Below are 45261 nucleotides of genomic sequence, written 5' to 3' on the forward strand. Positions count from 1 at the left end.
TCAAGCCGTCGCACCGGCTCCGTGATAGCACTATGCACAGTGTCCATTCTAAGCCTAACGGTCCGAACAAACCGCAGACTCGCAGATCACCCCGTCATCCGGAAGGTGGCCGCTGAACAGCGCTTACGAACGGTGAGCATCATCGAGCAGACGTAATGCTTCGGCTCTTGTCTTTCGCTGCACCTTGAAGCCGCCCATGACATTGACGCTCTGAGGGGTAAAACCAAGATGCCTCATCACCGGGATGTCGCAATCCACCAAAACGCGCATGATCCCCAGACGCTTGGCCCCGCCCTCGCGTTTCACGGCGCCGGCACCCCGCTGCAGGAAACCTCCCACATTGCGTATTGTCTCATCGAGACTGAGATGAAAGCTGAGAAACGGCATGTCGGCCACAACCAAGGCACGAGGCCTTGTGCGCGAGGCTGCTTCCAGGTGATGATTCATCATTTCCATGCTGACGGGAAGCGTATCGTCGACGCCCACGCAGACATTGCCGACACTATCACCGACGAGAATGATTTCGACCGCTGTGTCGGCGATGCGCGCCGTGACCGCATCGTAAGCTGTCGTCATCGCGATGGGACGTCACTCCGTTTTCCATTGCTGCAGGACTGGAATGGTGAAGCCTTGCAAAGGCGACTCTGAAGTGTGGCTCATGCGCGGAAGATCCTACGACACTGATCGTTGGACGGGACACGGAAAGAGCTTCGTTAATAGAAGGGGAGAGCGGCTTCACCTCCGCCTCGGAAGCATCGATCAAGGCACGATCCAAAGCGCGACGATACAGATTTATTTGCTCGAACCACACGGAAGCCGCCGTCGATACGGCGCACTTTGCAACAACAGGAAGAGTGCTTTGTTGGCTTCATAGCGCGCCGCGGCTCGGCTGCGTTGCGTTCCCGCCACGACCAACGGGCCATTCGTCGCGGAGATGGACCACGACCACCTTCGACCGCAACGTTCAAGCGAGACTTTGTAAATCGAAAATCGATCAGACATGGCATCCCCCGCTCAAGCCATAGCTCTACCCACGATCTATTCCATCCGCATGGAGCTCACCGGGGCCGCCGCTCCGTTCCCGGGTGTCGCATGCACGCCGGCGAGGCGGTCGATAATCGCCATCCGATAGACTGCGCAATGCGGGCAGACCAATTTCGAAGAACCGGATTCTGCCGCTTCAGCAGTAGTTCCTGGGGGCCTCCTTGCCCGCCCACCTCGGCAAGGCTGATCGATGCGAGTGCCGGCGAGCGTGGGCGGGCTAGAGTTCGCAAGAAGTTCGTGGCCAATACCATAATAGCCGCTCAATCTCTCAGCCTATCTGCGGCAAATGCCGAAGAATGAGTCGGAAGCTGCTTCTCCCAGCATCACACCGATTCCTGTCGATCGGTCAGGAAGGGTCCCGTTCTGCGGACAGACCCATCAGGGCGAACGGGGTCCATGCGAGAGAAAGCCAAAAGAAATAGTACGATGTGAGCGCATCATTGGAGGCGGTCGCGCAAGGTCGGCCGGATGACAGCTTAGCCGTTCAGCCTGTAAGCATTGAAATCAATGATTGTTGCCGAGGTCCGTGTCACTTAATTTTCCACACCACTCCTGAAAACGCCTCGCTCGACTCGATGGCCTGTCGGGGCGATGTCCCGCCAAAACATCGCCCGGCTAAGGCACTGTCGCCGGGAGGTCACTCAGCGGCACCTGTCAAGCTGCTCGCAACCAGCGCAACCATTTTTGGTCGGCCTCCCGCCGCGACTTGAAGCGGTCGACGCACCTTTTGGAGCAAAGCGCCATTCGCCAGCTGTAGTAGCGGATCAGCCCGAACTTCCCGCCACAAATAGCGCAGCACCTTCCTGAACCACGATGGAAATCGTGAGAGTTATTGCGCATGTTGCCTCCTATCGGCGCCACTTAGATCAGTCCCATGCATTCTCCACTTCCACGTCTCAGCGCCCGCACACCACGTGCGGCGTCGCCAATTCCGACCTTCGGGCATGCAAGAAGCAGCCGCCGCAGCAGAATGACCCTGACGCGCGCCTTCTTGGCGCGGCCCCTGAAAGCAGTTGCCCCAAACTTCCCAACCTATAACTGCTACTTTGATCCTGAATAATGCAATGAACGGCATTTGGCCGCGTAAATCCTGCAATATTTCAGCTCTGTTTGAGGGTCTTCACCGCAAGAGGTCATTCCGGATCTTTCGCGATTCTTGCTCGCCGTGCATCAAGCGAACAGATCGGCAGCTTCTCTGATCGCGGTATAAATCTGATCAATATCTGCGGCTGTAACGCAATAAGGTGGCATCACGTAGATCGTATTCCCGAGCGGACGCAGCAGAAGATTTCGGTCCTTGAAGAAGGCCTGAAGTTTCGGACCGATGCCGGCGAGATAGCCGGCGTCATTTGTTTTCAGATCAAGCGCAGTGATGGTGCCGGTCCGACGAACGTTTGCAAAGCGCGGATCAGCCCGAAACGGCTGAATTGCGTGCTCTTGCATGGATGCGAGGGTTGACACGCGCGTGCGCGCATCGGAGCTCTGCCAAAGATCCAGATTGGCCTTTGCGGCGGCGCAGGCAAGCGGGTTCGCCGTATATGAACTCGAATGGAAGAACGTCAAATTGCGATCTTTCGAATAGTGCGCCTCGAAAATATCAGCGCGACAGAGTGTCACTGCGAGCGGAAGCGATCCACCAGTGAGCCCTTTCGAATAACAGGCGATATCCGGAGTGACGTCGGCCTGCTCGCACGCAAACAGCGTTCCGGTTCGCCCCCAGCCCGTCATGACCTCATCTGCAATGAAGAGAACGCCCCAGTCTTCGCAGATCCGCTTCATCTCCCGCAGCACCCAGGCGGGGTACATCAGCATTCCGCCCGCCCCCAAAATCAGAGGCTCCACGATGAAGGCCGCCGGCATCTGCTCCCGACACACTGAATATAACGCACTGAGCGTGTCCTGCTCGCGACCTGTTGCCGGGAACGGGATTGGTGTGACGTCGAATAGCAGAGGCTCATAGGCCGCATTGAACACGCCACGGGCTCCGACCGACATCGCTCCGACCGTGTCGCCATGGTAGGAGTGTTGCATCACCACAATGCGAGTCCGCTGTTTGCCGATATTTTTCCAATAGCCGAGCGCCATTTTCAGTGCGACTTCGACACTCGTCGAGCCACTATCTGAGAAGAAGACGTACTCAAGAGCAGGCGGCGTGAGCTGCAAGAGTTGCACTGCAAGCTCCTCGGCTGGCTCATGCGTGTAACCAGCAAAGATAATCTGATTGAGCTTGCCCGCCTGGTCCTGGATGGCGCTGACGATATGTGGGTGACAATGGCCGTGGGTCACGACCCACCAGGACGAGATTGCGTCCATGATGTGTCGACCGTCGGCGACGTGAAGGTAAGCCCCCTCACCGCGCACGATCCTTGTCATCTCGCCTTGAAGCGCGTGCTGCGTAAACGGATGCCAAACTGGCGAGCTCGGGGTCGGCATTTCAACTGAAATCGTCAGCTCGGAATGAAGACTTGAATGCCGTCTGAAGCGCCTCTGGCGTGAGAGGCGAAAGCAGAGGCAGTCGTCCCAACCAGCGCACACGGCCAATCTCACGAATGGCAGTCTGAGTTTCCGGGTTGCGTTCGCCGATGAACGCAATACCCAGAATCGTGATCTGCCGCTTTCGAAGAGCCTCGATCGACAGCAGCGAGTGATTGATTGTACCGAGTTTTGTGCTGGCGCAAACCACGACCGGAAGCTGCCACCTCTCAAACACGTCGATGTAGAGTGTATCCCCACTTAGCGGGACCATAAGCCCGCCGGCGCCCTCGATGACAAGAGGCCGCCCTTCCGTGTCTGGCGGATTTATGGAAGCTGCGTCGATGCGAACCCCGTCCATTTCCGCAGACTGGTGGGGCGATGCGGGCGTTCGAAGCCGGTAGAGCTCCGGCACGACTCGATCGGTTGAGAGACGAGCCAACCTGGTGACCGTTTCGGTATCGGTTTCTCCGTCGAGCCCGGCTTGTATCGGCTTCCAATAACTCGCGCCGAGAAGATCGGCCAAGCCTGCGGCGAACACAGTCTTCCCAATGCCGGTATCCGTTCCGGTCACGACGATCCGCAAACTCATCGAGCCTTCCCCTTCGTCTCCTCAGCGAGCGCGTCGACCATGGAGACCACATCATCCTCGTTGACGTTCAGCGTCAGGGAAATTCGCAAGCGCGCTGTCCCCGCCGGCACTGTGGGCGGCCGAATTCCGCGAATATCGAAGCCGCGATCCTGCATCGCAGCGGCGAGCCGCATCGTATGAGCATTGTCACCGACCATGTATGGGAGGATCTGCGAGCTGGAAGGACATCGCACCCCACGGGCTTCCATCTTCCGATGCGTGAACGCAACCAGCCTTGTGAGGCGCCGCTGACGCTCGGGTTCCCGCTGCAAGATGAACAGCGCCTCGGTGACGGCAACGGCAATTAGAGGTGATGGCGCGGTCGCGAAGATGAACGGACGACAACGATTGACCATAAAGTCGCGTAGCACACCGGAAGCAGTGACAAGCGCTCCCGCCACTCCCAACGCTTTGCTGCAGGTATGTACAACCAGGAGATTCTCACGGCGACCGTAATGGCTGGTGAGCCCTCTGCCCTGCTCCCCGTAAACGCCGGTAGCATGAGCCTCGTCAACGACCAGGAACGCGTCGTGGCGATCGGCGAGCGCGACCAGATCATCGAGGGGTGCGAAATCGCCGTCCATACTATAAAGGCTTTCCGCGACGATCCAGACCCGTCCCATTCCCCCATCCGCACGCCAGTCGCGGATCGCAGTTTCGATGGCTCCGAGGTCGTTATGGCCAGCTATGCGAAACTCAGCCCTGCCAGCTCGCGCGCCTTCATGAATACTGGCGTGAACCAGAGAGTCGAGGACGAGCAGATCGCCGCGCTGCGGCAGTGTCGTCAGGACCGCAAAATTTGCGACGTAACCGCTCGCAAAAAACAGCGCCGTCTCTGCGCCAAAGAAGTGAGCGGCTTCCGCCTCGAGGCATTCATGCTCTTGACAATTGCCGCGCAGAAGTCGCGAACCGCCAGAACCCAGCGGGGTGCCACGTTCGATGGCGGCCAAGACGGCCTTTTTCATATGCGATGCACTCGCAAGCGCCAGATAATCGTTAGATGAAAAATCAATTCCGGCACGCGAATTGAGACCGCGCAAGCGGTTGTCATCTTGCAGGGCGCGCAAGGCCTTGACGTAGGGTCCGAATTTATCCATTCGCGACGAGCTCATTGCGCACTCTACCCCATGCTGCCGGCGCTTTGGCTTTAGCCGCCGACGACGAGCTTGAACATGCCACTCAGGTCTTAACGGGTGAGGATGCCATTGTTGCGGTCAACGAGCACGACACGCGGTTGGAACACCTTTGCTTCGGCTTCGTCGAAGGATGCATAAGCAATGACAGTGATTTTGTCTCCTGGCATCGCGAATCGTGCCGCAGCACCATTTAAACCAATGATACCGGACCCACGCGGTGCCTCGATGACATAGGTTGCAAAGCGCGCTCCGGTATCCATATTATAGATCTCGACGCGCTCATAGATCAGGACCCCCGCCGCGTCCAGCAACGCACGATCAATCGAGATTGATCCTTCATAGTGAAGATCGGCTTCGGTCACGGAAGCGCGATGGATTTTGCCCTTCATGAGGGTGATGTGCACTTCACACTCGCCAGTCAGCGCCTCGATGCTCTGCGCTGCTTCGGTCGGCAAGCTCAGACGTGATGCCGAGCCGAGCGAGCAAGTGCGCATCGCGATCCAACTTAGGGTTTTCTGTCGTCAGCAGCGTATCACCGATGAAGATTGAGTTCGCGCCAGCCAAAAAGCACAGAGCTTGCAGTTCGTCCGTCATATACTGCCGTCCGGCCGACAACCGGACCACGCTCTTCGGCATCATGATTCGAGCAGTCGCGACCAGGCGCGCCACGGCGATGGGATCAGGACGCTGGGCGGTTTCATTGACCGGCACGCCCTTGACCTCATTCCATAGGTTGATCGGCACGCTTTCCGGATGGCTTGGGAGATTTGCAAGCAGCACGAGCATGCCGAGACGATCCTCGATGCGCTCGCCCATCCCAATGATGCCTCCACAGCAGATCTTGATCCCGGCGCCGCGGACGTGGGCTAGGGTATCGATGCGATCTGCTAGTGTACGGGTTCTGATGATGCTGCCGTAAAATTCAGGCGAGGTATCGACGTTATGGTTGTAGAAGTCGAGCCCAGCTTCAGAGAGCTTTGCCGCCTGGCTCGCGGTCAGCATACCGAGCGTGACGCAGCTCTCCATGCCAAGTCCTTTCACGGCCCTGACCATGTCGCACACCTGATCAAGATCGCGCTCTTTTGGACTACGCCAAGCCGCAGCCAGGCAGAAGCGAGTTGCACCTGCATTCTTGGCGCGTTTTGCTGCGGCCAGTACATCGCCAGCACCCATCAGGCGGGTGGCCTTCAGATCTGTAGCGAAGTGCGCGCTCTGGGAGCAATAGCCGCAATCCTCCGGACAGCCCCCTGTCTTGATGCTAAGTAGGCTAGCGGTCTCGACGTGATTTGGATCGAAGCTTTCGCGATGAACGTTCTGCGCCTGGAATATCAGGTCTGCAAACGGCAGCCCATACAGAGCTTCAGCCTCGACGACCGTCCAATCAAAGCGGACAAGCCCTTTGCTATCGCGATTGTAGTGCCTGGCTTCTGCGGCAGGATTCATGCATTCATCATTGTCAGCTTGGTAGGAACCTTCTGAAACTCACGTGAAGCTCGCGCTTTTTCGAGGGCAAAGATATAAGGGCGTACTCTCGCTCAAAGACGGCGGAAATGCATCCAAATTGCATGATTCCTGCGAAAGAGCCCTACGCAATATCGATTTCTACGCTGAGCGAGATCATGTTGCGGCCGTTCGTCAGCAAAGGCTCACGCACCAACCGGGGGGCTGCGCGGCCGGCGCCGCCATTGCAGCGAGCTCACGTTCGAGATAGTAAATCCAGCTACACTTCCCGAGATCGCCGACCATCCATGATTCGTCACATCGTGTTGTTCACCGCCAAGGACCAAGCTCAGATTGAGGGCATAATCGAAGGTCTATCGATCCTCACGAAAATCCCACATCCACGTCGGCTGGAGATTGCCCGCAATCGCAAGAGCGATGCACTCGGGAACGATATCGATGTCGTCGTTTACGGTGAATTCGACAGCGACGCCGAACTCGCAGCTTACAAGCGGCATCCTTTATACCAGGAATCAATCAGGCGTGTGCGACCTCTTCGGGAGCTACGGTTCGCGGCGGACTATAGTGTCTAATGGATACGGGCTCCTGAAAGACAGCTGGGCCAAAGCACACTGCGGGCGTCACACAATGGCGCTCAAACAGTCGCTTCTCGGTCGTCGGGCGAAGGGGCAAGTTCGAAATTTAGCCAGTTCGTTACTCTGACGAGGGGCCTCCTGAGGAAGTTCTGCGACAAAACAAGAACAACCTCCAAATTATGCATGGCGAGTTCGTCTCGGCTGATTTTCCTCCTCTAAGCTCTTTAGGCCCACAAACAGCTGGCCTGTGCCAGCGCCGAGAGCAAGACCGAGCCCGTGAGTCGCAGCGCACAGACAATCCGTGATGGTCAGACCCCGGTTTCACCGAGAAAGTGAAGGCAGCTTCACCGGGAGAATTCGGCACGGACTTCGCTTTCCAAGGACGCTCAGTGAACGCAATCGAGCTCGAATATCAGATTGATCGCGCTTTTCTTCAGATGCGGGCGGCTCCTTAGAGGACCGCCTGCCCACACAGCAACCGGCAAAAAGCGCGTGGCCAGATGGAACGGAACACCTCTCACAGAGCAGAGCAACTGGTTCTCAAATGCATGTCCGCGAACTTCCATGGATCGAACCGGCCGTTGCTATGCGGCGTCTAGGAAATCAACCGAACCTGACTTTCTTGGATAGCGCCGCCAGGAGCGAGTTGGGACGCTACTCATATGTTACCTGTGATCCATTCGGTAGCTATATGGTCAACAATGGGCAAGCCAGTTGCAACGGCGTCGCTCTTGGGGGCAATCCGTGGGAAGCTCTCCGCAGTCTACTCGCTAGATATCCGCAACAGAACCGAACAGATCTGCCTCCCTTTCAGGGAGGTGCAGCCGGCTATTTGGGCTACGACCTAAACAGGACACTTGAGCGATTGCCGCCACCTGCGATTGCCGATCGCGCTTTGCCCGAATGTGTCCTACATTTCTATGACGTGGTCATCAGCTTTGACCATCGGGATCACAAGTGCTGGATCGTTTCTACCGGATGGCCGGCTCAGGAGCCTGCGCCTCGACTTGAACGCGCACGCCGTCGCGCCGATCAGTTCGCCGCCTTGCTCGACATGCCGACGCCAGCTTTACAGGAACTCCCTGGCACATTAGGCGCATGGCAGTCCAACTTCAGCCTTGACGACTACATCGCGGCCATACAGCGCGTCATCCGCCTCATTTTGGCAGGAGACGTCTTTCAAGCGAACATCGCGCAGCGTTTCACTGGGAGGATGCCGACCTCATTCGAGCCGATTAGCTTTTACTGCCGGCTACGGTCCCTCAATCCGGCGCCGTTTGCGGCCTTGTTGCGCTATGGCGCGCTCACCATTGCCTCAAGCTCACCGGAACGTTTCCTCAAACTCGACGCGCGAAACGTCGAAACACGCCCTATCAAGGGCACGATAGCGCGCAGCAATGATTCCGCGGAGGACCAGCACCGCGCACAGGTCCTCGTCGCGTCCGAGAAGGACCGCGCCGAAAACTGCATGATTGTCGATCTTCTGCGCAACGATCTGTCGCGGGTTTGCACGCCGCACTCGATCGAAGTTGCAGGGCTGTGCAACCTCGAATCCCACGCCTCGGTGCACCACCTCGTCTCGATCGTCACAGGTGAACTTTCAGAGAGCCAAGACGCCGTCACGCTGCTGCGAGCTTGCTTTCCAGGGGGCTCGATCACGGGGGCGCCAAAGGTGAGATCCATGGAGATCATCACGGAAATTGAGCGAGTGGCTCGACAGGTCTATTGCGGGGCAATCGGCTTCATTGGTTTTAACGGGCATATGGATACCAACATCGCGATTCGCACCGTAACTATTGATGGCGATCAAGCCATGTTTCATACGGGAGGCGGGATAACCGCGATGTCGGATCCGCAAGCCGAGTATGCTGAGACGCTTGCGAAAGCACAGCGAATCTTTGAAGCTTTTGGTAGTAAAGGACCTGGTCCGCTGTGATCCTCATTATCGATAACTACGACTCTTTTGTCTTCAACATCGGCCGGTATTTCCAGAGGCTAGGCGCGTCAACCGAGGTTGTCAGGAACGATGCGATCAGCGTCGCCGACGTGATCAAGCTTAATCCCCGCGCGATCGTTATCTCTCCTGGTCCCTGCACTCCAACCGAGGCGGGAATATCTATGGCCGTTATCCGCGAGCTTTCCGGCCGCACCCCGATTCTCGGAATTTGCCTCGGGCATCAATGTATTGGAAGCGTTTTCGGCGGACGAGTGAGGCGAGCGCTACGCCCCATGCATGGGCGATCCTCTCGCATAATGCATGAAGGGGGGCCGTTATTCGAGGGATTGCCCTCCGCACTTTCCGTCGGTCGTTATCATTCGCTTGTGATCAAGCTTGACTCGACCTCCGCACCGCACCTGATGGTGACAGCGCGGTCCGAGGAAGGCGAGATCATGGCTCTCGCACATCGCTATCAACCAACTTACGGCGTGCAGTTTCATCCGGAATCGATACTCACCGAATGCGGGTCTCTGCTGCTCAGCAATTTCTTGCGGCTCGCAGCCACTCGTTGAACCGAGCATGTAGGCCCAATCGACGTGAGCAGACAGCTGAACATCTCCCAAGGAGGGTTTGTCCCATTCGATTTCGATCAAGTAATCAAAAAGGACATCGAGAAGCGACGAAATGAATTGCTGGAGTCCATACGAAACGGCTTGATTGTTCATTTATCTTCCAGGAGTCATCCGCTTCATTTGGCCGCAAATGAGGTCGACACAACAGTGTCGCGCAATCGCGCCGCTATGGCGATGGCATTCCCAGATCTTACTGAAACCAATGAGACGATCCGAGCTATCCTATATGGCGAAACACCCGATCTAGAAGCACGAAGGAAGACGTCATTCGCGCCACTGCTCCATTTCAATAATATAGTCGAGCGGGTAAGAAACATTCCCAGTGTCGAACAATGGCAAAAAGTCAAAGAGCCAGGTGAGCAATACAATTCGGACAAGTGGGACGACGATGTTCTGCTGATCAGTTGCGGTAAGGCCGCTATCGAAGCTCCCAAATTGCTGGCGATCGAACTGGAACGTGTAATCCATTATGATTTTCCATTATGATTTATTGCCTTCCAGCATTCACTCCGGTCTCGCGGAAACAATGGTCGCTTTGACCAATTTGAAATACGCAAAGGCTCCGCAGCCAAAGGCACCTTAAACGCGCTTTTCACTCACCTATGGTCGATATTCGCGAGCTTCGAGACCGTCACGCTGCCCTCGCCGCCCCAACTATACTGATAATGATCGCCCTGCATGACGGGCAGCAAGATTAAGGATGGACGAAACACGCAAACATTGTTGCCGCCCTTTCGTCGGACACTATCGAAGACAATGCCGTTCCCACCGTCATCGGAAGACGGCCAGCGCAATGCAAGTCCAAAGGCGCGAGACTTTGAATAGTCGTTTGCAGCGTACAGCTCGGGCCGTGTTTCTTGCTGTCCGCGAATGTCAATCAGCGAGCAATCGATCCCGGCGATCAACTGCCGCATTTGAATGTTTGAAGGAAAGGCACCTTCTGAGAGGCGAAGCCGACGCGTATTGTGGTGCACAGTCTCGGTAATCGCTGTTTCAATTTCAAGCGCCGCATACCACGCACCGAGACGGCCGTCGGTGAAGCGGCCGCCAGTCTCATCCGCGTGCAGAAAGGCGGCCATCACCATATTGGCGGTCGGTCCTTGCACGATTTCTGAAGGAGGCAACAATTGCAAGCGTCCCGAATGGGACGTCAGTCGATCGTTCGTGACAGACTCGAGCAGGAACGCAACGGTCAGTTCTTCCTGGCTTAAATTCAAGTCGTCAAAGATGCCGACCGTTGGATAGCGGCTGGCAATAAGGCGATGCGTATGTGCACGGATGCTCGCGCGGGATTCACTCATTTCATCCCGCGCCAGGCATCCAGATAGCGGCGAACCGCGTAGAGATCGTCGATGCTGCCCCGGAGCGCGCGCTGCAGGGGGGAGAGACCGCCAAACGGAAGGTCATGGTTCGGACTGGTGAACCAACGGGTCGCGCTTGCCTCGTCGGAAAAGAGCGTCCTCAATCCCTTTTGGATTCCGAGCACCAGCGAAACGCGCTCCAACTGATCGCGCGTCAATGTACCGATCTTGCCGTTGCGCCAGTTGTGATAGGTCGGCCTTGAGATATCGCCAGCGAGCGCACGGCGGTCATCAACGGAGAGATGCCACAAATCCGTCAGCTTGAGGAACAGCGACACTGCCGGGGCCGACAGGCGCTCGCGCATCTTCGAATCGCGCAAGGCGTCTGGAGCAAGGATTCCATCCGTAGGTAGCCGGATTTCTGTGGATGCTTCGGGTGTCATTGTCTATATCTATCCTCCACATCTAAGTATAGACACAGAGCCGTCTTTTTTCAAGTTTTCCATAACATATTGATATATCGACACAAATAGAAATGAGATGTGAGAACCGAAGTCCGGCAACGACGTAATCTGCCAGCTCTGCGAGAACAGAACAAGAACATTAAGCTCGCAAATTACCAAAAACCGCCTATGCCTCAAGCTATGACCAAAACCGTCAGCGACAATCAGCTCCTCGGCGAGCTGGGCGAGACCGCAGTAAAGAAGATCGTCCTTGAGACGGGCTTCATTTATGAGCAGCGCGGGCGTCTTGAAGCTGGGGTGGACGGACTGATCGAACTCCGGGATCCAAAGTCCGGCGCTGCGCTTGGGAAGCTGCTTGGCGTCCAGGTCAAAGCCACAGCCGAAGGAAAATACATTCGCGAAAGCGACAAGAGTTTCGAGTACACGCTTAAATCCAAAGACCTCGGCTATTGGCGCAAATACAACATCCCGGTCATCATCGTTCTATGGCGACAATCGGACGGCTCGGCTTACTGGCAGGACGTGTCCAGCGCCTGCGCGGGGATGAACGGCGCCTTAAGTTCGACAAGGCCGACGATGTTTTCGATCCAAGCTGTGCGGATAGATTGGCAGCAATTACTATCGACCGGCGCACACCGGGCGTCCACATCCCGCCGCTGAACTTTGGCGAGAGCGCTATCGTCAACATGATGCGCGTGCGCCTTCCGGATGAGATTTTCATCTCCACATCGCCATTTGGTTTTCGTGGAGATGCCATCCCAGACCTTTTGAAGCAGCGCAATCCAAGGTTCGACTGGGTTATTCAAAAGCGACGTTTCGTGTCGTTTTTCGATCCGCGAATTCGGAACGCGGGCGATCGTCGATTTGGATCAAGTTGAAGCCGTTGACACGAAGCTGTTCACGTTGAATGACGATCTCGATGATATGAATTGCACGATTGATCTGTTGCGCAGGACGTTGTCGCGGCAAACCCGCGACCAACTCAGCTTCCTCAAAGATGAGCGCTTGTTTCACTTTCATGCACTCGGCGAGAATAAGTCGCGCACCTACAAGTATGCCTCGGCCGTAAAAGACACATCGGCTCGCGTGGTCAGCTATTACCCGAACAAGAAATATCCCGACAAACCGGGATATGTTCGTCACCACGCCGCGTCGTTCCGATTTGAACGGCTTGGCGATGAGTGGTTTGTCGTCATTGACCCGACGTTTTATTTCACGCGGAACGGCTTCGTCCCGCATCCGTTTCCCGGCGCACTGCTTGCAGGCAAGAAGCGTCTGGAGCGCAATGCAGCTGTTCGTGGCCAAGTCATTATGTGGCAAAGCTTGCTGGCCGAGAGCTGCAAACAGAAAAACGATTTGTTCGAAAAAACCAATGCCAGCGATGTCCTGGTGGGATTTGAACATCTGCCGCTTATCGAACTTGAAAAGGCTGTGCCTGAAGACACATGGGAGCGAACTGATCCCCGCGCGGATGAGATGAAGCCCGCCGATCTCTTTGATGAGGGGTTGGCAGCATGACCTTCAAAGCACGCGTTTTCGATGAGCCGGTATTGGAGTTTGGCGACGGAGGGCAGCATTGCGATCCGCGCCAAGGTTTGCGTGAGTTCGGGCCGCTTCAGCCGCGCTCGGATGCTGGCGCGCCGATTATAACTACACACGACCGCACTCACAGCTCGGATGGAAGACACCCTCCGAGTTCGCCTTCACCTGCCACCCGCGCCGGGATCTGGCGCTGCGCTATGCCGATGGCTCCGCGCCAGCTCCCGTCGCTACCACCGCCCAACTGGGCAAATCCAATGGCTTGAGCGAACTCAGAACTGGATAAAATCTGGGGGCAAGGTCAGCAGGCACGATGAAGCTGTGCGGCATGCGGTCGAGATGGTCTCACAGCAACTCTCCGCGTTGAACGAAAGTAGCGTCAAGCCTGATGTCATCGTGCTTGCACTCCCTATTCCGCTGATTGAGAAGCTCGTCAATGCCACGAGCGAAGATGCGGAGCCAAAGGAGGAAGATCAGGAGGAAGACGTAGCGATATCCTGCTCGATTTCCGCGATCTTCTGAAGGCCAAAACGCTCCATCTCGACGTGCCGACGCAAATCGTCTGGCCTGACACATGGGATGATGCCGCTAAAATCCCACGCAAGGTGAAGCGCGAAAGCAACCGTCAGGTACAGCTGAAAGCAACGCGCGCGTGGAATCTGCTGAATGCGTTGTTCTATAAGGCTGGGAAGGTACCTTGGCGCTTGCTGCCGCAAGCGGATGGCCTGCGCACGAGCTACCTCGGCATCGGCTTCTATAGAGACGTCGATGGGCAGCAACTTTGGACCAGCACCGCGCAAATGTTCGACGAGCGGGGGCGCGGTCTGATTCTGCGTGGTGCGCGGGCGCAAACCGAAACCAAAGGCCGCCATCCCTATCTGACCGAGCAGGATGCCGACGACCTCGTAATACAATCAATCGCGACTTATAAAACCCATCACCGTCACGTCCCGGCGCGCCTCGTCATCCTCAAAACCTCAAGGTTTAGACCTGAGGAAGCAAAAGGCATCGATGCCGCTTTGCGGCGGGCGGGTATCGACCTGAGCGATCTGGTTTGGGTGCAAGAAAGCTCGCCCATTGCCGTCTTTCGCGATGGAAACTACCCGGTACTACGTGGAACGTTCATTGATTTGCGCGGCAAAGGGCTTCTGTATACGCGGGGATCCGTGCCGTATTACGGGACTTTCCCAGGCCTTCGTGTGCCGCGCCCCCTGCTGCTAGTGCGCCATGAAAATTGCGATACGGCGATTTCAAAGCTCGCCGAAGAGATCTTGGCGCTGACCAAGGTTAATTGGAATACCACGCAATTTGACCTGAAGCTGCCAGCGCCCATCATGGCGGCGCGCGAGGTCGGGCGAATTTTGAAACACATTGATTTCGGGACGCCCATCTCGCCTGACTTCCGAAAATACGCCTGGGACTAGGGCAAGCTTAGTATTTTCGATCCATGCCGGAGCAGTGATAATGACGCCCAAAGGGCGGGTTCCGAACGCGAGAGCCTCCAGCGCGCAGCTCAAAATGCTCTTCCGCTAGGGAGCGCCAGATTATCCAGCAATTTCAATATGTTAGCGTCGAAATTGGCTAACCCGCTTTGGTGGTTAGCCAAACTGTCCATGGCAATTTGTGCCAACCGCTTCTGACTGACGGCCTTTGTGTAGGTCTCGATCTCAGCCAAGTTGTCGTGACCGGTGATGGCCTGAATCTGGTGCGGGGTGCACCCTGCCTCAGCGAGCCGAACACAGATCGCATGACGCAGGCCATGTGGCGACGAGTCGGAAGGCAGGCCGGCCTCGTGAGCAGCATCACGGATCCAGTTCGTTGCCCCCTTCGCGCTGCGGTCCTTGCCCCACTTCGTGTGTAGGAAGGTCCGCTGGTTGCGCGGGGTGTCCTTAATGTGGTGCCAGAGGGTCGGATGGATCGGGATGTTCAGCGTCTTTCGGTGCCGCGACTTGACGGTGGTGATGGTAATCCAGCCGTCAGCGATATGCTCCCAGCCAAGCCGCACGGCGTCGCTGCGGCGTAGGCCGGTGTGGATGAACAGCTCTAGCCCGAGCCGCTGCGGCGTACCTTCAGCCCAACGCTTGCGGTAAGCCTCAACGTCTGCATCCGTCCAAGCCCGGTGAGAGCGCTTAACGTACTTGACGCGCTTGGCCCGCTTGATCGGGTTCTCGGTGATCTCGCCCGCGCCAATAGCCCATTCAAACACGATGTGCAGCAGCTTGCGCAGTTCGTTCGCCGCCGCCGGCTTGTCAGCTTTTTTGTCGATGATGGCGTTGATGTGCTTCGTCTCCAGCTTGGCCAGAGACTTCGCTCCGTGTTCCTTTCGAAAACGCTCCAGGATGCGCCTGCGGTTGCTGCGCGAGCTGTCGGCTAGCTGCTTGTATTCCGCGCTGCCGTAGTAGCCCGCAATAGCCGCCGAAACGCTGCCTGGCGGGTTGCGGTCCTCCGGCTGGGTACCGGTCTGGATGGCCACAGCGACGCTCTGCGCGGCCCTGTGGTAGGCCTCCCAGAACTGGTAGCTGAACAGCGGTCCAGCCAGCGGAACGCGCTTTTCGCCCGGTTTGCGCAGGTAAATGCGCTCGTGTCCGTGGCGGTCAGTGTAGACGTGAAGATGCCTCGGTCTCTTTGTCATGACTCAGGACGCAGTCCCATTCGTTGTCGTTGGCCGGCGGAGGCGCACCATCGAACAGTCGGTCCAGCGCCGCCCGGTCCCAGATGTTCACGCCGAATAGCTCCAGCGGCTTGGGGACGGCGCCAGCCAGCACCTGCTTGTCGAAGTGAGTCGGACTGATGCCCAGATAGCGCGCTGCAGCCGCGCGACGGAGACCACGCGGCTGCATACGATTGTCATTGGCGGGAACGGGCAAGAGCGTGCCCCTTGAAAAGATTGCTCTGAAAACCTCGCCGGCTAATGCCGACGCGCAAGGGTGGGTGGTGAACCGCTGGCGCTTCGCTGCTGGGTCTCAACAATCCAGTGGCCGGCGATTCACCACCATAGGCTAATTATACCACGGCCTATTCCGCGGCCTGCAGCGCCACCGCTGATCGCTCGGCAGCGGCCCTCTCGCCATTCAGCTGCTGCAAATCCCAATAGATGCCCTCCTGAATCGCGGTCAGCCAGTCCTCTCCGGTCCCTTCGGTCGTGTTGTCGACCAGCAGCTGGACCTTTTGCCCAAACTCTTCCCAGGACGTGGCACGGGCGCTTGAAATATCCCAGCGCAGTGCTTCGGCGGTCGCTCGATATTTCTCGACCAAAGGGTCGCGCGTCGCCGCGCTGATCATGTCGGCCACTATCTTGTGGGCTTGGAGAAGCTGGGAAAGGCTCGGTGCGGACTTGACCGTGCCGGTTGTGGAAAGTGCAGCGATTGTATCGGTTTTTGTACAGGTTTTGTATTGATCAGGCATAATGTGATGCACCCCTTGATAGTCCGGTTCATTTGACCGGCCCCGAAACCGTGTTAACACAGATTCCATGAAGCGCCAATTCGTGATAACACGGAAAAAACGAGGGCCACCTGCTACTGGCAAAGGCACGCTGGTGGGCGTTCGCCTGCAGCCGGATGACTTGTCAGCCGTCGACAGTTGGATTGCAGAGCAGGACGAAGCCGCCACGCGACCAGAAGCTATTCGGACGCTGATGCGGCTGGCGCTGAAGGCGAAGCCCAAGGCTTAGGCGCCCGCCTATCGCTCGCGCGGCAACTGGCTTCAACGGCTGGTGAGAAGGCCTGGAGCAAAGCTAAGAACGCTCCTCATCTTGGATGGGGGGCCTCATGTTTCCGTATTTTTCAACGACCGCGTAGATGGCCTGATATTGCGAACGCTGCAGCTTCCCGCTGTACTCATACCCTTTGCGGGCAGCTATGCTTTGCAGCGTGGAATAGTAGCCGGGTAAATTGCTTTTTATTGCTTCTTCAATGCGAGGTACCAACGTTGCGTCTCGCGAGTGCGAATCCACCTTGCCGGCTAAAATGGCGTTGCTAACTATAGTGAGCTGATGGAAATAATTGTCCCCCGCCGTCGCAATCGATAAGAAATCATCGAACGTTGGGTCTTTTTTCTTGGTGATGTATTTCTGAAGAGCGTTCGTGAATTCCTGATAGCGCGCATTTTGTGCCAGCATCAGGTCTCTGCCGTTCTCAAAGAGTTTTTGTTCTGCGTCCAAGCGCTCCTTTTTTGTGAGGGTCCATCGAGTCGCTAGAAAGCCGATCGCACCTCCAAAAAACCATTGGACTGGAGAAAAATTATCCTTAGCGATCCCAAACCAATAAGCGAGATCGATCACTTTTGCTCCGCTAACCGCAACAGCGTATCAATCGTGTCGCCCTCCGATGCATAGACCCGCGTGCGATAGTCTGGGAAAATTTGCTTAGCTGCCGCATCCCCAGCAGCATCCTTGGACATGCCTTGGCGGATGAGTTCTCGAACGCGATCAGCCCAACGACGGGCCTGCAAATCACTCGGTTCACTTGCGAGACCGTATTTTATAAGAAGACCGTGACCCGCAGCAGCCATGACCCCTCTCCCCTCCAAAAACCTCAATCAACCATAGAGGGGCCGCTGCTGCAGTTTCAAGTATTGGCTGCTAAAGAACTCAAATAGTTGCGGATAACGAGTCTTCGGCGCGTCGGGACTACTTCTTTGGATCTTTGTCGATCAGACCAAGCAGTCCGCCTATTGGGCTCGTCGAGGCCTTCCCGAGCCCTGCCAGAGCAAGCAAGTTGGGCAGGTCTTTGGGTGGCGGAGCGGGCGGCGGCGGCGGCCCAAGCGTGCGCTTCCGGTCCATCCACTCCCAAACCCATTGAGGCTGGATTCCGTTGCGGTCACTCATGTCGACCTTCACGATCAGCATCGAATCCGACGCCCCGATGATTGGCTTAATGCCGTAAAAGAAATCGCTGGCAGGCCTCCCGGTCCAAACCAACCAGCATGTTGGGGAGTAACGCAGCCAGTCCGGCGCGAGGACATTGAACACTGGCTCAAGGTCCTGCACCTTGGGCAAGCCTTCGTTGAACGTAAATCCGATGTGCAAGAAACGTTCGGTCATTGCAGGCCGGCCGGCTTCAGCTGCGTTGGATTTTGAGGGTCAGGCACGAGTTCAGTGATGGGGGGCGCCGGAAGATTCTTTGCCGCAAGCTCGATTTGCCTAGTCTGTACATAGGTTGGCCCCTCCGTCGCAGCTAGATCAGGGTGGCGGCTCGCGAACCAAGCTTGAAAGCCGAGAAAGGCCAGGAACGCTACCGCGCCGATACCGACGATGATCAATATCCCCGCCTCGCTGGTGACGCGCGCGAGCCCGATCGCTAGCACCACGAGCAAGACCACCAATGCGACAGTCGCCTTTCCGATCATTCCATGCCCCCATTGGATATGGGACAGCCAACCAAACGGGCCTGATCCTTTCGGCGACGGCGGAATGATTTCTGATTGCATCGGGGCTGATGACACCCTCCGATACTTTAAGAGTCAACGGTGGCAGGTCGCCCTATACACCGAAATCCGCGTCAGCCCCGCTCCTGATTCGGGGGCGGTAAAGCGACCGCCTCCTCATCTCCACAACTAAAGGCCGGCAATCCGGTGCACTACGGCTTGCGCTCTCGCCTTGGTTGCGGTTGGATTGGTTGAGGGGAGCTAAACGGTGTTTTGGAAGAGAAGCGAATTCATTGAGCCGGATTGCGGCTACGAGCGGCTAGAGCAGCAAATAAAGTGGTACGATTCAAAAAGCGGCTCCGCGCAACGCAGTTATAAGGTTGGCAAGTACCTGGTGACGATTGCGTCGGCCGTGATTCCGATTGCGGCGCTGATGGATTATAAGGTGCAGACGGCGATCTTAGGTGGCTTCATAGCGGTTTGTGAGGCCATCCAGCACCTGAACCAATGGCAGCATAATTGGATCACTTACCGATCCACCTGCGAAGCTCTCCGCCACGAAAAATACGCTTACATCGAACGCGCAGATCCCTATGACGGGCTTGAGGACGCGGATGCAAGGCGCCTGCTCGTTGAGAGAACCGAAAGCTTGATTTCGACCGAGCATTCCAAATGGATTGCGAGTCAAGAGCGCGCTGCTGACAACTCGCAAGCGCAGCGCAGGCCTGCTAGGTCACCAAACTAAGCAAAGCGGGAGGGTTTGATGGGGCCTGTCTACGTTGCGTTCGACGGCGATAAGGATAAGTGGGCCTACGCCTTTATGAAAGGATGGAAAACCAACAACCGAGTCGATTTCGATTTTGAAGATGCCCACGACCTGGACTCAATGACATCGCGCGCCCAGAACGAAACCTATGTAAAGAGCGCCCTTAAACAGCGCATGAGCAAATCAGATGCTTTGATCGTCATTGTCGGAGAGAGCACGAAGCATCTATACAAATTTGTCCGGTGGGAAATTGAACTAGCGATTGCGCTCGGCCTTCCCATCATCGTCGCAAACTTGAATGGGAAAAACACCCGGGACGATACACTCTGCCCCCCAATATTGAAGGATGTTTGCGCCGTCCACATACCATTCAAGAAAAACGCGATTAGCTACGCGCTCAATAACTGGCCCCGCGAATGGCGCAGCCTCGACGCTCAGACAAAGGCTGCCGGCTATCGATACTACGATATCAGTTGGGAGTGAGCCGGATGAAGGCCTTTTTAAGCTATACAACGGCCAACAAGGCAGTTGCAGGCAAAGTAAAAACCCTCCTTGAAACTCTCGGCGTTGAGTGCTTTCTTGCTCACGAAGACATCCAAGTATCCGAGGAGTGGCGGCTAACGCTCCTGTCAGAGCTAGCGCAACGAGACCTGTTCGTGTCGATACTCAGCTCCGACTACTTTTCGTCCGTGTGGTGCGCGCAGGAAAGTGGCATCGCTGCAGCAGATCCCCACATGACCATCGTTCCAGTTTCTCTCGACGGGACTGTACCCGCGGGATTTTTTAATCACGTTCAATCAATCAAAATCGATGGTGGTAATCCGCAGCTGTCGTCATTTACCAACGGACTTTTTAGGTGTGATCAAACCTTCACCATTGACGCCCTTATCGCGTTGCTAGGTAAATCCCGCAGCTATCGCAGCGCCGAATATCACTTCAGCCTTCTGCAGCCATTCGTGAAGTCGGCAACTGATGCTCAGGTGGCGGAAGTTCTGCGGGTCTCGACGGTGAACGATCAGGTATGTCACGCAAGCGAATGCGCGACCAAATACTTGCCTCCTCTTCTCGAATCGCACGGGCATCTGCTTGATCCGACCGTAAGGAAGGAGCTGGGCGAAATTCTGTCGCGTTACAAGCGCTGATCGTCCCATGAGAGGCTGAAACGCGACACACGGAATTGGCGACAAAGGCTGGTCCACAACTAGGCAGCATTCACTATAGTTGCTGCGAGAATACCGGAAGGTGGGAGCTATGGCTGATTATATTCATGCGCGTGAGTATCTATCGAGCGGCGACGTTGTCGTTGTGGAGTGCTCACATCAGTGCAACGTCATCGTCATGGACGATAGCAATTACAGCTTGTACAGGACGGGACGACAGTATCGCTACTATGGTGGTCACTTCACGCATTTTCCCGCGCGCGTATCAGTGCCTGGTGACGGGCATTGGAATACAGTGATTGACCTGGGTGGTGGCCGAGCCAACATCAGATACAACATCGGCTACATCAAAAGCTGACATCTCGGCGCGAGCCTGACACAACGCCTCGGCCAACGCCTCGATTATCCTGTGCTGGGAACCGTCCGCGATATAGTTTCGACTTGCCGTTCCACCGCTGTGACCATCCCGACGAAAACGACGCCAGATCACCTCACCGTTTTCATCGCAAACATCCACACTTTGTGCATCTCTCATTCTATTCCCCACCATCACAACGCCCTCCCCGTCCTCGCCCGCTTCACCGTCGCGACAACCCGCCCCGGCAGCTCCGCTTCAAGCTGAGCCAGCTGCGCCTGCACGCGCGCCAACCCCTCTCGATCGGCGCCGCGCGCATCAATGCTAATCGTCACGGGCGCCGAAACGCTCCCACCCACCCCGGCTCGCAGCACATCATTAGGAATGACCTGAGAACCACGAGGAAGATTGACCAGCTCTGGCCCCTCCTCCCAACAACTGCCATGCCACCAGGGGCGTAGTTCGTGCCGCTGGCGAAAAACGGTACTGGCCCGCTGGGCCCGCCCAACGTGATGGGTCCAGCGGAAGCGCTACCGCCACCGCCAAACAAGCTGGCTAAATTGAACCCACCACCACTGCCGCCGAATGCTGCGTTCCAAAGGTTATCAGCAGCCATCTGAGCGAGTTTATCAGACAGCTTACTTAGCGCGTTCAGGCCAGCGGTTTTAAGCGCGTCCATTGCCGACGCGCCGTTCCGAATCTGCTGGGTGAAATCGGCCAGAACACTGCGGGTGATGTCCTGCCCGACCTGACTGATTTGCTGGAGCGCGTACGCCGCACGCAGTCCGGCCGCCTCGGTGGACGCCAGCGCCGCTGGCACATCGTTGCCGTAGATGCCCCTCAACTGCTGAGCAATCGCCAAGTCTTCTGGCGTGAGAAATGCCGTCTTAACGGCGAAATCAGTATTAGCAACGACCCGCGCCTTCGCCAATTCAGCGGCAGCGTTTCCGGCGGCGGTGGCGACCTTATCGATCTCGGCTGCTACTTCCGGAGTTACCCTCTTGAATGCCTGTTGCGCGGCCTCCGTCAGTTTGTATTGGGTTTCCAGCCTGGTAAGCTCACCGATACCAGCGTCAAATCCAGCCGCAGCTCCAAGCGTCCTGGCATTCTGCTTAGACTGTGAGTTGATCTGGTTTTGAAAGCTCTTTAGCGCCTGCTCCTGGGCGCTGGCAGCATCCTCAGCAGCCTTCTTACGTTCGTTGTAGGACAGGATCGCGAGTTGATTGTCGCGCTCGCGCACTACAGCTAGACGCTCTTCCGTGCTGCCGGCCTGCTCCAGCGCGGCCAGGTAGTTCTTGAGGATCTTTTCCCGGTCATCGAGATTTGGCGTGACCGTGCCGCTAAGCTTCTTCATGGCGTCGGCAAATGCTTCGCCCTGTTGGGCTGCAGCGAGTGCGGTGGCGTCAAAATTGCGCAGCGCCCTCGATGTCCCCTCAATGGCAAGCTGCGCGGTACCGGCCTTCGACGTTAGGTCAAGCAACTCCTTGGCCAAATCGCGCGTCTTTTCATCGGATGTGCTATCTGCGATTTCTTGGATCGCACGCCGAAAGGCGAGCACATCAGGCGTGCCATTCTTGACGCTCGTTTTAAACGCCGTGATCTCGTCACTGAACGCAGAAAACTTGCGTGAATTCTCCTCGATCGCCGGCCCAAGTCCGGTGATTCTAAAATCCGAGAGAGACTTAGATATGCTGACCGAAAGGGACTGAAACTCTTTCTTAATATCGTCAGTTTTGAAGCCAAGAAGTGTCTTTAGAACGGCGGCCGCCTCCTTGACCGCCGTATCAACACCCTTGCCGGCCTCGCCGTAGGAATCTCTCAGCGACTTGATGAGGTCCGAGTGTGCCTTCAGCTTGTCATCCAAATCGCCGACGCCACCGAGCGCCTTGCTCACATACTGCACCGCCGCGCCGCCCAGCGCGATCGTCGCAATCGTGGCGAGGCTTGTAGGCGTCAGCAACGACGCGAAAGCGCTGCTCAGAAGCGACACAGCCCCCGCAGCACCGCCCTGCCCCAGAACTTGGCTGATCTGGGTGCCCTGCTGCAGGGCCACGGTGAACGGCGACTGGCCACCCTGCAGCTGAACCGCAATGTCCTGAAATTGCGCCGCAAGGTTAGCGGTCTGAAACTTCGCGCCACAGAGCGACTTTGCGACGTCGTCAATCTTCTTGGGTGCCTTGGTGAAGGCATTCCCAAGGCTATTGTCAACCACGCCGATCTGCCCTACCAGCTTATCAAGCTGGCGCTGCATTGCTCGCGTGTCGGCCGAAATCGATAAGATTAGTTGTTCGTTGTCAGCCAATTCGGCTCTCCGGAATTGATTCTCAAATTACGTTGCTGCGCCACCATAGCTAACGCATCCGCCTTGCTCGAAGGCTCCAAGTGGCCGTGGGCGCCGTGCCGGTGAATACAGACCGCGCATTGAGATAAAACGACGTGGTTGCGTTTATAAGTGCCTGCACGGGTGGAAAAGCGAAATACTCGCTATGATCCGCAGCCGCTGGTACGCGTTGCGTGAACGCAAGCGACGTCCCGTAAGGAGTCAGGTTGGCGGTGCTCGCCGAGATTGCCCCATTGTAGTCTGTGATGGTGGTGCCGCCGCTAGCGTTGAACTGTATCGTCGCTGTAATATCCCAGTCTCCCGCACCCAGCGGGATTGAACCAAGATTCGTCGTCACCCCGCTTGTCAGGGAGCCCGACGTTCCGCTCGCGGAGATAACCTCCCCGATCTCGCCGGCCGATGCTGCTGCGTTGGATGCGATGCCTGGAATATGACCTACACCGCTGAGCACCTGCTTCCACGACCCCCATGTTCCGGCAACACAAGTTCGGATATATGATTCCCCAGGTAGATTAACTCGTGTTGCTGTTTGCTTTACATATGTTGTGGGATTGAATTGCTCTACAAAAAGATACCAGTACTCTGCCGTTACCGGAGCATTCGCAGAAGCACCATCTACAGTATGATACGTGCCAGCCGTCGTCACCGCGTTGAAGTCTTGCGACGCCGCGAGCGCAATTCCTTGTTTGACGCCAAGATTGCTACGGGCTGTCGCTGCCGTAGCCGTCAACTCCGACAGATTGTTCGCCGACGACAGATCGCCCGCACCCGGCTGACCCACGACGTTGAAATTCCAATCCGCAAGTGTGCCACTGCCGTTGGTCTTGTCGACGTTGATCGTCAGCGGGCTTCCGAGTACGTTATATACAGTTACAATACCTTCCATCCAGTTGGATGTATTCGCCGCCGAGGTAGCACGCACGCGGGCACCTGCGGAATAAGCGAGCCCCGCCTGCGTGTCGAATGATTGCAAACCCGTGCCGATCGTGCGCGATGTGGTCGACGTGCCGCCGTAGCCTGCGCCGGTCGCGCCTGTTGAGCCCGTGTCGCCCTTGCTCGCGAGCAATTGCCAATAGGTCGTGTTCGGCGGCGTCTGGTTGGTGTGGTCGAGCACACACACATAGCTCGATCCGCTCAGCGTAACGACGTCGCCGACGAGATATGCGGTTGCGCCACTCCACGCGCCTTTGAACTGAAACGCCTTGAAGATGCCGAGATACGACCAGGCGCCGCCCGTCTTGACCCAAGTCTTGCCTGTAGTCGGCTGGAACGCGTATTGACCTTCGTTGCCGAGTGAGGGATCCGGCACCGTTTGATTGATGTTGACGAATACGAAGAAACCCGACGTATCGAGCGCGCCGACCAGGTCGCTGACCGACTGTGCGTAGGTCGCACCGACGATGCGCTGTTGCGAGACTTTCCAGACGACATAGTCCGCCCCACTCAGCGTCGAACCGGGCCATGGCGTGATGACCATGTGTGTGTCGTCCGTGACGTCGGTGATCTGCGCAAGGAAATGACCACTCTGGAAAAGGTCGCCTGGCTTGACGTTCCCCGTATCGAGCCAAAGAGTGCTCGTGCCGGTAACGGTCGTTCCGTCCGCGGAAACCGAGACGGTGCCGGTGGAGTATGAATTAAGTGGTGCCGTCAATTTGAAAGTTTCCTTGCTTCGCGAAGCGCAAGCGCCTCGTCGATTGGGAGCCATTTACCGTCGATCTTCCACCAAACCCTGCCGCTGGATGGCTGGAAGGCGATCCAGCCTTTTGCGTCCGGTGGTGGTTCGGTTAGGTCGGGCGGCAGATTGCCGAGATTGATTTTCATGGGTGGTCCCCTATCCTCTTCAACATCTGCGCCCGCAGATCGAGCACGACCTCGACCGGCTCTGTGTCGCAACCGATTAGAGATCGGGGCTCTGGATCCAGCGGATTGGCGCGGAACTTTGATCTGCCAAGCGCGGCGTCTGACGTCGGCTCCTTGCGATTTTTGAAGCGACCAGCGTTGATCTTGTCGCGCGCCTCAAGTTTCGCCTTGGCCTTCGGAATTCGCGGCCTAGCCACGTAAGCCTCAACATTTGAATTGCAGATGCGTGCGAAAGTGGGGGCCGCCGCTAACTACGTCCCACGGCCATAGAGATCCGACCCAGCCCTACAGGGGCCATCCATCAGCCCCGAACATCACGACGTTCTGCCCCAGCTCGATGCGCTGTTTGGTTCCGTCGTGGCATGGCTTGCAAAGGCTCTGAAGGTTGTCAGCGGCGAAGAACAACGTCTCATCGCCTTTGTGGGGCTTGATGTGATCCACCACGGTGGCCGCCTCAACGATTTGCTGCTCCAAGCAAAAGCGGCACAGCGGTTCGAACGCCATTTGATGTTCCTAAGCAGCTTCCAGCGACTGCTGGAGTAGAGGTGCTGCCATGCCAACGCGGCTTTGGAGCGGCCTTGGGACACAGCGCCTCACCAAACCCGCAGCACATCAGTTATGTTGCCGCCATCATCAACCACGAACTCAGCCCGGTCCCCGGAGCGTAGCCTGAACGGGCCCATCCACGCCGGTTGGCGTCGTGCCGCAGCAAGGTCGCTTGCATGTACCTGGAGCGTTCTGCGGTCATCAAGCTCAACGATTCCGCGATGCTGCCGCCAATTCCACGAATGCACCAGACCATTGATAGTCATTTCAAGATTCCCCTTGCACGCTGCTTCGCATCGATGCGTCTCTTGGCTGCCTGATGGTTAGCGACCGGCATAGACCGAAACTTCATCTCTATAGATTTTGACACCTCTGAAGAGGATCGATCAGCGACGACCGGCGCAACGTAGTGGGCGCTCGTGTCTTGGTACGCAGGCCACGTTACGAGTGAGATCTCCCTCAATTCGGCCTTCGTAATCGTGCGCAACGGCGTGTCATCATCCGCCCATGACCAGTTCTCTTCGTCGGGCCAAAAGCCAATCGACACTTGATGCACCAAGCCCGATCGCACCGATGCGATGGCCTCTTGCCCGTCTGGAGATGTTGAATCGGGCGCCAGCGTGTACCAGAGTCCAACTGCATCGGGCCGAATGCGGAGCGTTCTGTTGCTCACACGCCCCAGCGGACGGTCGTCTTGATGGCTCCAAAGTGCAACCACGTCGGGCTCAGTTCTGAGGTGTTCCCGGAAAGCGGAAGGATCGAACTGTTCTAGGAAACTGCCTATGCTTGCCCTATCGGACCATCGGATGGCATAGCCGGAGATTATCCCCGCTTCGCTCATCGCGCCTCGACTCCGCGCTTCTTTCGCCGCTCCTCGATCATTCGCCTTGCGATCTCAACGGCTGACTCATCCGTCGTACGATGCCTCTTCTCGCCCGCGAACTTCACGCTCCGCGAAACAACGCCGAGCTTACTTTTATCGCCGGAGTAGACGTTGGTTTTAGACATTGTAACCGGCACCCTTCGCCTCGCGGATAAACTGATGAACGTGGCCCTGCCCGCGGTCGCCGAGAAAGAACGGCCGCACCGGCGGCAGATAGCCGAGGCGCACGTCCTCGCGCTCTACATCGTCCAGCAGCGTGTCATGGTCTTCTCGGGCCACTTCGAGAGCCCTGGCAGCCTCACACAGAGCGGCCAGGCGGCGCTGATATTCCTGGCGCACCGTGTCGCAAACGACCTTGCTCGCCGCGTCCCGCGCTTCATCAATACGCCTGCGCAAGATTTCCGTGGCGGCCTCAACGTTCGCCATCTCCGTTCCGACTTCACGCAGCTTCTTCGAAAGTCCTGCGACGCTCGCTTCCGTGTTGTCGCCAAGCAGCGCCGCCACAGCGAGCGAAGGATGTTTCCCGCCGGCAGCCTTAGCCACTTCGATCTCGCGCCGAAGCAAGCCGCGCTCGGTGTTCAGTTCGCCATAGCGGGTTTGCAGTTCAACCTGTTTGGCCAGCAGGCTGGCGTATTCGGGGGAGCTTTCAATCAAGCTCGGCACGACATAAGTGTCGGCGGGTTTCTTTTTCAAAGGTGCCATCAGTTTCCAACCTTTCCAAATAGTGCATCAAGAATATCGGCAACCGCGGCGACCGGAATCGTGGTTGCCGTCCGGTGACCACCTTTCACCCAATGCCCGGCGTTTGCCCCAGGCTGGCGGAATCGCACGACTCGGCCCTCTGGTCGCTCAATCACGATTTCCGGCCACGACCGGACAAAGCTAAGGAAGGAATGCCGGGCCTGGCCTTCGCCCGCCCGCGCCAAACTGACTTCGACGGCGATGGCATCGGCCGCATTCCATCGAAAAACGTCGGGAGCATCGACCGCAATCTGAGCACCAACGGGTGTCAATGCTCCGTAGGTATCGACAGACGTTTCTGCCTGGCGAAGCTTTGGCGAGGTTGCTACGGCGGTAATCAAGCGCAAGACATCGTCCTCGCTCAGCTCTGGGGACCGTGCGGGTCCTCCAGACGGGATCTTCCCAGCCTCGCTCAGGCGGCGGGCAACATGTTTGACTCGCGCTGGGTCGAATCCAAGGGAGTCTACCGCAGCGAGGACGTCGGCGAGCTTCGCCAAGTTTTCTACTCCTCAGTGGAAAATGTCGATTGGATGTACAAGAATGAGCCGACTAGCGGCTTCACGGCCTAAGGCCCGGGGAAAAGGTGCGCCGGGATCGAACCGGCGCGAGTTGCACAACACGTCGGGGCAGAAAATCTGCCTCTAAAGACTAAAGGGATTGGAGGGCTTGCGAGCGTACATGCCTGAGCCCCCCTGAATGTGGGGCCCCTGAGGGAATGGATGGCGGAACTCAGTTGAACTTGGATCAAGAGACTGGCTATCGATGCAGGAACGTTGCCGGCGCCGCCGGATTCATAACCGTATGCCGCGCTATTTTTTTGACTATCGCGACGACGCCGGGCATTTGGACTGATGAATCCGGCGAGGATCTTCCAACCTCGAAGCGGCCGAAAAAGCTGCGTTGGTTGCGCTTGCCGACGCGGCGCGAGACATGGCGCTCGCCGGCAGACAAGGCTCCCTGTCCATCCAGGTCCGCGACGAATCCGGTATTTTGCTCCAAGGAACGATGATGCTGAAAACTGCCACCAATCATCCGGTCGTCGCTATGGAAGCCGACGAGCCAGTTCCTTGACACGCCGGTGACCAGAGATCCGCAACGCGACCAGCTACATTGCGGCCGGACTGATCGTTCCCTCAATTTTTGCAGAGACAGTGCCATTGCCGCCGTGCTAGCGTTCGGCATCACCGCACGGCTCGTGGCCTCTATCGGTGACTGAGAGCCGCAATGCTCCCGCCTTCTAAGGGGTCGGGAGACGGCGATGGGAAACGAGGCAGGGCCTTTTTCAGAGACTGAGCTGACGATTGTGGAGCGCTACAAGCGTGCCGCGCGTGAGGACATGGACGGTCCCGAACTCCTCAAGTTGCTCAAAGAGGTGGAGGACGAGATGAAACGACGTGGACTCCGAGATCTTTAAGGCTCTGCAGTCCTGAGAGGAGTGAAGGCGAGTGAACGTCGCCTTCTGGCTTTAAGCCGCCACCCTCTCACTGCCTGCGATAGCCGCGTTCATCGCCACCACCGCCGCGCGGACCTCCTTACCGGCCATCCGAACCGCATACTGCCCGCTGAGTCCCAGATACTCACCAATCTCCGCGAGTGTGCTGTCGAATGTCGCCATGTCCAAGATCCTGGTCACCTTGTGGCCTAGGCGGGCACGCAGCTTCTCGGTGTCCAACACGCGCGCCAACTCTGCTTGAGCGTCGGGCATCTCAGCGTCCCAATTTTCGGTGTCGGCCTTCTCGCTTTTCCGCTGGCGCACCCCTCCAAACTCAGCGTCCGGGGTCGTCCACTGGTGCCCAGACCAAACCTTCACAAGCCGATTACCCACCCAGCGGGTCATGCCGTGTTCGTAGGCATAGATCAGCTGCTTGGCCGAAACATCGACCAGCTCGCGATCGAGGTTCGGAGCGACCGACTGCTCGCCGGCCTCCACATCCTCGTCCTCGGGCTCGTTGTCGTTCGCAGCTACGCGCGGCGGCTCGTTGAGGGTGCGCCATAGCCGGAGGCCGAGGAAGGTTTCTTGATCTCCTTGGCGCTTTGCCCAAGTCTCAACGGGACTGACCTCGCGGTGGGCGGCATGCGTGGCTGGAGCGGAGGCAAGCCATGCGCGGCGGGCTGCAAGGTCGGTGAAGTCGTCGGCCTTAATGGGGCCGTTGTCGTTCGCTGGGGTCATGGTACCTCGACGTGATGTGCTGACGGCCGTCTGCGCGGCCTTTTGCTACAATCTGAAAACTCGCGGGATTTAGTTTGCGAGGGGGCGTCCGGTGATAATCGCGGCCGATCTGAGGGATTGCGGTGGCCCCTCGCCCGGGGGCTGTTTTGCGCCAGTGCTCTGCTTCTAAACGATCCACACTGGCGCACCGCACCAGATGTGCCAGTCCCCCAAGGGTGGTACTGGCGCACTGGCGCAGGTGCAAAAAGGGAAATTACTGGCGCACTGGCGCAGGTACTGGCGCAAGCACTGGCGCAAACTATTCCGCCCCAGGGCGAACCACGTTTTTCGTGTGACGGCGGTGGTCTTCCTCCTCCCTGACCACAAGGGTTCCGTCTGCAATCAGGCCACCAAGTATCTTCGCCGCCAAATCGCGGTCGTCCTTGTCTTCACGGTTAAGTCCGAGCGCGTCCATCACATGGAAGCCGGCCCAGTTACCTGAGTTTCTCGCGAGTAAGCCGGTTTGATTTTTCAGCCTGACCAGAATGTTCTCCATCTGGTTTGGCGTCACATCGCCGACTGCCTTTTCTGCGGTCTCCGCCTTCGAAGGGAAACGCCAAGGCGTCACAACGCCCACATGGTCCTGAGGTTTCTGCAGGCCATCAGTGTTGCCTAGACCCACGCTTTCCAACCTGCGCCAATCGCGTCGATTGTCCTGCTTGATCATGTTGGCTTTGCCGCTGATGACGTAGAAGTGGCTAGAGGCCTCTTGCGGAGGCACGCCAGCCTCCTTGGCTTGGTCAGCCGACATTCGGTTCAAGAGCCGCACGGAGCGCGCGGCGCCGATGAGGGCAATGGCTCCCCGCGCATCGTCTATTGTGGCTTCCTTGCTGTCGTTCAATTTGCGCAGATGGTGGACCAGCTCGATTGAACAATTGGTACGATCGGCGATCTGGCCCCATAACTTGGCAACCCTATCAATTGCGCCATTGTCGTTTTCGTTAACGCGGTGCGTCGAGACGAACGGGTCGACGATCATGGCGTCGATTCCGTTGGTCACGATGTGCTCAACCACAGCCTCCACCACGGGCTGGCGGAGATCGATGCCTCTCCTGGTTTCCTCGACAATGACAAGTTCCTGCTCTCGGCCGACGTCCAGGAAAAGACCAGCAATGTCTTCCGGCTTCAATTTGTAATGAAGGCGAGCAGCTTCGATCCGCCGAGTCATCTCGTCGCGCGGGTCTTCACCATTGAATAGCGCGACCCGTAGTCGCCCTGACAGCCCGCCATCGCCATCGTGCGATAGAAGGGGTCTTCCAGAGACCATGGCGAGCGCTTCGACGATGCTATTCGATGTCTTACCGAGGCCACCCGGCGATACTGTTACCGACACATACTTGCGGATGTAGTGCCGCGCAAACAGCCAATCGCGGCGAGGCAGTTTGGCGGGTTCCTGTGGAAGGTATGGCGTGAGAGCAAAGGCAGGCTTTCCGGTCGCGCCCGCATCTTTATCGTTTGCCGAAGATGCCTCCGCCTCGACGATCTCGCGCGCGGCAATCGATTGCCTAACAATCTTGAGTATCTCCGGATCCATCTCTTCAAAGATGGGCTCTGCCGTCATGCCGATTGGCGGCAGCGTCGTAGGATCTTTGAAAACGAACGGGGTCGCGGTGAAGGATTTAGCTGGCAGCGCAGACATTGTGCGAAGGTCCATTCATGGTCAAAAACTGAATTGTTGCGTTGGCAATCGCGTTGACCGCGTCGCGATCAAATGCGCAGGTGCGGCCGTGCTCGTTGCTGAGTCCGAACACTCTGTACGATCCATCTGGCGCGCGAGATACGCGCAGGCCGTACAGCCTTACCCCGGGCGACGTCTCGACATCGACGTGCCCGATTATCGGTGCTCGCCCTGGTCGGACCGACAATATCCTCAAGTATTGTTCCTTTCCTCGGTGCGCCGCGCGATGCCGTAGATCACGCGCTCACCGTCGATCGCGTAAAACGCACGCTCCTCTCGGACGACGACGCGCTCATGCAATTGATCATGCGGTTGATAGCGTTGCTTCCAATCGGCAACGATTTGCTGGCCGAGCGTCATTCGTGGGCTCCGTTGGGTTCTATTGGATAGTGGGCGCGGCGCCCGAAAATGCTAAATGGGGCGCCCTCAAAAACGGCAGCAGAGAGCTAGGAAGCCAGCGCGAGTCCGGTAAAGGGCTGGTCACGAAGAATGTCCAATCTCAGCCTTCACTGCCTCGTGAATTGCCCTCCACCTTAGCGAGCATAGGGTTTACGACCGCCCATGTGGTGGTCCCGATATTGGCAAAGCAGCTTTCTAAATGGCCGTTGCGTCGCGACGGTACTGAATGAGCCATTTAACAGCGCCAAACGGCGCGCATTTTCAGGGAGTGTGACATGCTCCGCTTAGCTGCCGTTCTTTTTTTCGCCGCCCTCACCTTCGGCGCTCAAGCCCAGACAAATCGCCAAGAATTGAAGCGCGCCGATCTCACCGGTACGAACATGGAAATCATCGTCAGCGTCGTTGACGTGCCACCCGGGAACGGCCTTCCTCGCCACACTCACCACGGCGAAGAGGCAGTGTACGTGCTCGATGGCGCAACACTCGCGCTCCCGGATGGCAAAGAGATTCAATTTCCCACTGGTGCGGCAGTAATCAACGTCCGCGATGTGCCGCATGCAGGTTTCAAAATTGCCGGTGACAAGCCCCTGAAGATGCTGACCGTCCACATAATCGACAAGGGCAAGCCCATGATGGAGCTGGCTCAGTAACGCCCGCTACAAGAACAAACGGCCGCAGGCGCTGCCCTGAGACAATTCCTGCGGCCGGGTGCCGCGACGTTCCGCACGATCGGCGCGGCTCAGGATAGTAGCATGAACGGCTGCGCCGACGTGAGTTGGGCGCAGGTTCACATGAGCGAACGGCCCCAGCTTTGGCGGCGGCTGGGGCCGTTTGAATTACTCCGACACGCAGGGGGATACGGAGCCGGAGCGAAGCACCAATCCCGTCGCTTGCCGGTCGTTCCTGGACTGGATTGAGGCCACAAATCAGGCGCCCATACTTCTAGGTGTTCCGCTTATAAATACACGCATGGGGAACAAACACTGACCTATTTAATTCCACGGGTTCTCATCCGGAGAACAAAAGGGATACACAACTTAGAAGTGATTTATCCGGTTGTGCGGTTGTATCTGACGAACAAATTAGTCCAGCCGCCCACACCTTAAGAGCCTTCGCCGGCTTGGCGGGTTGCCAGTAGAGGAATTTCATCAACGATCACAGTAGGCGAATGGTTGGCTAACCGACCCGCTAAGCCGTTGAGAATGCCCAAAAAGGTTGTTCCGCGAGGGATCGACACCGCATGGTCAGACAGACGTTCCGCATCTTCGCGGCAATCGGCTGACTCGGTGAGCCTTAGCGAGTAGAGCCAGTTCGGCGGCGCTGGCGCCCCCGGCAGTCAGCAACAGCCGGCAAGGATAGGTACGTTAAGCCGCGCCCATTCGACGACCGCTCTTGGCATTGGGATTCTCAAGGCAAAACTTCCTTGCTAACGCGAAGTCTGCCTGTTGGCAGACTACGTAGCGAGTCCCCGACTCAGAAATTCTTCTGCGATTGCGCAGCCCGGATCTTCGGCAGGCCTTCCTCTCCTAACACCGGATTGGAAAGAGCACTCAATCCAGCTTCAATGATGGAGATGTCCTGATCGATCTTAGCTATTGTTGCCTTGCAGTCGAAACCCGTCCTGGCCTTCAAATCCATCGCCAACCGACCTCGATGCATCATTAGATTCTCAAGGAACTGACGGTCCTTCAATCGAATAAAGCCCTCTACAATCAACTCCATCGCATGTGACATAACACGACTCACTAAAATGGTCTGAAAACAGAGAGACATCATAGATCTGCTTGCTCCTTCGTCAACGCTTGGAAGCACCAAAGCGATAAAAGCGTTGATAGCACCCGCATCCAAATTCGGTGCAGTACATCTCTAAAGTAGATTGCGGGTGTCGCTGTACGAAACGTTCCAATCTGTGGCCGGAGCAACACGCTCGGGCGGTAAAGGAACTGTTGGTACATTACGTACTTTGTCTGACGACGCGCCACGCTTGATTTGGACCTTAATGGTTGGCGAGACAGGCACGGGGAGACTCTTCGTTCGCGCTCACTTGGTCGGAAGAGGTGCGATATGAATAATGACGATAACGGAAATCGCCATGAAGTATCGGTGATGCCGGACGAACAGCACGACCTGGAACACTGCAAGCAAGAGATTGCTCGTCTCAAACAGCTGGTTGTGCGCCTTTCTGCAATTGTGTTGCGCAACGTCGTAAGAGACGGCAAGAACCGAAAGGAACGCGCGTGAGTCTCTGGCCGTCCACCGAACGCCAGCCACGGAGAGAAACGAACGTTGCGTCGTAGCGAGTTGTTCTTGGCAGTGCGGCTGCCCTCCGGGGGCAGGGAAGCAGCCCCCGTCCTTATCTCCATAAGGGCGGGGCTCCGATTATCTTTATAGGAACCATCCCGCAAGATCGGTGATTCAGCCGGTCGCGTCTCTAGCGCGACTTGTAGTGGCTGGCTGCCAGACGGCGGGGAAGAACGGGAACAAGATCGCCCCAAAAGTGTGATAGTCTCGCGCCCATGTACCGATGGATGGCCAGAAATCCCTGGAAGACGAATTTCGCGGTTTTCCTCCTCCTATGCTGTTTCGTAATCGGTTTGCTCGCCTTCGCGCACGCGTTTGCGCCAAAGGACCAGCGAGTGTGCTTCGTGTTCCCTGTGTGGTGGCGCTGGGTCGCGTGGATCGGGTGCATCATGGCCGCTCACGAAAACCTCGCGGCCGGCCTGATCGGCGGAGGTGGCGCGCTGTTCGCCGCCTGGGTAGCCGCAAATAGCATCGTCCAGCAGATGCGTCTGCCCCTGCTCGCGCGCGAAGAGGATAGGATTGAGCGGGAAGGACCGGGCGCCAGGGATTCGATAGCTTTAATTTGGGCGATTGATGACGAGCTGCGCAAGGCGAATGGAAAACCTGGCCCAATGTTGAATGTCGTCGCAACGTTCGCGCGTGGCACGCTTATTGAAACCAACCGCTTTATTGCCGAGAAGCTACCTCTCGTGGCGGACGATTTTCGGCGACCGATCGCGGTGACGTTGTACGACCTTAGCGAAGCGGTGAAGGATGGCACGCCGAAGTTACAAAGGCGAAGCCGGACCAAGATCAGGTCCAGCGCTGGTTGAAAGACGGTCAGTATGAACGTCACCCGACTACGAACGATCGAAAAGCAGCTAAGCCACAACATCCAAAGCGGATACGACCGATCGCCGCGCCTGCGCGCCGAGATTGAACAGTTTTTTTCGTCAATAGCTTGGTGGGGACCGAGGGGCTCCATTCTGACTGTCGCTTCTGGCCCTAAGCGGCGGTTCAGGGATGTCAGCCATTCCGCCGCTGTCGGCCGTAGAGCAGACATCGGCGGTCCACCCCCGCTTCGGCGTTTGTGAGTACACGCCCTAATATGGCTGGTTAGCACGCCAGCCTTCCGCTTCACCGAGCATTCGATCCTGGCATCGCCATGGAGATCGATGAGCGCAAGTCCCTGCCCGCGCTCGATATCTTGGAGCGCCATCGTCCGAGCAATGTCGACTTTCCGGTACCCGTTTTGCCGATGATGAAGACATGTGAAAAGCGGTGTTCCTCCTTAATACCGAACACTCGACGACCCCGTGAAAGTCAGCGCGTGCGAAATGTGTGAGACTGGGCTGATACACATCTCTATGATCGGACAGTCATCCAGCAATCCGAGAGGTGTGAACGTGCCACACTGCGTCGACAACAACAGCACGCGGCAGCACCGAAGCTCTCCACGGACCGAACTTCTCGTGCCGATCTGACACGAATTCGCCTCTCCACCTATCCGACTTTAACGGCCAATATTGGCCCAAAGTTTGATGTTTCGACGTTCCGCCCCGCGATCCCGGGACTTGCCAAGCATGTCCGGGTCTCGGTGGCGAGGCGGAGGCTTCGCGACGAGCGTCCATACGGTCGACTGGGGCATTTACTCTAAATCCCGCCCGGTGATGGACGCTCGGCGTCCGCCTCGTGATCGAGCACCCGAAATCGGTCGGGTGCCCATAGCGAGGAGGACACGATGTCCAACATTTCTTTTGCTCAAAGAGTTCAGAAGCTGGTGACGTTTTGCGACCAGAGAGGCTTCCAAGACCTGAACGATCTTCTGCTGGCAGCTCTCCTGAATGATGCCAGCCCCGCGATCTGCATGACGGAAGGGTGCAACCACACGCCGATATGGGGCCCGATCAAGATCAAGGTTTCTGCGAGGCGTGTGGCGGCCAGACAGTGCTTTCGGCAATTGTGCTCGCCGGCTTGATCTAGGAGTCGACGATGCAGGTCCGAAACTACTACCACTGCGACGAGCGCAGCCATTAGTGGAGCGGCGTGTGGCCCGCACAATGTGACGATGATTGTCCATACTGCGGTGCTCGCCACATGGCACCCTGCCGAAGCGAGAGCGCGGAGGAGCACTTGAATAGTATCGCCTTTCTGACGACGCTTTCCGGCGCACCGTTCCGCGGCGGCCACGTCATGATGACAATCGGGGTCGCAGAGCTAGCCGAGTGCGTAAAGGCCGAAGCCCTGCGTCACGTAGCGGATTTCTCCAGAGAACGATCCGTACGGTGAGCACTACTTCGAAAGCTTCGACCTGGTAGTTCGGATTCCGCCGTGCGATTGCAGACATTCCGGAGATCGTCGAAGCCTATCGCTTGACCGGCGAAACCGATTATCTGCTCCGCCTGGTGTTGCCAAGCGTAGAGGTCTATGATGCGATCTACAAGAAGCTGATAGTCGGCTCGACTTTGTGACTTTAGCTCGTTCATTGGCATGGAAGAGCTGAAGTTTACGACTACGGTACCGTTGACCAATGTTTAAGGTGCGCCTTCCGGTGGCTCGGGGCAAAGCCGCCTGGATGCATAAGTGTATTCCAGAGCCAGCCGGCGTGCACGTTCGATGAGATTTGCGGCAGTGCTGTGCCCCCCATCGACGTTCTCAAAGTAAAAATAAGATTGGCCGAGAGCAGCGAGCTTCGCGGCGGCCTTGCGGCCGTGCGCAGGATGCACGCGGTCGTCCTTGGTGGAGGTAAAAATGAAAGGCTCCGGGTAGGTCTTGCCCGGTACCAGCATTTGGTACGGCGAGTAGGCCTCGATCCACTCTCGTTGTTCGGGAATGGCCGGGTCGCCATACTCGGCGGTCCAGGACGCGCCCGCGCCCAAGTAGGTGAATCGAAGCATGTCGAACAGCGGCGCCCCTATGATCGCCGCGTTGAAAAGCTCGGGGCGCTGGGTTATTGCGGCGCCGACCAGCAGGCCCCCTTGGCTGCCGCCGATCACGCCGAGCCGGCGCGGACTTGTGACTTTCCGACGGATCAGATCGTCGGCGACCGCGATAAAATCATCCCATGTCTTTTGCTTCGTTGCTCCCTGGCCAGCCCGGTGCCATGGTGGACCGAACTCGCCGCCTCCCCGCAGGTTGGCAACGACGTACGCATTGCCCTGTTCGAGCCATAGTCGACCCAAAGCTCCTCCATAGGACGGGAGAAGCGGAATCTGAAACCCGCCATAACCATAGAGAAGCGTGGGGGTCGAGCCGTCAAATCTTGCGCTCCTGGGCCGCACCAGAAAGTACGGGATCCGCGCGCCATCGCGCGAAGTGGCCTCGAGCTGCTCCACGACATGCTTCGATGCGTCGAACGTCTCAGGTGCGGTCTTCAAGAGCTCGAGCCGTTTGCTTTCGGCATCAAAGTACCAAAGCGATGTTGGCGTGAGATAGTTAGAGACGGTAAACGTCATTTCATCGTTTTGCGCGGAAGTGGCTGATAGGCTTACGGTCGCATCCTTCGGCAGTGGGACTGGTGTGGCATGCCAGGCACCTTGATCGTACCTATAGACGAACGCCTTGCTTTGAAGGTTGTCAAGAATGGTCAGGACCAGGAAATTCCTGGTGCTGCCAAATCCGCTGAGTGCCTGTCGGCAGTTGGGCTGGAAAACGACAGAGGGTTTCGCACGCAGCGGATCCTGCTTCCATTCGGCCAAATCATACGAGATCATTGAGCCCGCCTTGAAGGTGATCCAGTCTTCGTCCAATTTCACAAGCAGCCGACCACCCGCGATGCCGACGATCAAGGCCTTCTTCGGCAGATCGAGCTCGATCGGCCCGGCGGGCCCGAACAGCACATACTGCCGCTCGAAGCCGTTGATTTGACGGACCACGCCGGTTACATCCATCCGGCCTTCACGAAAGACAAACGGCAAGGTCCTGAGGTCGGTGTGCTGGCCGCGAAAGACTTCGCGCGCCTGATCGAGCGGCTGAGCGCGCTTGAGTTCCTTCAAGACGAAAGGGAAGCCGGCCTCGGTCGTCGTCCCCTCGCCCCAGTCACGTGCAACAAGGACGGTGTCACGATCAATCCAGCTGACGCTCTGCTTGCCCTCGGGCAGTTGGAATCCACCTGCAACAAAGCTTTTGGCTTCGCTGTCGAACTCGCGTATGGACACGGCGTCCTTGCCACCGTCGGAGAGTTTGACGAGGCAGCGCTGCCCAAGGCAGCTGCGATCCTTGTAGACCCAGTTCTTGTTCTCGGCGAGAGCGAGCGCGTCAATGTCCAGGATGGTCTCCCATCGGGGATCCTGGCCGCGGTAGCTCTCAAGCGTAGTGCGCCGCCAGATGCCCCGCACATGGCTTTCGTCTTGCCAGAAATTTTCGAGACCTTGCCGTTTCAGCCAAACGGACGGAATCCGGTCTTTTGCCTGGAGGATCGTCAGCGCGTCCCGGTAAAAGCGATCGTAGCGAGGATCCGATTGCAGCAAGCCGAGCGTCTTTTCGTTCTCGGCCTGTGCCCAGGCCAATGCGCGGGGCCCCTCGACCTCCTCGAGCCAGAGGAACGGATCGTCGGTCGCACCAGACTGCCCGTGGAGCAGCGCGACTGTGAAACACATCAGCGAGAGCAACGCGGCGCGCACAAGCGACTTTTTCATTGGCCTATCCTCGGACCAGGCACGCAGGCCGAGCCCGCAAGTTCTTGCGGGGGGGCGAACGTAGCGAAATACGTGTTGCGATCGTGCACGCGCTGTGTCGCCGCCCGCAGCTTGATCTGTGCAAGCAGCATGCCACCGACAAACAGCAGGTTTACGCCGCATCGTGCCGCATCGCCATGCCAGCTTCCCGACATTGGCTCTGAAGCTGACAATCAGGTGTCCGCCGAGTAACGTTTCGGCATCGTCCTTTGAGGCCGCGGTTCGACCGCGGAACCGCATCAGCAGTGCGATATTGCGGGGGGCTGCGTCTCGCTTGCGTTCGGGTAGCGGGCGTGTGAGCTCTTAGCCGCCTAAGTGTTGGCATCGTGATTTGCGAGCGGGCATCGTGCGACAAAAAGAGCTCGTTGAGCAGTAGCTAAATCGCCGTCAAGAAAAGGCCGTGTTCATGGCACACCTGCGAACACTGATTTGACGATATCGCAACAGGACACTACCAGCTTAATTTCATTGGGACACTGGAAAGCAACGTGAAGCGAGGGCCAAATTTATCTATCTCCTTCCAAGCGCAGGGATTTCGGGATGCGCTGTGCTTTTGCGCCTGCGATAAAGGACACGCGTACGCGATCCACCCGAGATAATTGCTGATCAATTCCATGTAACGGCACCCCAACGCGAGAGCAGTTTCCGGAGGCGAGTCGGATCAGCCAACCCGGAGATCCTCAGCTGACATCTTACCCGAACGCCCGGCCTTGAGCTGATAACCTACCCGGGCCCCCTCTTCGAGAGTGGTGTAATCGGCCCTTTCGACGGCACCGATGTGCACGAAGACATCGGGACGTCCGTCCTCAGGCCTGATGAACCCATAACCTTTGGTCGAGTTGAACCACTTCACAATACCCATTGCCACGGCAGCATCCATAGTGAACCGTTGTGATCTAGCGAAGAGTCTCGCGGCCATAAAGATGGTCGGCAAGAGACGCCCACGTGCTCGATTTGCTGAACTTGACGCACAGAACTTCGCGTGGTCTTAGCTGCGGCCGCATTGTGCAAGCGACAAAAGCGGCCTGACGTCGACGACGCTTCGAAGGTTCCGCCCAGATGACGTTTTGACCTTCGCTCCACTCGTCGCTCACCACCGGCTTTACAGAAGAGTTGCGGAGCCTCGAACATCCCGCGCTCATCCAGGGCCGGCGGATGGTTTTCATCGACGTTGAACAACAGGGCGGCCGTGAACTCCTTTGCGCAGTCTGGAGCAGGCTTATCAATCCGCGCATTCCTGCATTGAAGCTACCTGACATGCTCTCTCAAGCACAAGACGCGCGCAGGGCCGCGCTCTGGCTGTTCGTGTTTGGACGTCCACCGCACGTCACGCCCTGTCGAACGAGCAGGGTCTGCCGAGACAATCCTGAAGGAAGCGCATCTGGCAAGTTATCCGCTCGTCATCTTGTATTTGGGAAGCCAGCAAACCCGCTCGGCAACGGTGGAGCCTTTTCAAACCGGTAATTTGCGCATCTGACGAACTTCGTCGCGCCGCCGGCGGCTCATCAGCCTCTCGCCTTAGGTTCGATGAATTCAGCTGAGCACCGTGAAGACGCTTGAGATTGCCAATGGTCTCTATTCTTCTGCTTCGATCAGCCCGTCGACCGAATTTACTCAGAACAAAGCCGCCTCGATAAATAAGTGTATTCAAGGGCCAGTTGGCGCGCATGTTCCATGAGATTGGCGGCGGCGCTGTGTCCCCCGTCGATGCTCTCGTAATAGAAGTAAGGCTGCCCCAGCGCGGCGAGCTTCGCGGCAGCCTTGCGGCCGTGCGCGCAGGATGCACGCGGTCGTCCTTGGTGGAGGTAAGAATTAAGGGAGCGGGATAAGTCTTGCCGGCCAACACCTTCTGGTAGGGCGAGTAGCCTTCGATCCACGCACGCTGCTCGGCAATGGCGGGGTCACCGTACTCGCCGATCCAGTAGGCGCCCGCGCCCAGTTTGGTGTATCGAAGCATGTCAAGCAGCGGCACCTCGATGATCGCCGCGTTGAAGAGCTCGGGACGTTGGGTGATTGCCGCGCCAACGAGCAGGCCACCCTGGCTGCCGCCAATTACTCCAAGCCGGCGTGGACTCGTGATCTTGCGGCGGATCAGGTCCTCGGCAACGGCAATGAAATCATCCCATGTCGTCTGCTTCGTTGCCCCCTGGGCGGCTTGATGCCATTGTGGGCCAAACTCGCCGCCCCCGCGCAGGTTCGCAACGACATACGCATTGCCCTGTTCGAGCCAAAGCCGCCCCCCCCCCGGCCCTAGATCAGATGGCAGAAGCGGGACCTGGAAGCCGCCATAGCCATGGAGAAGTGTCGGAATTGCGCCGTCAAACCTTGCGTTCTTGGGCCGCACCAGAAAATACGGAATTGCCGTGCCATCACGCGAAGTGGCTTCGAGCTGCTCCACGACATGGTCGGACCCATCGAAGGCAGACGGTGTCTTCTTCAATTCCTCAAGCCTTTTGCTTTCGGCATCAAAATACCAGACTGACGTTGGTCCGAGATAGCTCGAGACGGTAAACATGGCCCGGTCCGCTTCATCGTAGGTAACTGACAGGCTGACACCTGTATGTTCCGGCAGCGGTATCGGCGCCGCGGACCAAGCTCCCTGAGCGTGCTTATAAACGAACGCTTTGCTCTGAACGTTCTCAAGGATCGTCAGGATCAAAAACTTCTTTGTGGCGGTTAACTCGCTCAGAGCCTGGCGGGGCCCAGGTTGAAAGACAAGCGAGGCTTTGGCGCGCAGCGGATCCTGCCTCCATTCGTCGAGGTCATACGAGATCACCGAGCCCGCCGTGAAGCGGTTGTCCTCGGACGGCGCCCAGTCCTCGTCAAGTTTCACAAGCAGACGGCCGCACGCGAGCGTGACGATCTCGGCCTTCTTCGGCAGATTGAGCTTGACGGGCCCATCGGGGCGGAAGACCACATATTCGGACTCGAAAGAGCTGATTGCGCGGACCGCGCCGGTCGCATGAATATGACCGTCGTTGTCACGAAGCACGAGGGGCTGCGCCTCACTGTCGGTGGGCTCGCCACGAAAGATCTCGCGAGCCTCGCTGAGCGACTGAGCGCGTTTAAGCTCCTTCACCACAAAGGGGTAGCCGGCTTGCGTCAAAGTCCCCTCGCCCCAGCCCCGTGCAACAAGGAGTGTGTCACCATCGACCCAGCTGACGTCCTGCTTGCCCTCTGGGAGATGAAAGCCGTCCGCAACGAAGGTCTTCGCGGTACGATCGAACTCTCGTATCGACACGGCATCCTTGCCGCCATCGGAAAGACTAATGAGGCAGAGGCGCTCTTCCGGCGGAAGGCAGCTGGCACCTCGAAAGACCCAATTTCTGTTCTCGGCGACGGCCAAGGCGTCTACGTCGAGGATGGCTTCCCATTTTGGGGCTTGGCTACGATCGCTCTCACGCGTGGTGCGCCAGACGCCGCGCACCTGGTTCTCGTCTTGCCAGAAATGCTCCAAACCGCGCCCTTTCAATGGAATATCTTCGATCCGATCCTTCTGCAGGATGGAGAGCGCCTGTTCGTAGAAGCGCCGATAGCGAGGATCTGATTGAAGCACACCGAGCGTCTTCTCGTTCTCGGCGCGAACCCAAGCCACTGCGGCTGGCACTTCGATCTCCTCGAGCCAACGGAATGGATCATCAGTCAGTGCCGCATCGGTTTTCTCCTGTGAAAGCGTCGTGGAGATGAAGCAGGCCATCGAAATCAGCGTGGCGACGAGGAGTGAGGTCTTCATGGATTTGCTGCGGCTGAGGTCGAGCGGCCACGCTCGCGGGCAGCGGAGCGTCAAGCAGAAGCGGCGGAAAGCACGCAAGCGCATGACATAGCGCGGCTTGCGCTATGTCCCGCCCCATCACTGCAAGCTGCGTGCCGGCTAAAGAGTCGCAAGTTTCAAGCGCTCCCGCTGCAGTACGATGTCCGCTTCCCAACACTGGTTGCCAAACAGACACCGACAACGTGTCCGCCGGACAGTCCGTTAGATGGCACCGGTCTTTTCGGTTTCAGCGGCCAAGAACGGATGCCCCCGCCTGTGTAGATCCCTTCGAGCGAGTGCATTTTGCAGACTTGTCGACGGGGTCATCATGACAAAGAGCAGCGCCTTTCGGAGGGGATTGCACTCAAGACAATGAGGGCAGAAGCAAGGACTACGGCTCTTAGTAGCAACGCGTCTTGAGGTCGAGGCTCCAACCAAACGGGTTCAAGCGCCGGGTCAGGTCCAATCTTTCGATAAGATGACGAAACGACGGTGTCATCATTCAGTTCTTTTGGTCGGTAGGGTCAGGCTCAAACAGTCCTGACCCGACCGGCGGCAACGGGCGCACGAGCCCGTGGCCCTTCATCGAAGGCGTACCACGCTAAGGTCGAAGGGCGAGATGTCGATCGAGAACGTCCGTTGCTAGCGGAGCAGCTTGGCAGGCGCCAGGCGTGCGAGCCACTCTGTGCTAACGGTGCTTGCGGGCCTCCATTGCAACGGGCAGCCTTTCCGGCGCGGAACGACCAAAAGCTCGCTGATGCCGACGCCACTTGTATAAGTGTCGTTTACAGGGTCGGAACAACGCGTTGGCTGCACACCGCCCGCTCCATTATTGATCACTCCCGTGATACCTTGATGCAGCTCGTTCAACATTCCCGGTCATCACCCAGGCTTGCGCAACCTGCAAGAACCGCGTCAGCGCTAAAGATCTGAATCGTACCTCTGTGCTGCTGCAGAACACCGTAATCTGCCGTGCTGTGCTACCTCAATCCTCCCCGACACTGGGCTCTTGTTCGGGACGACCACTGAGCGAAGCTGTGGCTACCGGCAGCTCCCAGAGTCTGCCCTGTGTGTGCATTAGTCGGGCCTCCAGGCGCTTCATAGGCCTTCTTCTCGTCTGCACGGGCAGCCTCCTTCAGGGCGACATCTGGGGAGTCGATCTCGTTGTAGGTGGCCAGCGCCTCGGCATGGTTCCGGTACAGCGGCATCTGAGCCACGTTGGTCCAGCCGCGACCGGCACTGATCAGCCGGAACGGTGACACGGCTTTTGTCCAGCTCCCGGACGTAGTCTGCCGACCGGTCGTGGATGGTATAGGATTCAATCTTATCCATCATCGACCGCCAACGCTTGACACGCTCCTCAAGCGGCATGTTGGTCGCCCTTGAAATAGCGTCTGCGATTTCTTTGGGATCGTTTGGATCCACCAGCAGCGCCTCGTCCTCATTGAAGTCTTCAGCCGCCCCCGCAAACTTCGATAGGACCAGAACGCCGGGATCCTCCGGATCTTGGGCAGCAACATATTCTTTCGCTGCCAGATTCATGCCATCCTGCAGTGGCGTCACCACACCTACATGTGCCTCGCGGTAGAGACGCGCGAGTGCAGCCTGGCTGAACGAGTCATTCGTGTAGTGGATCGGCCTCCACTCGTCGGTGCCATGATCGTCATTGACATGGTTGATCGCATTCTCCACGTCCTCCTTGTACTTCTGATACTCGTCGACGTCGGCGCGCGAGGACGGGGCGATCTGTAACAGCGAGATGCTCAGCAGCTCCTTCGTCAAAAGCTCATTGAACCCGTTTATGGCTGCCTTTCGTGTAGTGAGCCGGTCTACGCCGATGGCAAACTTGGCGCCCTGAAATTTTTGCAATAATGACGAGACTTTTTCTTGCTCTGCGGGAGAGAGGTCTGCCGCAAGATACGCGCGAACTGCTCGGGATCGATCCCGATTGGGAATTTTTGAAGTCGCGTCTGGCAACGTTCCGTGGTCACAACGCCATCCTTACTCTCGAGCCCGAAATGGGTTCGCAGGCAGGCCAGGAAATTGTCTACATCCCGGTTCGTCTGAAAGCCGAGCAGATCGTACTTCAGCATCGATTTCATCAGTTCGCGATGTTTGGGTACGCACTCTAATGTCGGGCGTGGGCCATGGCGTATGGAGGAAAAAGCCGGTTGGCCGCTCAATGCCCAGGCCTTTCAGCTCGGCCCCAAGCGGGAGCAGATGATAATCATGAACTCAGAATGCGCCCCTATCTCGTACATCGAAAGCCGCGCGCGCGATGAAATCGTTGATCCTTCGATAGCTGCCATAATCCTCTTCCGAGCCCGACATCCGGTCCGGCAAGGAGTGCAATGCTGGCCACAACGTTGAATTCGAATAACCTCGATAGTAGCCCGCATGGTCTGCGGCCGGCAGATCGAGCCTCGCGACGTGGCCTGCACCAGTCGGCACCAGGGCAGGGGCCGCTCGATCCCGTCGCCGCGGGTCTCAAAAGAGCCTATCCAAACCGCGCCGGAGCGTTCCACCACCGGCTCGAGACCCGCGGCAAGCCCGCCGGTCTGGGGTTTATTGGGGTCGAACGGCGCAATGCGGTTCGAAATGACGACAAGCTTCAAATCGGGTTGTTGCTTGACAGCATCAGGGCGATCCTCCACCTCGTCCGATACACTGGGATCGGAAGGACCTGCACTAGCTTGTTGCTCTTGCGGTCTGTCGTCCAGGTGCTGATCAAAGGCCGTTTGACCTATGGTTTCATCTTGCCCGGTGGCGGCTGATGTGCTGGCGGGGTCTAACGTTGCCGTATCGAGCGTGTCTTGGATTCGAACTATCTCGCAATCCGTTTGACGATGTTTACGTTTGCTGCAGTCGCAGATCAGCCCCGAAATATCTCCACTTGCCCAGGATCGTAGGTCTAGCTTTCGGGAAGCTTGACCTTGCCCCCAGATTTTATCCAGTTCTGAGTTCGCTCAAGCCATTGGATTTGCCCAGTTGGGCGGTGGTAGCGACGGGAGCTGGCGCGGAGCCATCGGCATAGCGCAGCGCCAGATCCCGGCGC

At 57.6% G+C, this 45261-nt stretch carries 52 protein-coding genes and 2 pseudogenes; 21 read left to right on the top strand and 33 right to left on the bottom strand.

Translation table 11 applies throughout. The features are described from left to right. Positions 1 to 129: 129 nt before the first annotated feature. The 6 genes and pseudogenes from I6F16_RS35660 to bioB form a co-directional block, all read right to left on the bottom strand. Positions 130 to 660: pseudogene (locus I6F16_RS35660) on the bottom strand (3-methyl-2-oxobutanoate hydroxymethyltransferase); the annotation flags it as partial. Positions 661 to 2214: 1554 nt separating this feature from the next. Next, positions 2215 to 3477: an adenosylmethionine--8-amino-7-oxononanoate transaminase gene (locus tag I6F16_RS35665; RefSeq protein ID WP_225174532.1), complete on the bottom strand. Its 1263-nt coding sequence runs from the start codon at positions 3475 to 3477 to the stop codon at positions 2215 to 2217. 1 nt (position 3478) lies between these two features. Next, positions 3479 to 4108: a dethiobiotin synthase gene (gene bioD, locus I6F16_RS35670; RefSeq protein WP_036015817.1), complete on the bottom strand. Its 630-nt coding sequence runs from the start codon at positions 4106 to 4108 to the stop codon at positions 3479 to 3481. Further along, on the bottom strand, positions 4105 to 5259 hold the full coding sequence (locus tag I6F16_RS35675) for an 8-amino-7-oxononanoate synthase (protein ID WP_036015814.1): 1155 nt from the start codon (positions 5257 to 5259) through the stop codon (positions 4105 to 4107). The genes bioD and I6F16_RS35675 overlap by 4 nt, the downstream gene beginning before the upstream one ends. A 74-nt stretch (positions 5260 to 5333) precedes the next feature. Continuing rightward, entirely contained in the window at positions 5334 to 5687 is a 354-nt protein-coding gene (panD, locus tag I6F16_RS35680) for an aspartate 1-decarboxylase (RefSeq protein ID WP_036015812.1), read from the bottom strand. Between the two features lies 1 nt (position 5688). Next, positions 5689 to 6726: a biotin synthase BioB gene (gene bioB / locus I6F16_RS35685; protein ID WP_225174533.1), complete on the bottom strand. Its 1038-nt coding sequence runs from the start codon at positions 6724 to 6726 to the stop codon at positions 5689 to 5691. Between the two features lie 305 nt (positions 6727 to 7031). Here bioB and I6F16_RS35690 point away from each other — a divergent pair, with 305 nt between their 5' ends. The 4 genes from I6F16_RS35690 to I6F16_RS35705 all read left to right on the top strand — a co-directional run bounded on the left by I6F16_RS35690 (position 7032) and on the right by I6F16_RS35705 (position 10376). Then, positions 7032 to 7316 carry a Dabb family protein gene (locus I6F16_RS35690; RefSeq protein WP_036015810.1) on the top strand — a complete coding sequence of 95 codons (285 nt, stop codon included), beginning with the start codon at positions 7032 to 7034 and terminating at the stop codon, positions 7314 to 7316. A gap of 547 nt (positions 7317 to 7863) precedes the next feature. Beyond that, complete coding sequence (pabB, locus tag I6F16_RS35695) at positions 7864 to 9255, top strand: aminodeoxychorismate synthase component I (protein ID WP_225174534.1); 1392 nt, start codon at positions 7864 to 7866, stop codon at positions 9253 to 9255. Next, a complete protein-coding gene (locus I6F16_RS35700) occupies positions 9252 to 9830 on the top strand; it encodes an aminodeoxychorismate/anthranilate synthase component II (RefSeq protein ID WP_225125846.1) in 579 nt (192 codons plus the stop codon). Before pabB ends, I6F16_RS35700 begins: the two co-directional genes overlap by 4 nt. A 24-nt stretch (positions 9831 to 9854) precedes the next feature. Beyond that, entirely contained in the window at positions 9855 to 10376 is a 522-nt protein-coding gene (locus I6F16_RS35705; protein WP_225174535.1) for a hypothetical protein, read from the top strand. A gap of 110 nt (positions 10377 to 10486) precedes the next feature. Here the strand turns inward: I6F16_RS35705 and I6F16_RS35710 are convergent, their stop codons facing one another. Then, positions 10487 to 11191, bottom strand: a complete 705-nt coding sequence (locus I6F16_RS35710) for an RES family NAD+ phosphorylase (protein ID WP_225174536.1) — start codon at positions 11189 to 11191, stop codon at positions 10487 to 10489. Next, a complete protein-coding gene (locus I6F16_RS35715) occupies positions 11188 to 11634 on the bottom strand; it encodes an MbcA/ParS/Xre antitoxin family protein (RefSeq protein WP_225174537.1) in 447 nt (148 codons plus the stop codon). Before I6F16_RS35715 ends, I6F16_RS35710 begins: the two co-directional genes overlap by 4 nt. 201 nt (positions 11635 to 11835) lie before the next feature. Here I6F16_RS35715 and I6F16_RS35720 point away from each other — a divergent pair, with 201 nt between their 5' ends. From I6F16_RS35720 to I6F16_RS35740, 5 genes and pseudogenes are all read left to right on the top strand, one after another. Then, positions 11836 to 12315: a DUF4365 domain-containing protein gene (locus I6F16_RS35720; protein WP_225174538.1), complete on the top strand. Its 480-nt coding sequence runs from the start codon at positions 11836 to 11838 to the stop codon at positions 12313 to 12315. Positions 12316 to 12519: 204 nt separating this feature from the next. Then, the gene (locus I6F16_RS35725) at positions 12520 to 13173 is read left to right on the top strand and encodes a hypothetical protein (protein WP_225174539.1); all 654 of its coding nucleotides are present in this window, start codon (positions 12520 to 12522) and stop codon (positions 13171 to 13173) included. Between the two features lie 103 nt (positions 13174 to 13276). Further along, positions 13277 to 13480: pseudogene (locus tag I6F16_RS35730) on the top strand (integrase core domain-containing protein); the annotation flags it as partial. 35 nt (positions 13481 to 13515) lie between these two features. Then, positions 13516 to 13716 (top strand): hypothetical protein, encoded by a 201-nt coding sequence (locus tag I6F16_RS35735; RefSeq protein ID WP_225174540.1) that lies wholly within the window; start codon positions 13516 to 13518, stop codon positions 13714 to 13716. Positions 13717 to 13739: 23 nt separating this feature from the next. After that, positions 13740 to 14618: a hypothetical protein gene (locus I6F16_RS35740; protein ID WP_225174541.1), complete on the top strand. Its 879-nt coding sequence runs from the start codon at positions 13740 to 13742 to the stop codon at positions 14616 to 14618. 89 nt (positions 14619 to 14707) lie between these two features. Here I6F16_RS35740 and I6F16_RS35745 read toward each other — a convergent pair whose 3' ends face one another. The 3 genes from I6F16_RS35745 to I6F16_RS35755 form a co-directional block, all read right to left on the bottom strand. Further along, positions 14708 to 15826, bottom strand: a complete 1119-nt coding sequence (locus I6F16_RS35745) for a site-specific integrase (RefSeq protein WP_225174542.1) — start codon at positions 15824 to 15826, stop codon at positions 14708 to 14710. After that, positions 15789 to 16061 carry a hypothetical protein gene (locus tag I6F16_RS35750; RefSeq protein ID WP_225174543.1) on the bottom strand — a complete coding sequence of 91 codons (273 nt, stop codon included), beginning with the start codon at positions 16059 to 16061 and terminating at the stop codon, positions 15789 to 15791. Before I6F16_RS35750 ends, I6F16_RS35745 begins: the two co-directional genes overlap by 38 nt. A 148-nt stretch (positions 16062 to 16209) precedes the next feature. Beyond that, positions 16210 to 16599, bottom strand: coding sequence for a hypothetical protein (locus I6F16_RS35755; RefSeq protein WP_225174544.1), 390 nt, complete (start codon positions 16597 to 16599; stop codon positions 16210 to 16212). Between the two features lie 67 nt (positions 16600 to 16666). Between I6F16_RS35755 and I6F16_RS35760 the strand changes: the two genes are divergently transcribed. Next, positions 16667 to 16867: a ribbon-helix-helix domain-containing protein gene (locus tag I6F16_RS35760; protein ID WP_225174545.1), complete on the top strand. Its 201-nt coding sequence runs from the start codon at positions 16667 to 16669 to the stop codon at positions 16865 to 16867. Positions 16868 to 16930: 63 nt separating this feature from the next. Here I6F16_RS35760 and I6F16_RS35765 read toward each other — a convergent pair whose 3' ends face one another. The 4 genes from I6F16_RS35765 to I6F16_RS35780 form a co-directional block, all read right to left on the bottom strand. Beyond that, a complete protein-coding gene (locus I6F16_RS35765; protein WP_225174546.1) occupies positions 16931 to 17476 on the bottom strand; it encodes a hypothetical protein in 546 nt (181 codons plus the stop codon). Then, positions 17473 to 17706, bottom strand: coding sequence for a hypothetical protein (locus I6F16_RS35770; protein WP_225174547.1), 234 nt, complete (start codon positions 17704 to 17706; stop codon positions 17473 to 17475). The genes I6F16_RS35765 and I6F16_RS35770 overlap by 4 nt, the downstream gene beginning before the upstream one ends. A 118-nt stretch (positions 17707 to 17824) precedes the next feature. Then, complete coding sequence (locus I6F16_RS35775) at positions 17825 to 18238, bottom strand: hypothetical protein (RefSeq protein ID WP_225174548.1); 414 nt, start codon at positions 18236 to 18238, stop codon at positions 17825 to 17827. Continuing rightward, positions 18235 to 18624 (bottom strand): hypothetical protein, encoded by a 390-nt coding sequence (locus I6F16_RS35780; protein WP_225174549.1) that lies wholly within the window; start codon positions 18622 to 18624, stop codon positions 18235 to 18237. The genes I6F16_RS35775 and I6F16_RS35780 overlap by 4 nt, the downstream gene beginning before the upstream one ends. Before the next feature lie 205 nt (positions 18625 to 18829). Between I6F16_RS35780 and I6F16_RS35785 the strand changes: the two genes are divergently transcribed. The 4 genes from I6F16_RS35785 (at position 18830) to I6F16_RS35800 (ending at position 20845) form a co-directional block, all read left to right on the top strand. Then, positions 18830 to 19306, top strand: coding sequence for a DUF4231 domain-containing protein (locus tag I6F16_RS35785; RefSeq protein WP_225174550.1), 477 nt, complete (start codon positions 18830 to 18832; stop codon positions 19304 to 19306). 18 nt (positions 19307 to 19324) lie between these two features. Beyond that, the gene (locus tag I6F16_RS35790; protein WP_225174551.1) at positions 19325 to 19810 is read left to right on the top strand and encodes a TIR domain-containing protein; all 486 of its coding nucleotides are present in this window, start codon (positions 19325 to 19327) and stop codon (positions 19808 to 19810) included. A 5-nt stretch (positions 19811 to 19815) separates the two neighbouring features. Continuing rightward, entirely contained in the window at positions 19816 to 20469 is a 654-nt protein-coding gene (locus I6F16_RS35795) for a toll/interleukin-1 receptor domain-containing protein (protein WP_225174552.1), read from the top strand. A gap of 109 nt (positions 20470 to 20578) precedes the next feature. Continuing rightward, the gene (locus I6F16_RS35800; protein ID WP_225174553.1) at positions 20579 to 20845 is read left to right on the top strand and encodes a DUF1883 domain-containing protein; all 267 of its coding nucleotides are present in this window, start codon (positions 20579 to 20581) and stop codon (positions 20843 to 20845) included. Here I6F16_RS35800 and I6F16_RS35805 read toward each other — a convergent pair. The 9 genes from I6F16_RS35805 to I6F16_RS35845 form a co-directional block, all read right to left on the bottom strand. Beyond that, positions 20753 to 21022, bottom strand: coding sequence for a hypothetical protein (locus I6F16_RS35805; RefSeq protein ID WP_225174573.1), 270 nt, complete (start codon positions 21020 to 21022; stop codon positions 20753 to 20755). The two genes, I6F16_RS35800 and I6F16_RS35805, sit on opposite strands and share 93 nt — an antisense overlap. 151 nt (positions 21023 to 21173) lie before the next feature. Further along, entirely contained in the window at positions 21174 to 23144 is a 1971-nt protein-coding gene (locus tag I6F16_RS35810) for a phage tail length tape measure family protein (protein WP_225174554.1), read from the bottom strand. A 49-nt stretch (positions 23145 to 23193) separates the two neighbouring features. Next, entirely contained in the window at positions 23194 to 24834 is a 1641-nt protein-coding gene (locus tag I6F16_RS35815; RefSeq protein ID WP_225174555.1) for a carbohydrate-binding protein, read from the bottom strand. Continuing rightward, positions 24831 to 25004 (bottom strand): hypothetical protein, encoded by a 174-nt coding sequence (locus I6F16_RS35820; RefSeq protein ID WP_225174556.1) that lies wholly within the window; start codon positions 25002 to 25004, stop codon positions 24831 to 24833. The genes I6F16_RS35815 and I6F16_RS35820 overlap by 4 nt, the downstream gene beginning before the upstream one ends. 324 nt (positions 25005 to 25328) lie before the next feature. Next, positions 25329 to 25547, bottom strand: coding sequence for an HNH endonuclease signature motif containing protein (locus I6F16_RS35825; RefSeq protein ID WP_225174557.1), 219 nt, complete (start codon positions 25545 to 25547; stop codon positions 25329 to 25331). A gap of 304 nt (positions 25548 to 25851) precedes the next feature. Beyond that, positions 25852 to 26430: an HK97 family phage prohead protease gene (locus I6F16_RS35830; protein WP_225174558.1), complete on the bottom strand. Its 579-nt coding sequence runs from the start codon at positions 26428 to 26430 to the stop codon at positions 25852 to 25854. Positions 26431 to 26589: 159 nt separating this feature from the next. Beyond that, positions 26590 to 27174, bottom strand: a complete 585-nt coding sequence (locus I6F16_RS35835; RefSeq protein WP_225174559.1) for a hypothetical protein — start codon at positions 27172 to 27174, stop codon at positions 26590 to 26592. Further along, a complete protein-coding gene (locus I6F16_RS35840; RefSeq protein ID WP_225174560.1) occupies positions 27174 to 27710 on the bottom strand; it encodes a hypothetical protein in 537 nt (178 codons plus the stop codon). The genes I6F16_RS35835 and I6F16_RS35840 overlap by 1 nt, the downstream gene beginning before the upstream one ends. Before the next feature lie 259 nt (positions 27711 to 27969). After that, positions 27970 to 28287, bottom strand: coding sequence for a hypothetical protein (locus tag I6F16_RS35845; protein ID WP_225174561.1), 318 nt, complete (start codon positions 28285 to 28287; stop codon positions 27970 to 27972). 184 nt (positions 28288 to 28471) lie between these two features. On the opposite strand from I6F16_RS35845, the gene I6F16_RS35850 reads away from it, so the two are divergent. Then, complete coding sequence (locus I6F16_RS35850; RefSeq protein ID WP_225152101.1) at positions 28472 to 28627, top strand: hypothetical protein; 156 nt, start codon at positions 28472 to 28474, stop codon at positions 28625 to 28627. 51 nt (positions 28628 to 28678) lie between these two features. Here I6F16_RS35850 and I6F16_RS35855 read toward each other — a convergent pair whose 3' ends face one another. From I6F16_RS35855 to I6F16_RS35865, 3 genes are all read right to left on the bottom strand, one after another. After that, complete coding sequence (locus I6F16_RS35855) at positions 28679 to 29383, bottom strand: hypothetical protein (RefSeq protein ID WP_225174562.1); 705 nt, start codon at positions 29381 to 29383, stop codon at positions 28679 to 28681. Positions 29384 to 29681: 298 nt separating this feature from the next. Next, a complete protein-coding gene (locus I6F16_RS35860) occupies positions 29682 to 31061 on the bottom strand; it encodes an AAA family ATPase (protein WP_225174563.1) in 1380 nt (459 codons plus the stop codon). 231 nt (positions 31062 to 31292) lie between these two features. Next, complete coding sequence (locus tag I6F16_RS35865) at positions 31293 to 31460, bottom strand: hypothetical protein (protein ID WP_225152107.1); 168 nt, start codon at positions 31458 to 31460, stop codon at positions 31293 to 31295. Between the two features lie 314 nt (positions 31461 to 31774). Here I6F16_RS35865 and I6F16_RS35870 point away from each other — a divergent pair, with 314 nt between their 5' ends. After that, complete coding sequence (locus tag I6F16_RS35870; RefSeq protein ID WP_225174564.1) at positions 31775 to 32149, top strand: cupin domain-containing protein; 375 nt, start codon at positions 31775 to 31777, stop codon at positions 32147 to 32149. Between the two features lie 823 nt (positions 32150 to 32972). Here the strand turns inward: I6F16_RS35870 and I6F16_RS35875 are convergent. Then, positions 32973 to 33233 carry a hypothetical protein gene (locus I6F16_RS35875; protein WP_225174565.1) on the bottom strand — a complete coding sequence of 87 codons (261 nt, stop codon included), beginning with the start codon at positions 33231 to 33233 and terminating at the stop codon, positions 32973 to 32975. A 330-nt stretch (positions 33234 to 33563) separates the two neighbouring features. On the opposite strand from I6F16_RS35875, the gene I6F16_RS35880 reads away from it, so the two are divergent. The 4 genes from I6F16_RS35880 (at position 33564) to I6F16_RS38310 (ending at position 36250) form a co-directional block, all read left to right on the top strand. After that, complete coding sequence (locus I6F16_RS35880; RefSeq protein WP_225174566.1) at positions 33564 to 33740, top strand: hypothetical protein; 177 nt, start codon at positions 33564 to 33566, stop codon at positions 33738 to 33740. A 449-nt stretch (positions 33741 to 34189) separates the two neighbouring features. Then, on the top strand, positions 34190 to 34612 hold the full coding sequence (locus I6F16_RS35885) for a hypothetical protein (protein ID WP_225174567.1): 423 nt from the start codon (positions 34190 to 34192) through the stop codon (positions 34610 to 34612). Between the two features lie 908 nt (positions 34613 to 35520). Continuing rightward, complete coding sequence (locus I6F16_RS35890) at positions 35521 to 35757, top strand: hypothetical protein (protein WP_225174568.1); 237 nt, start codon at positions 35521 to 35523, stop codon at positions 35755 to 35757. Between the two features lie 394 nt (positions 35758 to 36151). Beyond that, on the top strand, positions 36152 to 36250 hold the full coding sequence (locus I6F16_RS38310) for a hypothetical protein (protein ID WP_346656622.1): 99 nt from the start codon (positions 36152 to 36154) through the stop codon (positions 36248 to 36250). Positions 36251 to 36313: 63 nt separating this feature from the next. Here the strand turns inward: I6F16_RS38310 and I6F16_RS35900 are convergent, their stop codons facing one another. From I6F16_RS35900 to I6F16_RS37885, 5 genes are all read right to left on the bottom strand, one after another. Continuing rightward, positions 36314 to 38416, bottom strand: a complete 2103-nt coding sequence (locus I6F16_RS35900; RefSeq protein WP_225174569.1) for a prolyl oligopeptidase family serine peptidase — start codon at positions 38414 to 38416, stop codon at positions 36314 to 36316. A gap of 700 nt (positions 38417 to 39116) precedes the next feature. Continuing rightward, a complete protein-coding gene (locus tag I6F16_RS35905) occupies positions 39117 to 39323 on the bottom strand; it encodes a cold-shock protein (RefSeq protein WP_225174570.1) in 207 nt (68 codons plus the stop codon). 459 nt (positions 39324 to 39782) lie between these two features. Further along, positions 39783 to 42188, bottom strand: coding sequence for a prolyl oligopeptidase family serine peptidase (locus I6F16_RS35910; protein WP_225174571.1), 2406 nt, complete (start codon positions 42186 to 42188; stop codon positions 39783 to 39785). A gap of 1116 nt (positions 42189 to 43304) precedes the next feature. Beyond that, positions 43305 to 44075, bottom strand: coding sequence for a trehalose-6-phosphate synthase (locus I6F16_RS35915; RefSeq protein ID WP_249785733.1), 771 nt, complete (start codon positions 44073 to 44075; stop codon positions 43305 to 43307). After that, the gene (locus I6F16_RS37885; protein ID WP_346656623.1) at positions 44036 to 44308 is read right to left on the bottom strand and encodes a trehalose-6-phosphate synthase; all 273 of its coding nucleotides are present in this window, start codon (positions 44306 to 44308) and stop codon (positions 44036 to 44038) included. Before I6F16_RS37885 ends, I6F16_RS35915 begins: the two co-directional genes overlap by 40 nt. Before the next feature lie 249 nt (positions 44309 to 44557). On the opposite strand from I6F16_RS37885, the gene I6F16_RS35920 reads away from it, so the two are divergent. Further along, the gene (locus I6F16_RS35920) at positions 44558 to 44980 is read left to right on the top strand and encodes a hypothetical protein (protein ID WP_225174572.1); all 423 of its coding nucleotides are present in this window, start codon (positions 44558 to 44560) and stop codon (positions 44978 to 44980) included. Positions 44981 to 45261 lie beyond the last annotated feature (281 nt).

Origin of the sequence: Bradyrhizobium sp. IC4060 (genome assembly GCF_020193715.1) — a bacterium.
In the GTDB taxonomy this organism is placed as follows: domain Bacteria; phylum Pseudomonadota; class Alphaproteobacteria; order Rhizobiales; family Xanthobacteraceae; genus Bradyrhizobium; species Bradyrhizobium yuanmingense.

Excerpts from the sequence above, each read along its gene's own strand:
- I6F16_RS35870 (WP_225174564.1), top strand. The coding sequence starts at position 31,775 with ATGCTCCGCTTAGCTGCCGTTCTTTTTTTCGCCGCCCTCACCTTCGGC.
- I6F16_RS35675 (WP_036015814.1), bottom strand. The coding sequence starts at position 5,259 with ATGAGCTCGTCGCGAATGGATAAATTCGGACCCTACGTCAAGGCCTTG.
- I6F16_RS37885 (WP_346656623.1), bottom strand. The coding sequence starts at position 44,308 with ATGAAATCGATGCTGAAGTACGATCTGCTCGGCTTTCAGACGAACCGG.
- I6F16_RS35770 (WP_225174547.1), bottom strand. The coding sequence starts at position 17,706 with ATGGCTGCTGCGGGTCACGGTCTTCTTATAAAATACGGTCTCGCAAGT.
- I6F16_RS35755 (WP_225174544.1), bottom strand. The coding sequence starts at position 16,599 with ATGCCTGATCAATACAAAACCTGTACAAAAACCGATACAATCGCTGCA.
- I6F16_RS35875 (WP_225174565.1), bottom strand. The coding sequence starts at position 33,233 with ATGTCACATGCGATGGAGTTGATTGTAGAGGGCTTTATTCGATTGAAG.
- I6F16_RS35835 (WP_225174559.1), bottom strand. The coding sequence starts at position 27,174 with ATGGCACCTTTGAAAAAGAAACCCGCCGACACTTATGTCGTGCCGAGC.
- bioB (WP_225174533.1), bottom strand. The coding sequence starts at position 6,726 with ATGAATCCTGCCGCAGAAGCCAGGCACTACAATCGCGATAGCAAAGGG.
- I6F16_RS35775 (WP_225174548.1), bottom strand. The coding sequence starts at position 18,238 with ATGACCGAACGTTTCTTGCACATCGGATTTACGTTCAACGAAGGCTTG.
- I6F16_RS35900 (WP_225174569.1), bottom strand. The coding sequence starts at position 38,416 with ATGAAAAAGTCGCTTGTGCGCGCCGCGTTGCTCTCGCTGATGTGTTTC.
- I6F16_RS35710 (WP_225174536.1), bottom strand. The coding sequence starts at position 11,191 with ATGAGTGAATCCCGCGCGAGCATCCGTGCACATACGCATCGCCTTATT.
- I6F16_RS35830 (WP_225174558.1), bottom strand. The coding sequence starts at position 26,430 with ATGAGCGAAGCGGGGATAATCTCCGGCTATGCCATCCGATGGTCCGAT.
- I6F16_RS35665 (WP_225174532.1), bottom strand. The coding sequence starts at position 3,477 with ATGCCGACCCCGAGCTCGCCAGTTTGGCATCCGTTTACGCAGCACGCG.
- I6F16_RS35720 (WP_225174538.1), top strand. The coding sequence starts at position 11,836 with ATGACCAAAACCGTCAGCGACAATCAGCTCCTCGGCGAGCTGGGCGAG.
- I6F16_RS35825 (WP_225174557.1), bottom strand. The coding sequence starts at position 25,547 with ATGGCGTTCGAACCGCTGTGCCGCTTTTGCTTGGAGCAGCAAATCGTT.
- pabB (WP_225174534.1), top strand. The coding sequence starts at position 7,864 with ATGCATGTCCGCGAACTTCCATGGATCGAACCGGCCGTTGCTATGCGG.
- I6F16_RS35855 (WP_225174562.1), bottom strand. The coding sequence starts at position 29,383 with ATGACCCCAGCGAACGACAACGGCCCCATTAAGGCCGACGACTTCACC.
- I6F16_RS35890 (WP_225174568.1), top strand. The coding sequence starts at position 35,521 with ATGTCCAACATTTCTTTTGCTCAAAGAGTTCAGAAGCTGGTGACGTTT.
- I6F16_RS35780 (WP_225174549.1), bottom strand. The coding sequence starts at position 18,624 with ATGCAATCAGAAATCATTCCGCCGTCGCCGAAAGGATCAGGCCCGTTT.
- I6F16_RS35860 (WP_225174563.1), bottom strand. The coding sequence starts at position 31,061 with ATGTCTGCGCTGCCAGCTAAATCCTTCACCGCGACCCCGTTCGTTTTC.
- I6F16_RS35760 (WP_225174545.1), top strand. The coding sequence starts at position 16,667 with ATGAAGCGCCAATTCGTGATAACACGGAAAAAACGAGGGCCACCTGCT.
- I6F16_RS35690 (WP_036015810.1), top strand. The coding sequence starts at position 7,032 with ATGATTCGTCACATCGTGTTGTTCACCGCCAAGGACCAAGCTCAGATT.
- bioD (WP_036015817.1), bottom strand. The coding sequence starts at position 4,108 with ATGAGTTTGCGGATCGTCGTGACCGGAACGGATACCGGCATTGGGAAG.
- I6F16_RS35885 (WP_225174567.1), top strand. The coding sequence starts at position 34,190 with ATGGCCGCTCACGAAAACCTCGCGGCCGGCCTGATCGGCGGAGGTGGC.
- I6F16_RS35865 (WP_225152107.1), bottom strand. The coding sequence starts at position 31,460 with ATGACGCTCGGCCAGCAAATCGTTGCCGATTGGAAGCAACGCTATCAA.
- I6F16_RS35790 (WP_225174551.1), top strand. The coding sequence starts at position 19,325 with ATGGGGCCTGTCTACGTTGCGTTCGACGGCGATAAGGATAAGTGGGCC.
- I6F16_RS35715 (WP_225174537.1), bottom strand. The coding sequence starts at position 11,634 with ATGACACCCGAAGCATCCACAGAAATCCGGCTACCTACGGATGGAATC.
- I6F16_RS35805 (WP_225174573.1), bottom strand. The coding sequence starts at position 21,022 with ATGAGAGATGCACAAAGTGTGGATGTTTGCGATGAAAACGGTGAGGTG.
- I6F16_RS35745 (WP_225174542.1), bottom strand. The coding sequence starts at position 15,826 with ATGACAAAGAGACCGAGGCATCTTCACGTCTACACTGACCGCCACGGA.
- I6F16_RS35920 (WP_225174572.1), top strand. The coding sequence starts at position 44,558 with ATGCTGGCCACAACGTTGAATTCGAATAACCTCGATAGTAGCCCGCAT.
- I6F16_RS35800 (WP_225174553.1), top strand. The coding sequence starts at position 20,579 with ATGGCTGATTATATTCATGCGCGTGAGTATCTATCGAGCGGCGACGTT.
- I6F16_RS35820 (WP_225174556.1), bottom strand. The coding sequence starts at position 25,004 with ATGAAAATCAATCTCGGCAATCTGCCGCCCGACCTAACCGAACCACCA.
- I6F16_RS35880 (WP_225174566.1), top strand. The coding sequence starts at position 33,564 with ATGAATAATGACGATAACGGAAATCGCCATGAAGTATCGGTGATGCCG.
- I6F16_RS35910 (WP_225174571.1), bottom strand. The coding sequence starts at position 42,188 with ATGAAGACCTCACTCCTCGTCGCCACGCTGATTTCGATGGCCTGCTTC.
- I6F16_RS35795 (WP_225174552.1), top strand. The coding sequence starts at position 19,816 with ATGAAGGCCTTTTTAAGCTATACAACGGCCAACAAGGCAGTTGCAGGC.
- I6F16_RS35850 (WP_225152101.1), top strand. The coding sequence starts at position 28,472 with ATGGGAAACGAGGCAGGGCCTTTTTCAGAGACTGAGCTGACGATTGTG.